General features: G+C 72.3%; 59 protein-coding genes (2 of these 59 cut by a window edge). 42 read left to right on the top strand and 17 right to left on the bottom strand.

What is annotated here, in order from left to right; translation table 11 throughout:
* From QPJ90_RS03555 to QPJ90_RS03530, 6 genes are all read left to right on the top strand, one after another.
* On the top strand, positions 1–595 hold the 3' portion of the coding sequence (locus tag QPJ90_RS03555) for an SMP-30/gluconolactonase/LRE family protein (protein ID WP_290133097.1). The gene continues 287 nt to the left of window position 1, outside the view; only the last 595 of its 882 coding nucleotides appear in the window; the start codon falls outside the window, past its left edge; its stop codon occupies positions 593–595.
* A gap of 71 nt (positions 596–666) precedes the next feature.
* Complete coding sequence (locus QPJ90_RS03550; protein WP_290133096.1) at positions 667–1,806, top strand: glycosyltransferase; 1,140 nt, start codon at positions 667–669, stop codon at positions 1,804–1,806.
* Complete coding sequence (locus QPJ90_RS03545; RefSeq protein ID WP_290133095.1) at positions 1,803–2,864, top strand: glycosyltransferase; 1,062 nt, start codon at positions 1,803–1,805, stop codon at positions 2,862–2,864. The genes QPJ90_RS03550 and QPJ90_RS03545 overlap by 4 nt, the downstream gene beginning before the upstream one ends.
* On the top strand, positions 2,861–3,826 hold the full coding sequence (locus tag QPJ90_RS03540; RefSeq protein WP_290133094.1) for a hypothetical protein: 966 nt from the start codon (positions 2,861–2,863) through the stop codon (positions 3,824–3,826). Before QPJ90_RS03545 ends, QPJ90_RS03540 begins: the two co-directional genes overlap by 4 nt.
* 7 nt (positions 3,827–3,833) lie before the next feature.
* Positions 3,834–4,985 carry a 23S rRNA (uracil(747)-C(5))-methyltransferase RlmC gene (gene rlmC / locus QPJ90_RS03535; RefSeq protein WP_290133093.1) on the top strand — a complete coding sequence of 384 codons (1,152 nt, stop codon included), beginning with the start codon at positions 3,834–3,836 and terminating at the stop codon, positions 4,983–4,985.
* Positions 4,986–5,287: 302 nt separating this feature from the next.
* A complete protein-coding gene (locus QPJ90_RS03530) occupies positions 5,288–5,956 on the top strand; it encodes a transglycosylase family protein (protein WP_290133092.1) in 669 nt (222 codons plus the stop codon).
* 63 nt (positions 5,957–6,019) lie between these two features.
* On the opposite strand, the gene QPJ90_RS03525 is transcribed toward QPJ90_RS03530, so the two are convergent.
* Together QPJ90_RS03525 and QPJ90_RS03520 are read right to left on the bottom strand one after the other, a co-directional pair.
* Positions 6,020–7,063, bottom strand: coding sequence for an LCP family protein (locus QPJ90_RS03525; RefSeq protein ID WP_290133091.1), 1,044 nt, complete (start codon positions 7,061–7,063; stop codon positions 6,020–6,022).
* A 70-nt stretch (positions 7,064–7,133) separates the two neighbouring features.
* The gene (locus tag QPJ90_RS03520) at positions 7,134–7,535 is read right to left on the bottom strand and encodes a MarR family transcriptional regulator (RefSeq protein WP_290133090.1); all 402 of its coding nucleotides are present in this window, start codon (positions 7,533–7,535) and stop codon (positions 7,134–7,136) included.
* 70 nt (positions 7,536–7,605) lie between these two features.
* On the opposite strand from QPJ90_RS03520, the gene QPJ90_RS03515 reads away from it, so the two are divergent.
* From QPJ90_RS03515 to QPJ90_RS03505, 3 genes are all read left to right on the top strand, one after another.
* Positions 7,606–9,747 (top strand): efflux RND transporter permease subunit, encoded by a 2,142-nt coding sequence (locus tag QPJ90_RS03515; RefSeq protein WP_290133089.1) that lies wholly within the window; start codon positions 7,606–7,608, stop codon positions 9,745–9,747.
* Between the two features lie 12 nt (positions 9,748–9,759).
* Positions 9,760–10,413, top strand: coding sequence for a GntR family transcriptional regulator (locus tag QPJ90_RS03510; protein ID WP_290133088.1), 654 nt, complete (start codon positions 9,760–9,762; stop codon positions 10,411–10,413).
* A gap of 148 nt (positions 10,414–10,561) precedes the next feature.
* A complete protein-coding gene (locus QPJ90_RS03505) occupies positions 10,562–12,091 on the top strand; it encodes an LCP family protein (RefSeq protein ID WP_290133087.1) in 1,530 nt (509 codons plus the stop codon).
* A 15-nt stretch (positions 12,092–12,106) separates the two neighbouring features.
* On the opposite strand, the gene QPJ90_RS03500 is transcribed toward QPJ90_RS03505, so the two are convergent.
* Complete coding sequence (locus QPJ90_RS03500; RefSeq protein WP_290133086.1) at positions 12,107–12,742, bottom strand: TetR/AcrR family transcriptional regulator; 636 nt, start codon at positions 12,740–12,742, stop codon at positions 12,107–12,109.
* Between the two features lie 49 nt (positions 12,743–12,791).
* Here QPJ90_RS03500 and QPJ90_RS03495 point away from each other — a divergent pair, with 49 nt between their 5' ends.
* Both QPJ90_RS03495 and QPJ90_RS03490 read left to right on the top strand, forming a co-directional pair.
* Complete coding sequence (locus tag QPJ90_RS03495) at positions 12,792–13,361, top strand: sigma-70 family RNA polymerase sigma factor (RefSeq protein WP_290133085.1); 570 nt, start codon at positions 12,792–12,794, stop codon at positions 13,359–13,361.
* A 16-nt stretch (positions 13,362–13,377) separates the two neighbouring features.
* Positions 13,378–14,160, top strand: a complete 783-nt coding sequence (locus QPJ90_RS03490; protein ID WP_290133084.1) for an endonuclease/exonuclease/phosphatase family protein — start codon at positions 13,378–13,380, stop codon at positions 14,158–14,160.
* 3 nt (positions 14,161–14,163) lie between these two features.
* Here the strand turns inward: QPJ90_RS03490 and QPJ90_RS03485 are convergent, their stop codons facing one another.
* Positions 14,164–14,967, bottom strand: a complete 804-nt coding sequence (locus QPJ90_RS03485) for a hypothetical protein (protein WP_290133083.1) — start codon at positions 14,965–14,967, stop codon at positions 14,164–14,166.
* A gap of 147 nt (positions 14,968–15,114) precedes the next feature.
* Between QPJ90_RS03485 and QPJ90_RS03480 the strand changes: the two genes are divergently transcribed.
* The gene (locus QPJ90_RS03480) at positions 15,115–16,014 is read left to right on the top strand and encodes an SDR family oxidoreductase (protein ID WP_290133082.1); all 900 of its coding nucleotides are present in this window, start codon (positions 15,115–15,117) and stop codon (positions 16,012–16,014) included.
* 75 nt (positions 16,015–16,089) lie between these two features.
* Here QPJ90_RS03480 and QPJ90_RS03475 read toward each other — a convergent pair whose 3' ends face one another.
* The 4 genes from QPJ90_RS03475 to QPJ90_RS03460 all read right to left on the bottom strand — a co-directional run bounded on the left by QPJ90_RS03475 (position 16,090) and on the right by QPJ90_RS03460 (position 20,516).
* Positions 16,090–18,168 (bottom strand): iron ABC transporter permease, encoded by a 2,079-nt coding sequence (locus QPJ90_RS03475; protein ID WP_290133081.1) that lies wholly within the window; start codon positions 18,166–18,168, stop codon positions 16,090–16,092.
* 2 nt (positions 18,169–18,170) lie between these two features.
* A complete protein-coding gene (locus QPJ90_RS03470) occupies positions 18,171–19,160 on the bottom strand; it encodes an iron-siderophore ABC transporter substrate-binding protein (protein ID WP_290133080.1) in 990 nt (329 codons plus the stop codon).
* A gap of 69 nt (positions 19,161–19,229) precedes the next feature.
* On the bottom strand, positions 19,230–20,123 hold the full coding sequence (locus QPJ90_RS03465; protein WP_290133079.1) for an ABC transporter ATP-binding protein: 894 nt from the start codon (positions 20,121–20,123) through the stop codon (positions 19,230–19,232).
* Between the two features lie 69 nt (positions 20,124–20,192).
* On the bottom strand, positions 20,193–20,516 hold the full coding sequence (locus QPJ90_RS03460) for a hypothetical protein (protein ID WP_290133078.1): 324 nt from the start codon (positions 20,514–20,516) through the stop codon (positions 20,193–20,195).
* 188 nt (positions 20,517–20,704) lie between these two features.
* Here QPJ90_RS03460 and QPJ90_RS03455 point away from each other — a divergent pair, with 188 nt between their 5' ends.
* Entirely contained in the window at positions 20,705–21,382 is a 678-nt protein-coding gene (locus QPJ90_RS03455) for a TetR/AcrR family transcriptional regulator (RefSeq protein WP_290133077.1), read from the top strand.
* A gap of 100 nt (positions 21,383–21,482) precedes the next feature.
* On the top strand, positions 21,483–21,677 hold the full coding sequence (locus QPJ90_RS03450) for a DUF2795 domain-containing protein (RefSeq protein ID WP_290133076.1): 195 nt from the start codon (positions 21,483–21,485) through the stop codon (positions 21,675–21,677).
* Between the two features lie 34 nt (positions 21,678–21,711).
* Here the strand turns inward: QPJ90_RS03450 and QPJ90_RS03445 are convergent, their stop codons facing one another.
* The 3 genes from QPJ90_RS03445 to QPJ90_RS03435 form a co-directional block, all read right to left on the bottom strand.
* Positions 21,712–23,208: a threonine/serine exporter family protein gene (locus QPJ90_RS03445; RefSeq protein WP_290133075.1), complete on the bottom strand. Its 1,497-nt coding sequence runs from the start codon at positions 23,206–23,208 to the stop codon at positions 21,712–21,714.
* 74 nt (positions 23,209–23,282) lie between these two features.
* Positions 23,283–23,546 carry a hypothetical protein gene (locus QPJ90_RS03440; RefSeq protein ID WP_290133074.1) on the bottom strand — a complete coding sequence of 88 codons (264 nt, stop codon included), beginning with the start codon at positions 23,544–23,546 and terminating at the stop codon, positions 23,283–23,285.
* Positions 23,547–23,640: 94 nt separating this feature from the next.
* Complete coding sequence (locus QPJ90_RS03435) at positions 23,641–24,081, bottom strand: OsmC family peroxiredoxin (protein ID WP_058724976.1); 441 nt, start codon at positions 24,079–24,081, stop codon at positions 23,641–23,643.
* 138 nt (positions 24,082–24,219) lie between these two features.
* Here QPJ90_RS03435 and QPJ90_RS03430 point away from each other — a divergent pair, with 138 nt between their 5' ends.
* The 3 genes from QPJ90_RS03430 to QPJ90_RS03420 all read left to right on the top strand — a co-directional run bounded on the left by QPJ90_RS03430 (position 24,220) and on the right by QPJ90_RS03420 (position 26,453).
* Entirely contained in the window at positions 24,220–24,837 is a 618-nt protein-coding gene (locus QPJ90_RS03430) for a DUF805 domain-containing protein (RefSeq protein ID WP_290133073.1), read from the top strand.
* Between the two features lie 102 nt (positions 24,838–24,939).
* Positions 24,940–25,989: an NAD(P)-dependent alcohol dehydrogenase gene (locus QPJ90_RS03425; protein ID WP_290133072.1), complete on the top strand. Its 1,050-nt coding sequence runs from the start codon at positions 24,940–24,942 to the stop codon at positions 25,987–25,989.
* Between the two features lie 86 nt (positions 25,990–26,075).
* Positions 26,076–26,453, top strand: coding sequence for a hypothetical protein (locus QPJ90_RS03420; RefSeq protein WP_290133071.1), 378 nt, complete (start codon positions 26,076–26,078; stop codon positions 26,451–26,453).
* A 60-nt stretch (positions 26,454–26,513) separates the two neighbouring features.
* Here QPJ90_RS03420 and QPJ90_RS03415 read toward each other — a convergent pair whose 3' ends face one another.
* Positions 26,514–28,376: a gamma-glutamyltransferase gene (locus tag QPJ90_RS03415; protein ID WP_290133070.1), complete on the bottom strand. Its 1,863-nt coding sequence runs from the start codon at positions 28,374–28,376 to the stop codon at positions 26,514–26,516.
* A 144-nt stretch (positions 28,377–28,520) separates the two neighbouring features.
* Between QPJ90_RS03415 and QPJ90_RS03410 the strand changes: the two genes are divergently transcribed.
* The 7 genes from QPJ90_RS03410 to QPJ90_RS03380 all read left to right on the top strand — a co-directional run bounded on the left by QPJ90_RS03410 (position 28,521) and on the right by QPJ90_RS03380 (position 35,903).
* Positions 28,521–29,720 carry a peptidoglycan DD-metalloendopeptidase family protein gene (locus tag QPJ90_RS03410; RefSeq protein ID WP_290133069.1) on the top strand — a complete coding sequence of 400 codons (1,200 nt, stop codon included), beginning with the start codon at positions 28,521–28,523 and terminating at the stop codon, positions 29,718–29,720.
* Positions 29,721–30,282: 562 nt separating this feature from the next.
* Entirely contained in the window at positions 30,283–31,383 is a 1,101-nt protein-coding gene (locus QPJ90_RS03405; protein ID WP_290133068.1) for a type I restriction endonuclease, read from the top strand.
* A gap of 49 nt (positions 31,384–31,432) precedes the next feature.
* Positions 31,433–32,224, top strand: coding sequence for a sulfite exporter TauE/SafE family protein (locus QPJ90_RS03400; protein ID WP_290133067.1), 792 nt, complete (start codon positions 31,433–31,435; stop codon positions 32,222–32,224).
* Positions 32,221–32,859, top strand: coding sequence for a DNA alkylation repair protein (locus QPJ90_RS03395; protein ID WP_290133066.1), 639 nt, complete (start codon positions 32,221–32,223; stop codon positions 32,857–32,859). The genes QPJ90_RS03400 and QPJ90_RS03395 overlap by 4 nt, the downstream gene beginning before the upstream one ends.
* 94 nt (positions 32,860–32,953) lie before the next feature.
* On the top strand, positions 32,954–34,453 hold the full coding sequence (locus QPJ90_RS03390) for an MFS transporter (RefSeq protein ID WP_290133065.1): 1,500 nt from the start codon (positions 32,954–32,956) through the stop codon (positions 34,451–34,453).
* The gene (locus tag QPJ90_RS03385) at positions 34,443–34,997 is read left to right on the top strand and encodes a TetR/AcrR family transcriptional regulator (protein WP_290133064.1); all 555 of its coding nucleotides are present in this window, start codon (positions 34,443–34,445) and stop codon (positions 34,995–34,997) included. The genes QPJ90_RS03390 and QPJ90_RS03385 overlap by 11 nt, the downstream gene beginning before the upstream one ends.
* Before the next feature lie 3 nt (positions 34,998–35,000).
* Complete coding sequence (locus QPJ90_RS03380) at positions 35,001–35,903, top strand: aminoglycoside phosphotransferase family protein (protein WP_290133063.1); 903 nt, start codon at positions 35,001–35,003, stop codon at positions 35,901–35,903.
* A gap of 35 nt (positions 35,904–35,938) precedes the next feature.
* Here QPJ90_RS03380 and QPJ90_RS03375 read toward each other — a convergent pair whose 3' ends face one another.
* Complete coding sequence (locus QPJ90_RS03375; RefSeq protein ID WP_290133062.1) at positions 35,939–36,541, bottom strand: TetR/AcrR family transcriptional regulator; 603 nt, start codon at positions 36,539–36,541, stop codon at positions 35,939–35,941.
* 51 nt (positions 36,542–36,592) lie between these two features.
* On the opposite strand from QPJ90_RS03375, the gene QPJ90_RS03370 reads away from it, so the two are divergent.
* Positions 36,593–37,162, top strand: coding sequence for a GNAT family N-acetyltransferase (locus QPJ90_RS03370; protein WP_290133061.1), 570 nt, complete (start codon positions 36,593–36,595; stop codon positions 37,160–37,162).
* On the opposite strand, the gene QPJ90_RS03365 is transcribed toward QPJ90_RS03370, so the two are convergent.
* Positions 37,132–37,950 (bottom strand): polysaccharide deacetylase family protein, encoded by an 819-nt coding sequence (locus QPJ90_RS03365; protein ID WP_290133060.1) that lies wholly within the window; start codon positions 37,948–37,950, stop codon positions 37,132–37,134. The two genes, QPJ90_RS03370 and QPJ90_RS03365, sit on opposite strands and share 31 nt — an antisense overlap.
* Before the next feature lie 249 nt (positions 37,951–38,199).
* On the opposite strand from QPJ90_RS03365, the gene QPJ90_RS03360 reads away from it, so the two are divergent.
* The 6 genes from QPJ90_RS03360 (at position 38,200) to QPJ90_RS03335 (ending at position 42,539) form a co-directional block, all read left to right on the top strand.
* The gene (locus QPJ90_RS03360; RefSeq protein ID WP_290133059.1) at positions 38,200–39,390 is read left to right on the top strand and encodes a zinc-dependent alcohol dehydrogenase; all 1,191 of its coding nucleotides are present in this window, start codon (positions 38,200–38,202) and stop codon (positions 39,388–39,390) included.
* 16 nt (positions 39,391–39,406) lie between these two features.
* Positions 39,407–40,483 (top strand): NAD-dependent epimerase/dehydratase family protein, encoded by a 1,077-nt coding sequence (locus QPJ90_RS03355; protein WP_290133058.1) that lies wholly within the window; start codon positions 39,407–39,409, stop codon positions 40,481–40,483.
* Positions 40,484–40,595: 112 nt separating this feature from the next.
* Positions 40,596–40,919: an SHOCT domain-containing protein gene (locus tag QPJ90_RS03350; protein WP_290133057.1), complete on the top strand. Its 324-nt coding sequence runs from the start codon at positions 40,596–40,598 to the stop codon at positions 40,917–40,919.
* Entirely contained in the window at positions 40,916–41,437 is a 522-nt protein-coding gene (locus QPJ90_RS03345) for a hypothetical protein (protein WP_290133056.1), read from the top strand. Before QPJ90_RS03350 ends, QPJ90_RS03345 begins: the two co-directional genes overlap by 4 nt.
* Positions 41,438–41,446: 9 nt before the next feature.
* The gene (locus QPJ90_RS03340; protein ID WP_290133055.1) at positions 41,447–41,866 is read left to right on the top strand and encodes a DUF6314 family protein; all 420 of its coding nucleotides are present in this window, start codon (positions 41,447–41,449) and stop codon (positions 41,864–41,866) included.
* Between the two features lie 4 nt (positions 41,867–41,870).
* Complete coding sequence (locus QPJ90_RS03335; RefSeq protein WP_290133054.1) at positions 41,871–42,539, top strand: pentapeptide repeat-containing protein; 669 nt, start codon at positions 41,871–41,873, stop codon at positions 42,537–42,539.
* On the opposite strand, the gene QPJ90_RS03330 is transcribed toward QPJ90_RS03335, so the two are convergent.
* A complete protein-coding gene (locus tag QPJ90_RS03330) occupies positions 42,524–43,528 on the bottom strand; it encodes an NAD(P)/FAD-dependent oxidoreductase (RefSeq protein WP_290133053.1) in 1,005 nt (334 codons plus the stop codon). The two genes, QPJ90_RS03335 and QPJ90_RS03330, sit on opposite strands and share 16 nt — an antisense overlap.
* Before the next feature lie 66 nt (positions 43,529–43,594).
* Here QPJ90_RS03330 and QPJ90_RS03325 point away from each other — a divergent pair, with 66 nt between their 5' ends.
* Positions 43,595–44,203 (top strand): helix-turn-helix transcriptional regulator, encoded by a 609-nt coding sequence (locus QPJ90_RS03325; protein ID WP_290133052.1) that lies wholly within the window; start codon positions 43,595–43,597, stop codon positions 44,201–44,203.
* On the opposite strand, the gene QPJ90_RS03320 is transcribed toward QPJ90_RS03325, so the two are convergent.
* Entirely contained in the window at positions 44,200–44,892 is a 693-nt protein-coding gene (locus QPJ90_RS03320; RefSeq protein WP_290133051.1) for a hypothetical protein, read from the bottom strand. The two genes, QPJ90_RS03325 and QPJ90_RS03320, sit on opposite strands and share 4 nt — an antisense overlap.
* Before the next feature lie 210 nt (positions 44,893–45,102).
* Positions 45,103–46,092: a substrate-binding domain-containing protein gene (locus tag QPJ90_RS03315; RefSeq protein ID WP_290133050.1), complete on the bottom strand. Its 990-nt coding sequence runs from the start codon at positions 46,090–46,092 to the stop codon at positions 45,103–45,105.
* Between the two features lie 94 nt (positions 46,093–46,186).
* Between QPJ90_RS03315 and QPJ90_RS03310 the strand changes: the two genes are divergently transcribed.
* The 10 genes from QPJ90_RS03310 to QPJ90_RS03265 all read left to right on the top strand — a co-directional run.
* Positions 46,187–47,461 (top strand): extracellular solute-binding protein, encoded by a 1,275-nt coding sequence (locus QPJ90_RS03310; protein ID WP_290133049.1) that lies wholly within the window; start codon positions 46,187–46,189, stop codon positions 47,459–47,461.
* Positions 47,462–47,466: 5 nt separating this feature from the next.
* Positions 47,467–48,507: a sugar ABC transporter permease gene (locus tag QPJ90_RS03305; protein ID WP_290133048.1), complete on the top strand. Its 1,041-nt coding sequence runs from the start codon at positions 47,467–47,469 to the stop codon at positions 48,505–48,507.
* Positions 48,504–49,418 carry a carbohydrate ABC transporter permease gene (locus QPJ90_RS03300; RefSeq protein ID WP_290133047.1) on the top strand — a complete coding sequence of 305 codons (915 nt, stop codon included), beginning with the start codon at positions 48,504–48,506 and terminating at the stop codon, positions 49,416–49,418. The genes QPJ90_RS03305 and QPJ90_RS03300 overlap by 4 nt, the downstream gene beginning before the upstream one ends.
* On the top strand, positions 49,415–51,355 hold the full coding sequence (locus QPJ90_RS03295) for a glycogen debranching N-terminal domain-containing protein (RefSeq protein WP_290133046.1): 1,941 nt from the start codon (positions 49,415–49,417) through the stop codon (positions 51,353–51,355). Before QPJ90_RS03300 ends, QPJ90_RS03295 begins: the two co-directional genes overlap by 4 nt.
* A 144-nt stretch (positions 51,356–51,499) precedes the next feature.
* Positions 51,500–52,285, top strand: a complete 786-nt coding sequence (locus QPJ90_RS03290; protein WP_290133045.1) for a hypothetical protein — start codon at positions 51,500–51,502, stop codon at positions 52,283–52,285.
* The gene (locus QPJ90_RS03285; RefSeq protein ID WP_290133044.1) at positions 52,282–52,734 is read left to right on the top strand and encodes a phage holin family protein; all 453 of its coding nucleotides are present in this window, start codon (positions 52,282–52,284) and stop codon (positions 52,732–52,734) included. Before QPJ90_RS03290 ends, QPJ90_RS03285 begins: the two co-directional genes overlap by 4 nt.
* Positions 52,731–53,321 carry a DUF3618 domain-containing protein gene (locus QPJ90_RS03280; RefSeq protein WP_290133043.1) on the top strand — a complete coding sequence of 197 codons (591 nt, stop codon included), beginning with the start codon at positions 52,731–52,733 and terminating at the stop codon, positions 53,319–53,321. Before QPJ90_RS03285 ends, QPJ90_RS03280 begins: the two co-directional genes overlap by 4 nt.
* Before the next feature lie 78 nt (positions 53,322–53,399).
* Entirely contained in the window at positions 53,400–54,041 is a 642-nt protein-coding gene (locus tag QPJ90_RS03275) for an MBL fold metallo-hydrolase (RefSeq protein ID WP_290133042.1), read from the top strand.
* Between the two features lie 48 nt (positions 54,042–54,089).
* Positions 54,090–54,770, top strand: a complete 681-nt coding sequence (locus tag QPJ90_RS03270) for an HAD family hydrolase (RefSeq protein WP_290133041.1) — start codon at positions 54,090–54,092, stop codon at positions 54,768–54,770.
* Positions 54,771–54,836: 66 nt separating this feature from the next.
* Positions 54,837–55,166 carry the 5' portion of a GNAT family N-acetyltransferase gene (locus QPJ90_RS03265; protein WP_290133040.1) on the top strand. The gene runs 153 nt beyond the window's last position, so 330 of the gene's 483 nt are visible here — the first part of the coding sequence; its start codon is at positions 54,837–54,839; its stop codon lies beyond the right edge, outside the window.

The raw sequence follows: 55,166 nt of genomic DNA, 5'->3' as shown, positions 1-55,166 counted from the left end.
GGTCGTCGACGGGTGGAACGGCGGCCGGCTCAACTCCCCGAACGACGTCGTGGTCGCAACCGACGGCGCAGTGTGGTTCACGGACCCCGCGTACGGCATCACCCAGCCGCGCGAGGGACACCCCGGCGTCCGCGAGTACGGCGATCACTGGGTGTTCCGGTGCGGTCCGGACGGAGCGGACCTCCGACCGGTCGTCACCGACGCCGACGAGCCGAACGGCCTCGCGTTCTCGCCGGACGAGCGGGTGCTGTACGTCGCGAGCTCCTCGGGTGAGCTCCCGGTGATCCGGGCGTACGACGTGGACGTCGACGACGTCGGCGTCCGCGTGAAGAACGGGCGCGAATTCGCACGGCTCGGCGCCGACGAGGGCATCCCGGACGGCATCCGCGTGGACGAGCACGGGAACGTCTGGTCGTCGTCGCACCGGGGTGTCGTCGTGTTCGACCCGGCGGGCGAGCGGCTCGGCGAGGTCCCGGTGCCCGAGGTCGTCTCGAACCTCTGCTTCGGCGGGGACGACGGCACGGACCTCTTCCTCACGGCGACCACGTCGATCTTCCGCCTGCGGACCGGAACGAGGGACGCCGTGCTCCGGTGAGCCGAACTTCCCTCGGCTGATACTGCTGTGTAGAATATCATTGCAGGTGTCAGTCGAACGAGGGAGCCACCGTGTCGAAGCGCGTCGCGATCATCGGGACCCGCGGGTACCCGTCCTACTACGGTGGGTTCGAGACCGCCGTCCGTCACGTGGCACCGGCACTCGCCGACGCCGGGTGGGACGTGACCGTCTACGGACGACCGGGCCAGGAGCGCGACGACGACCCGTCGCTCGACCCGCGGATCACCCGGCGCACCACCGGCGGTCTCGAGTCGCGGTCGCTCTCCACGCTGACGTACGGACTGACCGCTGTGCTCGACACGATCGGTCGACGCCCGGACGTCACCCTCGTCATGAACTGCGCGAACGGGTACTGGCTGCCGCTCCTGAAGCTCGCCGGCATCCCGACCGTCGTCAACGTCGACGGCATCGAGTGGGAGCGCGCGAAGTGGGGGCGGCTCGCGAAGGCGGTGTTCAGGACCGGCGCGCGCATGACCGCTCGGACGGCCGACGCCCTGGTGTTCGACGCGCACGCCATCGGGCACTACTGGCGGCGGGTGTTCGGCAAGGACGGCGACGTGATCCCGTACGGCGGGACCGAAGCGACCGCGCTGCAGCTCCACCCCGCGGATGCGCACCTCACCGGGGCCCCGTTCGCGCTCGTCGTCGCCCGCTTCGTCCCCGAGAACACCGTGCGGGAGTTCCTCGTCGCCGCCGAGTGGATCGCGGAGCAGCACCCGGTCGTCATCGTCGGCTCCAGCGGCCACGGTGGTGAGCTCGACCAGCACGCCCGACTGCTCGCCGACGCGAACCCGAACGTGCACTGGCTCGGCCACGTGTCGGACGACGATCGGCTCTTCGCGCTGTGGCAGCACGCCGGCGCCTACTTCCACGGGCACAGCGTCGGTGGGACGAACCCGGCGCTCGTCCAGGCGATGCACCTCGGTGCCCCCACGGTCGCTCGTGACACGGTCTACAACCGCGAGGTGCTCGCCCGGACCGACGCGACCTTCGTCGAGCCGGAGCCCGGTGCCATCGCGGACGCCGTCCTCTCGCTGCTCGGCGACCGGGCCGAGCAGGAGCGTCTCGGACGAGCGGTCCGGGAGCGTGCGCGCGACCACTACACCTGGCGCAGCGTGTGCGACGCGTACGAGCGGGTGCTCGCCGACCGAGCCGGCGTCGCCCCCACCCCGTCGGAGGTCGCAGCATGAGCCCCCGGAGCATCCGCATCGTTCCGGAACTCCGGGCGGTGCACGTCGGGCGTCACCGCGACGGCAAACCTGCCGAGCTCCTCTACCTCGACACCAACTACGACCTCTCGGGCACCGAGCTCGCTCCGGGCATCCGACGGACGACGCTCTTGGGTGCCCTCGGCCGATTCCTCACGACCGACGCGAGCACGCTCGAGGTGCCCGAGCCGCTGTGGATGCGGTTCTGGCCCGAGCACGTGCTCCTCGCGGTCGGCTTCAAGCTGGCGGGGGCGGTCCGTGGTCGTCGGCACCGGGTCGTGACCTACGCGATGGAGAACAACGACCTCGGCATCCTCGTCGGAGGCCGGCGAGCCCTGCCGTCCTGGGTCGTGAGTGCCGTCGGGTTGCTCATCGGGGCCGTCGCGCGGCTGACGCTCGACCGGATCCGGTTCGCAACGCCCGCCGCGTGTGCCGCCTACGCCCGACTCCCGTTCATCCGCTCCGTCGAGCACTCGGTCGGCCTCGAACTCCCGGCGCCCTCAGCGATCCCGAGTGCCGCTGAGCCCGGACGCTGCCTGTTCCTCGGTGTGCTCGAGGCTCGGAAGGGCGTCGAGGTGCTCGCGACCGCGTGGGAGACGGTCGAGGCTTGCCGTCCCGACGCGTCCCTCTCGATCATCGGCCCCGGGCCCGAGTACGCACGGCTCCGGCGCTGGGCATCCGAGCGTCCGGCCAGCCGTCGGGTCCTCGGGCGACTGCCGCACCACGTGGCGAACGAGGAGCTCGGCCGTGCGTCGGTACTCGTCGCTCCGTCCGTGCCGGACGGCCGGTGGCGTGAGCAGGTCGGTCTGCCCGTGAAGGAGGCGCTCGCCGCCGGGCTGACCGTCGTCACCACCGACCAGACCGGCCTTGCCCCGTGGCTCGCCGAGCACGGACACCGGGTCGTGCAGCCAGGAGACCCCGTGCTGCTGGCGGACGCCCTGGTGGCCGCACTCGACGCCCCCCTGTCGCGCGAGGTGGTCCGTGCAGACCTTCCCGAGCAGGACGGCCGACTGGTCGCCGACGCCTGGCTGCACGCATGAGCGGCGCTCGGATCACGGTCGTCAACACCCTCGGGGGAGCGCTGCACCACTACTCGACGGCGCTCGTGGCGACGCTTGGCGGTGACGCTGCGGGGGTCCGGCTGATCCGTGTGGACGAGCCGAGCGTCGCGGGGGGCTCCGCGCTCGCCTGGCTCGGCCGGACCCTCCGCGCGCTGGTCGGGGCTCGCCGCTCGGGCGGTCGCGTCCTCGTGACCTGGCCGGTGCTGGGGCACCTCGACCGGATCGTCATGCGTGTCGTGCTCGGCGGCCGTGCCGACGCCGCCATCGTCGTGCACGACCCGCGGCCGCTCGTCCACGCGCGCGGCTACGGCCGTCTCGCGCGGTGGGCCGGTGGCTGGTTCGGTCGCCGTGTCCGGCTGATCGTGCACAGTGAGACCGCTCGTGCCGACCTCCGGCACGACTGCCCCGGCGACACCGCGCTCCTGCTCCCGCACCCGGTCGCACCACGCCGGCTCCCGGTGCGGAGCCCACGCGACGAGATGTGCGTCGTCCGGGTGCTGGGGCAGTACAAACCCGACCGCGACGTCGACCTCCTGCGAGCCCTCGCCGATCGACTGTCGGGGTCGAATCGTCTCGAGGTGATCGGTCGTGGATGGCCGGCCGTCGACGGCTGGGAGGTCCGGGACGCCTTCGTCGACGAGGTCGAACTCGATCGACTGATCGCCACGGCCGACGTCGTCCTCGTGCCGTACCGCCGCTTCTACCAGTCCGGCGTGGCGATCCGGGCCCTCGAACTCGGAACTCCGGCGGTCGGCCCCGCTGGATCGAGCATGAGCGACCTCTACCCGGACGACCGCTACCTCGCCGGGGATTCCATCGGATCCTGGTGCGCCGCGATCGAACGAGCCATCGGGGCATCCCGAGACGGCACCGCGGCGCTCGCGCGGGCCGCTGACGCTCGCGCACGAGGCGCGTGGCGAGGGGTGTACGCCGTATCCTGAGCCGGCCATGCAGTGCGACTACTTCGACCGCGGGGTGTGCCGATCGTGCACGCTCATGGGCCAGCCCTACGCCGACCAGGTCCTCGACAAGGAGATCCGGACGCGGGAGCTGCTGCACGACGCGGTCGAGGCGGCCGGGGGTCCGTCGGCCGTCGACTGGCTTCCGGCCGTCACCAGCCCGGAGTCGGCCTACCGGAACAAGGCGAAGATGGTCGTCGGCGGATCCGTGCAGCGCCCCACGGTCGGGATCCTCGATCACCGGCAGCGCGGGGTGGACCTGCGGCACTGCGGCATCTGCACGCCCGGCATCCAGCGGGCGCTGCCGATCCTGGCGCAGTTCATCGAGGACGCCCGGCTGATCCCGTACGACGTCGCGACCCGTCGGGGTGAGCTCAAGTTCGTGCTCGTCACGGAGTCACCCGACGGCGAGCTCATGGTCCGGTTCGTGCTGCGCTCCGAGGGGCAGCTGCCCCGGCTCCGCGAGCACCTCGGCGCGCTCCGGTCGGTGCTGCCGGAGGCCGTGGTCGTCACGGCGAACCTGCTCCCCGAACACAAGGCGGTCACCGAGGGCGACCGGGAGATCGTGCTGACCGACCAGGAGACGCTGCCGATGCGGATGGGTGCCGTCACGATGCACCTCCGCCCGCAGAGCTTCTTCCAGACGAACACCACCGTCGCCACGCAGCTCTACGCCCAGGCGACGACGTGGATCGACGAGGTGGACCCCGCGTCGATGTGGGACCTGTACTGCGGCGTCGGCGGCTTCGCCCTCCACGCGGCCCGGCCGGGGCGTGCGGTGACGGGCATCGAGACCAGCCGTGAGGCCGTCCGGTCCGCGGGGCAGTCCGCACGCGAAGCGGGTCTCTCGGACGTCCGGTTCGCCGCCGACGACGCCACCGAGCACGCCCTCCGTGCCCGACCGGACACCGTGCCGGAACTCGTCGTCGTGAACCCGCCGCGACGCGGGATCGGGGCGACGCTGTCCGAGTGGCTCGAGCAGTCGACCGTCGAGCACGTCGTGTACTCGAGCTGCAACCCCGTCACCCTCGCGAAGGACCTCGCACGCATGGCGTCGTTCCGGCTCGACCGGGTCCGGGTGCTCGACATGTTCCCGCAGACCGGCCACCTCGAAGCGGTGACGCTGCTCTCGCGGTGGTGAGGGGCGCCTCCAGGCCGTTTTTCCCAGGGAATTGCCAAGGGAACATCCTGGGGTACATGGTGATCTGCGCTACGGCGGCGATCGCCGCGTACAGGAAGACACCCGGGGGACACAGCACCACCGGGTAGAACCGTTTGTCTCGGTTTGATAACGGTGCGGAGTTTCCTATGGTGGCCCACCGAGGTGCCACCGGCGCGAAACCACTGCCCCCGGTGGCGCACCCCACAACGTGACCGCGGACGGTCGGGGTGGGCAGTGGACAGCCGGATCCTCCCGGCGCGTGACCCCGGTGGAGCAATCACATGAAGAAGCTTTCCCGTACCCGCACCATCGTCGGTGGCCTCGCCTTCGCAGGCATCGCCGCGACGGGTGTCGGCCTCGCGGCGGCGCCCGCGAACGCAGCGTCCGGTTCGACCTGGGACGCGCTCGCACAGTGCGAGTCCGGCGGCAACTGGGCCATCAACACCGGCAACGGCTACTACGGCGGCCTGCAGTTCACCCTCGGCACGTGGCAGGCCAACGGCGGCTCCGGCAACCCGGCCTCGGCGAGCCGTTCGGCGCAGATCGCCGTCGCCGAGCGCGTCCTCGCCTCGCAGGGTTGGGGTGCATGGCCGGCGTGCTCGGCCAAGCTCGGCCTGAGCGGCACCACCGGCGCGGCCCCGCAGGCCGCGGTGCCGGCGCCCGCTCCGCAGCAGAGCGCCACGCAGGCGGCGCCGCAGCAGGCCGCCCCGCAGCAGGCGGCGCCGCAGCAGGCTGCCCCGAAGGCCACCGCCCCGGCGGCGTCCAGCAAGCCGGCTCCGGTGAAGACGAGCGGCAAGACCTACAAGATCGCCTCGGGCGACACGCTCGACAAGATCGCGACGAAGCTCGACCTCGAGGGCGGCTGGAAGCAGCTCTGGGCGGCGAACACGTCGACCATCGACGACCCGAACCTCATCTACGCGGGTCAGACCCTGCAGCTCCCGGCCTGATCGTCGTGACTGCGTGACGAACCCCCTCGGCCACGACCGAGGGGGTTCGTCGTCCGTCCGGCACTACTGCGGGTTCGCCTCGAGCCAGGTCGCCACGTCGTCGGAGCGCAGCGCCTGCGACAGGGACTGCACGGCGAGGTCGTTCAGCGTGACGTACGACTGACCGTCCGGCGACGTGCCCCCGCCCGCGCTCGGCATCGTGAAGGTGACGAGGTCGGACGAGCGGACGTCCCGAAGGGACCACCCGAGACCGACCAGGGTCCGGAAGTCGAGCCCGGCGTCGACCGAGAGGTGCTCGCTCGTCGCCGACACGAAGTCCTGGATGCGCCCGGGGTTCGTGATCGTCCCCTTCGACAGCACGCCGTCGACGACGCCGCGCATGAACGCCTGCTGGTTGCGGACGCGGGTGTGGTCGGCGTCGGCGAAGGCGTGTCGCTCGCGCACGAAGGTCAGGGATGCATCGCCGTCGAGGCGGTTCGGCCCCGCGCAGAAGTGCGTGCCCGCTCGCGCCGTGAAGTCGGACGGCGATCGCACGGTGACGCCGCCGAGTGCGTTCGTCATGTCGCGGAACCCGGCGAAGTCGATCTCGGCGACGTGGTCGATGCGGCTGTCGAGCAACCGCTCCACGGTCTGCACGACGAGCGGCACGCCACCCCAGCTGTACGCGGCGTTGATCTTCGCCCTGCCGCGCCCCGGGACCTCGACCCACGAGTCGCGCATGATCGACATCAGGTACACGGCGTCCCGGTCCGCCGGGACGTGCGCGAGCATCAGGGCGTCGGAACGGCCGCCGGCCGCGCGGTCGCCGTCCGGGTCGTCCTGCGCGCGTGAGTCCGACCCGATCAGGAGGATGTTCTGCGCTCCGTCGGTCGCCGCGGGACGCGGACCCGACGGGAAGGCGTCCGGGAGCGTCGTCGTCCTGTCGTCGAACGACCGCGCGAGGCCCCCGACGAAGAGGCTCGCGGTCACGGCGATCACCGTGCCGACGCCCAGGAGCGAGCCGAGCGTCGCGACGAGCGCGACGAGGAACGGGCGCTCGCGGCGCGCCGATCGATGGGCGACCGCGACGGCGTCGGCGGCGGCACGGGCGGCACGGCGTTCGGACATGCGGGCTCCTGCTCGACGGGTCGGCCCTGACGCCGACCTCTCCAGCGTACCGCATGCGGTATTCCAGATGCTAGAGTGCGCGCTCGATGATGGCGGCGAGTGCCTGACGCAGGCGCTCGTCCTCGGGGAGGACCTCGCGCTCGACGTGCTTCGCCGTGTCCCAGGCCGCCCGCCCGGCGTCGGTGACCGTCACGACCCGACGCCGACGGTCGTCAGGGTGGGGTGACCGCTCGACGAGTCCGTCCCGCTCGAGCCGTTCGAGCGTGCGCGACATCGTCTGTGGCTGCACCCGTGCGACCCGGGCGATCGTGTCCGCTCCGGTCGGCCCGGTGCGGATGAGGATGTCGATCGCGATGAGCCCGGCGTGCGGGAGCCCGATCTCGCGGAGGCGCTCGTCCCAGTCGCGTTCGACCCGTCGGGCGGCCGCGGCCAGCAGGCGACCCATGGGCCAGGCTGCGGGCTCGTCGTGCATGGATGCAGTCTACGGAGGCCGCATCGACACCAGATGATCAGCATGCTGACGATCCGTGTACGCTCGCACCGTGTCCCGCTTCCTCCGCATCGTGCTCCCCGCCGTCGTCATCGTCGCCTGGCTCGCCGTCGCCTCCGTCGGCGGACCGTACTTCGGCAAGATCGCCGACGTCTCGACGAACGACCAGACCTCGTTCCTGCCGGCATCGGCGGACGCCACGAAGGTGCAGGAGCGTGCCGCCGAGTTCCGGCAGGCGTCCGGGGCACCGGCGATCGTCGTGCTCGAGCGCGACGGTGGACTGACCCGGTCAGACCGCACCGCCGCCGCGCAGCTCGCCGACAGGCTCGGTGACCGCGACGACGTGCAGGGCGTGAGTCCTGTGATCCCGAGCGAGGACGGCGACGCCCTCGAGATCGTCGCGACGCTCACGCAGTCCGCGGAGACCGGTGACGCGGTCGGAGCGATCCGCGCGGACGTCGACGACGCCCTCCCGTCCGGGTTGCGCGGGTACGTCACGGGACCGGCCGGGTTCACCGCCGACCTGACCGAGGCGTTCGCCGGCATCGACGGGCTCCTGCTCGGTGTGGCGCTGGCCGCGGTGTTCGTGATCCTCATCGTCGTGTACCGGTCGCCGCTCCTGCCCGTGCTCGTCCTCGGCACGGCGTCGTTCGCGCTCTGTGCCTCGATCCTCGTCGTGTACTGGCTCGCGAAGGCCGACGTCGTGACCGTCAACGGCCAGGTGCAGGGCATCCTCTCGATCCTGGTCATCGGCGCCGCGACCGACTACGCGCTGCTGTACACCGCGCGCTACCGCGAGGCACTCCGAGACCACCGGACCGGATGGGGTGCGACGAAGGCGGCCCTGCGCGGGAGTCTGGAACCGATCCTCGCGTCGGGTGGCACGGTCATCGTGGGCGTCCTCTGCCTGCTCTTCTCCGACCTCAACTCGAACAAGGCGCTCGGCCCGGTGGCGGCGATCGGCATCGCGTTCAGCCTGCTCGCGGCGCTCACGCTCCTCCCCGCGCTGCTGCTCGCCTTCCGGCGCGCGGCCTTCTGGCCGCTCCGGCCGGCGCACGGGTCCGCCCACCCCGTCGTGTCGGGTCCGGACGCGAAGGGGCTCTGGGCATCGGTCGGGAGGCTCGTGGCACGTCGGTCGCGGATCGTCTGGGTCGTGTGCACGGTCGGCCTCCTCGCCATGGGGGCGGGGCTGTTCGGCCTGCGTGCCGACGGCGTGCCGCAGAGCGACCTCGTGATCGGGGCGTCGCAGGCCCGCGACGGCCAGGACGTGCTCGCCGACCACTTCCCGGGCGGTTCCGGCAGCCCGGCGCAGGTCATCGGGAGCGCAGCGCGGCAGGACGCGCTGGTGCGGGCGATCTCCGACGTCGACGGCGTGGACGGGGTGACCGCGGCGGCGAAGGACTCGCCGTCCGGCACCGTGCCGGTGAGCGGCGAGCGCGACGGAACGGCCGGCGGTGGCGCCGGCGGGAGCTCGGGCGAGCCGACCGTGTCACGCGGGGACGTCCTGCTCGAGGCCACGCTCGCCGACCCGGCGGACTCCGCGGCCGCCGAGCAGACGGTCCGCGACCTCCGGACCGCCGTCGAGCGGGTCGACCCGGACGCGATCGTCGGCGGGGTCACGGCGACCGCCCTCGACACGAACGACACGGGCATCCGCGACCGCTCGGTCATCATCCCGATCGTCCTCGTCGTGATCCTCCTCATCCTCATGCTCCTGCTGCGGAGCATCGTCGCGCCGCTGGTCCTCATCGGCAGCGTGATCGTCTCGTTCGCGGCCGCGCTCGGCGTCGGTGCGCTCGTCTTCGACCACGTGTTCCACTTCCCCGGCGCCGACCCGAGCGTGCCGCTGTACTCGTTCGTGTTCCTCGTGGCGCTCGGCGTCGACTACAACATCTTCCTGATGACCCGGGTCCGGGAGGAGGCCCTGCTGCACGGCCCGCGCGAGGGCGTGCTGCGGGGCCTCGGCGTCACCGGTGGCGTGATCACCTCCGCCGGCATCGTCCTCGCGGCGACCTTCGCGGCGCTCGGCGTCATCCCGATCCTGTTCCTGGCGCAGATCGCATTCGTCGTCGCGTTCGGCGTGCTGCTCGACACCGTGGTGGTCCGGTCCCTGCTCGTCCCGGCCCTGACGTACGAGCTCGGACGGCGGGCATGGTGGCCGTCGCGCCTCTCGCGCGCTGCCCATCACATGTGACACGCTGGGCGCATGCCAGTGCCCTCCACCCAGCCCGCCGCCGAACGGAAGCTCCTCCGCGACACCGTCCAGGACAAGATCCGCGACGCGATCATGGACGGCACCCTCGAGCCCGGTGAGCGCCTGAACGACGACGACCTCATCGCCTGGCTCGGCGTCTCCCGCACCCCCATCCGCGAGGCCCTGGCAGAGCTCTCCCGGTCCGGCCTGATCGAGATGGCACCGAATCGCTACACCCGTGTGGCAGCGCCCACGAAGGACGAGCTCCTCGACGCCTACCGGACCCTCGGGGTGATCTACGGCGGGGTCGTGCGCCTCGCGGTCCCGCGCTTCACCGAGTCGCAGCGCAAGAAGGTCGTCAAGATGCTCGACGACGTCGTCGCCCGCTCGTCGAAGGGCAAGCAGGACGAGGTCGCCCGTGACGGCGCGAACATCTACGCGATGTGGGTCGAGGCCTGCGGCAACGCGTCGCTCGCGTCACTCTGCCGGTCGACGACCGACGGCCTGGCGTTCAAGCTGCGGGTGCCCGAACTCGCCGAGCTGATCCCCGTGGACACGGTCGTCCCCGAGCTCGAGAAGCTCAAGGCCGCCGTGCTGGCGAAGGACCCGATCGCGGCCGAGCTCGCGATGGAGGCCGTGCACCTGCTGCCCTCGCGCGACCAGTAGCGAGGGTCGCGGACGCGACCACCCAGCGGACGGGAGGCGCGGTGCCGGCCCGCACCGCGCCTCCCGTCCCTCTCGTTGTCACGGCGGTCCGGAGCGACCTGCCAGGCGTTCTCATGGCAGGTTCGAGCACTGCAGTTACCCTTTCCGGGTGAGCGATGCACCCGACGAGACGACCCGCCGCGCCCGGCGCGGCTCCGTGCCGCCCCGCCACGGGCGGCAGAAGCGGCGCCTGAGCGCCGTCTTCCCGGCGATCGCGGGTGTGGTCACCATGGCGATCGCCCTGAGCGGCGCGTACGCCTTCTACACGTACGACCAGCTCGCGGGCAGCGTCACGATCGTCAACGCGATCACCGGCAAGAAGGACACCAAGAACGACGTCGACGGCGAAGCGCAGAACATCCTGCTCGTCGGCGACGACCACCGGCCGGACAACGCGACCCCCGAGCAGATGGCCGAGCTCAGCACGACGAGCGACGGCGGGGCGACCAACACGGACACGATGATCGTGCTCCACATCAACGCCGACGGCTCGCAGGCGACGATGATCTCCTTCCCGCGCGACTCGTACGTCGAGATACCGGGCGTCGGCAAGGGCAAGCTCAACAGCGCCTTCTACTACGGCACCCTCAACGGCGGGGGCGACACCGGCGGTGCGAAGCTGCTCATCAAGACGATCGAGAACGTCAGCGGACTGCAGATCGACCACTACGTCCGCGTCTCCCTGCTCGGCTTCTACCAGGTCGTCAAGGAACTCGGGCCGGTCGACGTCTGCCTGAACAACGCGGTGAACGACCCGTACTCGGGCGTGAACCTGCCCAAGGGCAAGAGCTCCCTCGACGCCAAGCAGGCGCTCTCGTTCGTCCGCCAGCGCCACGGTCTGCCGAACGGCGACCTCGACCGCAACGTCCGCCAGCAGTACTTCCTGTCCCAGGAGGCCCGGAAGGTCCTGTCCGCCGGCACGCTGCTCAACCCGGTCAAGCTCGGCAACATCCTCAAGGCCGTCGGCGGATCGATCCAGACCGACACCGACCTGGTGTCGCTCGCGGCCCAGATGCGCGACCTCCGACCCGGCAACATCCAGTCGGCGACGATCCCGACGCTCGGCACGCCGACGATCTACGTCAACGGGTCCGCGCTCTCGATCGTCCAGGTCGACGAGGTCGGTCTGCCCGCCTTCGTCCAGGGCCTCGTCGGGCAGCCCGAGGCCTACACCAAGGCCACCAGCGCAGAGCCGGCGAGCACGACGGTCACCGTGCTGAACGGCAGCGGGGTCACCGGCGCCGCGGCGGCCGCGACGCAGAACCTCACCGCGCGCGGCTTCCAGGTCGGGACGCCCGGGTCCTCGGAGACCACGAAGGCCACGCAGGTGCAGTACCCGAAGGGCATGGAGGCGCAGGCGAAGGCCGTCGTGGCGGCCACCCCGGGGGCCGTCGCGGTCCGGACGAACGACGTCACGGGCGTCACGCTCGTGCTCGGCTCCGACGGCAAGACGGTCTCCGCTCCGGCCCAGCCCGGGTCGTCGGCCTCGACGCCGGCCGCCGGCGGGTCGGGCTCGTCCGGTGGGTCGTCCTCCGGCGGGTCCTCGTCCGGTGGATCGTCCGCGAAGCCGAGCAGCGAGCCCTCGCCCAAGTCGACCGACGTGCACAACTACGGCAAGGCGAACGTCTGCATCAACTGACGCCGGCGCCCGGTGTCACGCCGCGGTCGCGTGCTGCCGGATCGCCGCGATCGCGGTGTCCAGGCCGACGGCGAGCGGTCGCACGTCGCGGTGGACCTGCGCGAGGAGCAGGCCGCCCTGGAGCGCCACCATCACGGCGGTCGCCAGCGTGGCCGGGTCTGCGTCGGTGTCGAGCACGCCGCGCTGCTGCATCGTGGCGATCCCCCGGCGGAAGCCCTCCTCCCAGCGGCTGAACCCGGCGGACACCAGACCGCGTGCGGCGCTGTCCCGTTCGGCGACCTCGGTGCCGAGGGAGCCGAGCGGACACCCGCCCACGCAACCACCCGCGTGCGCGCCGTCCACCATGCGGTCCCGCCAGCGTGACCAGGCCTCCCAGGTCGAGAGGTCGGCGTGGTCGGCGCCCTGGTGCGTCAGGACCGCGTCCGCCTGCCGGTCGATGACGTCGTGGACGAGTGCGTCCTTGTCCGAGAAGTAGTGGTACAGCTGCGACCGCCCGACACCGGCAGCAGCACCGATGTCGTCGAGGGTCGTGCCGGTGACGCCGCGGGTCAGCATGAGCTCCGCGGCGACGTCGACGATGCGGGCCCGGGTCCGCAGTCCCTTCGCGGTGCTGCGGCGAACGGTAGCGGGGCTGGTCCGTGTGGCGGGCATGTGGAGAGTGTACTTGTGAGTCCATTTTGCAGCATGCAAAATACCGGATATGAACGACGAACTCCTCGCCAAGCGCTCCCAGGAGCGCGACCTGATGCTCGCGGTGGCCGCCGGTGACCGTCGCGCGTTCACGGCCCTGCACGAACGCTTCCGCCCGCTCGTCGAACGGTACGTGCGCCACCAACTGAACGACCCCAGCCAGGTGGAGGAGGTCGTGCAGGACGTGTTCCTCGAGATCTGGCTGATCGCCGAGCGCTACGACCCCCGACACTCGGTCATCGCGTGGGTCCGGACGATCGCGCAGCGCCGGGCCATCGACCGTGTCCGGAAGAGCCGCGCCGACCGAGACCGCGACCGCCGCATCGGAGCCCGGGACCACGAGGTCGTCGACCACTCCGCCACGGAGCGTGCCGAGAGTGTCCTCGACCGCGCGGCCCTCCGCCGTGCCGTCGCCGAGCTGCCCCCGAGGCAGCGCGAGGCAGTCGTGCTGCGGCACCTCGTGGGGCTCTCCGGGCCGGAACTGGCGATCGAACTCGGGGTCCCGGTCGGGACCGCCAAGACGCGGGCCCGGGACGGCGTCATCGCGCTCCGGCGGGTCATGGTCCCGGAGCCCGCGTGATCGGTAGGTTCGACGGGTGAGCAGCGCCGAGCGTCCGATCACCCTGATGACGTACAACATCAAGAACCCTGATCCCGCACACGACTGGCCCGCGCGGCTGCCGGTGCTGCTCGACATCGTGCGACGCCACGACCCCGACGTCCTGTGCGTCCAGGAGGCGTTCGACCACCAGATGGACGACCTGCGTGCCGGACTGCCCGGGTACGGCGACGTCGGTCAGGGCCGGGAGGGCGGGAGCGCGGGTGAGCACGCTGCCGTGTTCTTCCGACGTGATCGACTCCGTCCCGTCGAGCACGGGTCCTTCTGGCTGTCGGACACACCGGACGAGCCGGTGTCCAACACCTGGGGGAGCGTGTTCCCCCGGATCGTCAACCACGCGCGGTTCCTCGACGTCGACGGCGCGGCCTTCACGCTCGTGACGACCCATCTCGACCACGAGGAGGGCCCGCACGGTGACGAGGTCCGGGCGAGGAGCACGGCCGTGATCGCGGAGCGCACGGCCGCTGTCGACGAGCCGGTCGTGGTCGCCGGGGACTGCAACGAGCCGGCCGGCGTCGGTCGGGCGTCCCGGGTGCTCGTCGAGGCCGGGTTCACGGACGCGTGGGACGTCGCCGGGGACCCCGAGGACCGGACCGCGACCTTCAACGACTGGGAGCCGCCGGTGGCGTCGGGTGAGCGCATCGACTGGGTGTACACGCGGGGTGTACGCGCCGTGGACCGGGTCGTGATCGACCACGACGGGCCGGAGACCTGGTTCGCGAGCGACCACTTCCCGGTCGTCGCGACGATCCGGGTGTGAGGGTCAGCAGCCGTTCGTCGCGTTGACCGGCATCGGGGAGCCGAGCACGGTCACGGTGGTGTCGTCGGTCAGGGCGGAGACACCGTTGCGCTCGGTGTCGTCGCCGCGGGGGTCCTTCGCGCCGTCGGTGTCCTCGTCCGACGCCGCACGCGCGCGGCGGTCGTCGCTCGACCGGTCGTCGCTCGACCGGTCGTCCGTGCGCTGCTCGGTGTCGTCCCAGCCGCGCTGGAGGAGCACCTGCCAGGCCGAGGGGTCGTCCGAGTCGTCCGAGCCGAAGGACATCCGGTCCTGCGGGGCGGTCCGTTCGATGCGTCGCTCGATGTCGTCGCCGACCTGCACGCCGTGCGGACCGGACAGCTCGACCATCGACCCACTGCGGGACCGGACCTCGTCACGGAGGACGCGGATCTCGACGGCGTTGCCGAGCTCGGCGGGCGTGGCCAGTGCGGCGACGCGGATCGCACCGCCCCAGGTGTAGGTCGTGCCGGCCGGGAAGCACGCCCCGCCGTCTCCCTCGGCCGTCTGGGTGCGCGACGGCGTACCGAGGAGCCGGTTGAGCAGTGAGACGGTCGACCGTGCATCGCGCATCGACACGTCGACGACGGTGCGGTCGTCACGCTCGAGGACGAGCGACTCGGCGCGGAGCTCGATGGCGTCGACGCGCTTGAGCTTGCCGTTCGACACGGACGACGTCGAGGTGGCCGTCTGCGTGGGTTCCGCCGCCCCGGCGGGTGCGCCGGTCGCGAGCACGGTCGCCGAGGCGGCCAGCACGGCGACGCCGAGCGCGAGGGAGGGGCGGAAGGTCACCAGTCGACCGTACGGCCTCGGACCTCGGTGGACGACGGGTGTTACCGAATCGGTTCCGGGCCGTCACCGCACCGTGACATTCGGCGACACCCGTCGGGGGACAGTGCCTGGACGTCGGCGCTGCCCGGCCTGCGTACCGTACGGCGCATGACGGACCAGTACACGATGCAGGACCCGACCGCGATGTACGCGGACAAGAAGCCCGACGAGCAGTACCTGCCCGGCGCCGGCACCGACGAGGAGATGGCGCAGAACGTCCCGGCCGACCACGGTGAGGACACCTACCGCGGCTCCGGTCGTCTCGAGGGCCGGAGGGCGCTCGTCACCGGCGGGGACTCCGGCATCGGCGCCGCCGTCGCGATCGCGTACGCACGGGAGGGCGCCGACGTCGCGATCTCCTACCTGCCCGAGGAGGAGGAGGACGCGCAGCGCATCGTCGGACTCATCGAGGCCGCCGGACGGACGGCGGTGGCGCTGCCCGGGGACATCACGTCGAAGGAGTGGTGCGAGGAACTCGTCGCGAAGGCCGTCGAGGGCCTCGGCGGACTCGACATCGTCGTGAACAACGCCGGCAAGCAGCAGAACGTCGACTCGATCACCGACATCGAGGACGAGGAGTTCGACGAGACCTTCAAGACGAACGTCTACGCGACCTTCCGCATCACGAAGGCCGCCGTGCCGCACCTGGCTCCCGGGTCGACGATCATCAACACGACGTCGATCCAGGCGTACGCGCCGTCACCGCACCTCGTGCACTACGCCGCGACGAAGGCGACCGTGAACAACCTCGCCAAGGGCCTCGCCGCGCAGCTCGCGCCGAAGGGCATCCGGGTGAACGCCGTCGCACCCGGTCCGATCTGGACGCCGCTGCAGCCCGCCGGCGGGCAGAAGCCCGAGGACCTCCCGAGCGCGGGCGAGCAGACCTACCTCGGTCGCTGGGGCCAGCCCGCCGAGCTGGCGCCGGCGTACGTGTTCCTCGCCAGCGGCGAATCGTCCTACGTCGTGGGGGAGACGCTGCACGTCGACGGCGGGATGCCGACGCCGTAGCGGCGACCACGTGACGGACGGGAGGCACGGTGCCGGCTGGCACCGTGCCTCCCGTCCGTCAGACCGCGAGCGCCGTCAGTGCGCTCGTGGCGTCCGCAGGAGCAGCCACACGAAGTACGGCGTCCCGACGAGCGCGGTGAGGATGCCCGCGCCGAGCTGCGCCGGCGCGATGACCGTCCGTCCGAGCAGGTCACCGAGGCAGACGAGCACCGCACCGAGCAGCACCGCCACCGGCACGACCCGGGCGTGCGCTCGACCCACCAGCGAGCGGGCCGCGTGCGGAGCGACCAGCCCGACGAAGCCGATCGTGCCGACCGCCGCGATCGCCGTCGCGGTGAGCAGCACCGAGAGCGTCAGGAAGCCGAGTCGGGTCCGGCCGAGTCGGACGCCGAGCAACCGGGGCGAGTCCTCGTCGAGTGAGACGAGGTCGAGCTCCCGGTGCGCCGGCAGCACGAGCACGAGCGCGACGACGAGCACCACGACGACCGGGAAGGAGTCCTGCCACGTCCGGCCGTACGTCGAACCCGACAACCAGGTCAGTGCCTTGTTCGCGTTGAACGGGTCGGTGACCACGATGAGCAGGCTGATGAGTGCCGTGAGCCCGGCCGACACCCCGACGCCGACGAGCACGAGGCGGTTCTGTCGGAAGCCCCCGCGGGCAGCGAGACCGAACACCACGAGCGCCGCCACCGCGGCACCGGCGAACGCGGCCCCGGCCACGCCCCACGTCGACGCCGCGGGGACCGCCGTCACGACGAGCACGGCACCGAGGCCGGCCCCGCTCGAGACGCCGAGGACCCCGGGGTCGGCGAGCGGGTTGCGGGTGACGCCCTGCACGAGCGTCCCGGCGAGTGCCAGCGCTGCACCGGCGAGGAGCGCGGCGGTGACCCGCGGGACGCGGGTGTCGAGGATGAACGAGATCGCCTGGGTCGCCCGGCCGGTCAGCCAGTTCGTCACGTCACCGAGCAGGAGCTTCGCGTCCCCGAGCAGCACCGATGCGACGATCACGCCGACGAGCACGGCCACGAGGGCGACGACCGTCAGGGTGACCGCGAGTCGACCGGGGATGCGCGAGACCTCGAGCGGGGTGGTCTGCCCGGGGTCGCGCATCCGGAGCGCCATCACGACGAGGAACACCGCGCCGACGACGCTCGTGACGACGCCCGTGGGGACGGTCACGGCCCGGTCGCCCGACACGACGGCGCGGAGCAGGACGTCCGAGGCGACCACGATGCCGGCTCCCACGAGGCCCGAGACGGTCAAGAGCGCCCAGGATCGGTGCAGGGTGGGGAAGGTCCGCGCGACCGGACGGACGAGTGCCGGCGCGCACAGGCCGACGAAGCCGATCGGTCCGGCGATCGTCACGGCCGCGGCGGAGAGCAGCACCGCGAGGACGACCGCGACGATGCGGGTGCTCCGGACCGGGACGCCGAGCCCGCGGGCGGCGTCGTCACCGAGTGCCAGGGCGTCCACCCGGTGGGAGAGGACGAGGAAGCCGACGACCCCGACCGCCACCACCGGGAGCATCGGCAGGATCGTGTCGTACCCGTTCTGCGCGATGCCGCCCTGGTTCCAGCTGTAGAGCCCCCGGGTCTGCTGCGGGAACAGCAGGACGAGCGCCTGGGTGACGGAGCCCAGGCCGAGGGCGAGCGCCGTGCCGGCCAGGACGAGCCGCAGGGTCCCGCTGCCGAGTCCGGACAGCGCGAGCACCAGGGCGGCGGCCGCGAGTCCCCCGAGGAAGGCGATGCCGGACTGCGCGACGACCGGCAGTCCGATGCCCGACACCGAGACGATGCCGAGCGCGAGGTACGCGCCGGCGTTGACGGCGAGGGTGTCCGGCGCGGCGAGCACGTTCCGGGTCACCGCCTGCAGTGCGGCGCCGGCGACACCGAGCGCGAAGCCGACGACCAGCCCGGCGACCGCACGGGGGAAGCGGGAGGCGACGACGACCGACGCGTCGGCGCCGTCCACCCGGCCGGTGAGGGCCTTCCAGACGTCGGCGACCCCGACGTTCGCGGTGCCCTGGGTGGTGTCCACCGCGGCGAGCACGGCGACGAGCGCGATCCCGGCGACGAGGAGCAGGACGCCGAGCGCGGGCCGGGCGACGCTCGTGGAGCGCCTCCCGGCCCGCGCCTGCGTGGCGGTGCCGGTCACCGCTACTTCGTGAGCGCGGCGACCGCGGCGTCGACGTACGCGTCCATCGCGCCGGGCCCGCCGAACATCCAGATGCCGTCGTCGAGACGGTGCACGTGGTCCTGCTCGACGAACGGCAGCGACTTCCACACGGCGTTCGACGCGAGGGTCTTGCCGAAGACGTCGTCCTCGCTCGCGGCCTTGTTGTCGATGTAGAGGAACTGCGTGTCGGCGGGGAGCTTCGTCAGCCCCTCCACGTCGGTCGAGCCGAGGCCGTACGCCGCGTCGCCCTCGATGCCCGTGCCGGACCAGGCGTCCGCGAGCCCGAGCTCCGCGTTGACCTGACCGATGAGCGAGCCCTTCGTGTACGGACGGATCGTGACCTGGTTCGACAGGACGTACCCGTCCGCGAACGCCACCTTCGTGCCGGCCTTGCCCGCGTCGGCGATCTCCTGCTTGCCGTCGGCGATCTTGTCCTCGAGGGCCTTCCACACGGTGTCGGCCTTCGCGGTCGTGCCGGTGGCCTCCGCGATGAGGTCGAGCGTGTCCTTGATGGTCTCGAGCTGGGCGCCCGACTTCGCCGAGGCGATGACGATCGTCGGGGCGATCTTGCGGAGCTGCGTGATGACCGAGTCCTTGAGGTCGGTCGTCGCGACGATGAGGTCCGGGGCGATCGAGGCGATCGTGTCCGTGCTCGGCTCACCGCGGGTACCGATGTCCTTCGGGTCGCCGGTCAGCGGGACCTTCGAGTCCCACTGGCTGTAGCCCTTCACGTCCGCGACGCCGGCGGGTGCGACGCCGAGGGTCTCGAGGTCCTCGACGACGTTCCACTCGGTGCCGACGACCTTCTTCGCGGGGCCGTCGAGCGTCACCTTCGTGCCCTGGGCATCGGTCACCGTGATCTTCGCGGCGGAGGGGCTGGCGTCGGAGGCCTCCTGCGTGGAGCCGCAGGCGGTGAGGGCCAGCGCGGCTGCGGCGGCGATGGCGGTGGCGGTGAGGAGTCGTCGCTTCATGGCGGCTCGGGTTCTTCCTGTTCGGTGGGGGTGGAGCTGTCGGTCGGACGCGTGCTGCGCGCCCCGTCGTCAGCGGGTGGGTGCAGGGGTGGTCCGGGAGTGGTGTCGACCGACCGCGCGGGTCCGGAGTGCACCGGTGGAGGGGTCGTGGTCGACGTCGATGCGGATGCCGTACACGTCCGAGAGTCGCTCGGCGTCGAGGACGTCCTCGGGGGTGCCGTCCGCCACGACGACGCCGGCGCGGAGGAGCACCAGCCGATCGGCGACGGCTGCCGCCTGGTCGAGGTCGTGCAGGACGACGCCGACCGCCGTCCCGTGGACGTCCGCGAGGTCGCGGACGAGGTCGAGCAGCTCCACCTGGTAGCGGAGGTCGAGGTACGTGGTCGGCTCGTCGAGCAGGAGGACGCCGGTCTGCTGTGCGAGGCAGCTCGCGAGCCACACCCGCTGCAGCTGGCCGCCGGACAGCTCGTCGGCCGGCCGCTCGGCGAGGCTCGTCAGTCCGGTCACGTCGAGCGCGTGGGCGACGACGACCTGCCCGTCCGGGTCCTGTCCGCCGAAGCGGCCGCGGTGCGGGTGCCGACCGAAGGTCACGAGGTCGCGCACGCGGAGTCCGCCGGGCACCGGGCGGCCCTGGGTCAGCAGTGCGACCTGGCGGGCGAACGCCTTCGGGGTCAGGGCGAGGCCGTCGACGACGTCGCGTCCGGCGTCGGCGGCCGCACGTCCCGTCGCATCCGGCCGGGAGGCACGGCTCGCGGCGTGCGCGTCGGTCGCGCCACGCAGGCGCACGGTCCCGGAGCGCGTGGGCTGCAGCCGAGCGATCGAGCGCAGGAGCGTGGACTTCCCCGACCCGTTCGGGCCGACGAGGGCGGTCACCGTCCCGGCGGTGAGTTCGAGCGAGGCGGCGTGGACGACGTCCTCGCCGTGGTAGCCCACGGTGACGTCGCGTGCATGCAGATCGACCACGGAGGTAAGGCTAGCCTCACCTACTTAGGTTTACCTAACGCGTGACGGGATTCCTTCGCCGTCGCCCGGTCAGCAGGGTGCCCCGCAGGTCCGCGCCAACCGTTCGAGGAGCTCACGGGCGGACAGCGCGGCGGCCAGTTCCACCTCGACCGGGTTGATCCCGATCGCCCGCTCGAACGCACGGCGCCGCGCCTGGTCCGCGATCGGGACCTCGGGGCGCTGGGGGAGTTCGGCGATCGCCCGCGCGGCGGCGTCGAACGCGCCGACCGGTCGACCGAGCTGCTCCCACATCGTCCGGACGTCGTGGGCGACCTGGTCGGCGTCGCCGCCGAACTCGAAGCCGGCGGACGCCATGGTCGCGAGACCGTGCGCGATCGAGTCGTTCGGGGTCATGTCGGCATCGTCACACGAGCGGCCGCGAACGGGCTGAGCGGAATGCTTGTCCCCCGGAATGCCGACACCCGGACCGGGGATTCTGGTGTCCCCCGACATGCACCAGGATGGGGTGTGCACTCGTTCCGGGTGCAGCACGCGCCCCACGAGGGCGCCCCGGACAGGACGTCCGGCGATCGGAGGGCACGATGCTCGAGAACACCAGCGCGGACACGCACGCGGCAGCCGCTGCGGCCGCCACACTGCACCTGCGGATCACGATCGTCGGGGCGACCGTCGACCTCCTGCGCGACGTGCCCTTCCACGAGGCGCGGCCGGAGCAGGTCGCGGAGCGCATGGGGATCACGGTCGCCGAACTCGAACTGCACTTCCCGTCGTGGGACGGTCTCGTCCTCGCCGCCGTCGACCGCTGGAACGGCGGCCGCATGGAGGAGGTCACGGCGGAGGTCGGCGACGCCGCCACGGTGGACTTCCTCCGCGCGATCGTCGCGTCGAACGCCGAGGACCCGGCACTCATGCGGCTGCTCGTCGCCCTGTTGTCCGTGGCCGGCAACCCGTCGCACCCGATGGCCACGTACCTGCGCTCGCGCTACCAGCTGTTCTTCTCGCAGATCAAGCGCGGACTCGAGCGGGACGTCGCCGTCGGCCGGGCGCCGCACACGATGGACCCCCGCCGCGGGGCCGAGCAACTGATCGCCCTCTACGAGGGGCTGCAGCTCCAGGCGCTCCTGCGAGCGGACATGGACCTCGTGCAGGCGTTCGACCGGGCCGTGGCGCGGCTCGAGGCCGGCTGGATGGAGCGGTACCAGCCGCGCGCCCAGGTCCAGCACGCCACGTGGAGTGACCCGGGCAGCTGGGAGATCTGACCGCACACGGCCCGGTGGGGTTGGCCGGGATGCGCGGAACCGTGCCGGGGCAGAGTCCGGCGGGGGTACTCGGTGGAGACCCCAACCGGAAGGAGCCGTCGTGGCGAACCCCAACCCGATCGAGATCCAGAAGTACCTGAGCGGCATCGAGTACCCGGCGTCGAAGGACGACATCGTCGCCACCGCCGAGCGTGAGGGCGCCTCGGGCGATGCGCTCGAGGCGCTGAAGAACATCCCGGACGGCGACTACGACGCACCCACCGCGGTGTCGAGCGCCGTCACCGAAGCCAGCTGAGTCCCGGCACGACCGGCAGCGCGGCCGGCCGCGGTCACCAGCGCGGTCGGCTGCCGTCCCCGGGGTCGTAGCCCGAGTCGCGGATGACGCGGAGCGCGGTGGTGTCGCTGTGGACCGAGTGCACGACGACCTTCCGCGCGCGCCGGAGGGCTCGTCGGGCACCCGGCGTCGCGAAGAGCCCGCCGAGGACGAGACCGGCGCCGATCGCGAGCGCGACGGTCACGGCGGACACGAAGTCGAGCGCCGAGGTCGACGACCCGGACATCACGTTGAGCAGGGCGTTCGACACGGCGACACCGGGGAGCAGCGCGCCGCAGAACGCGGGGACGGCGATCGCCCCCACCGCGGTGCGCATCCGTGCCGCCGCGATCGTCGCGAGCACGCCGAGCAGCACGGACGCGAGGAACGTCGCGCCGAGCAGGGGCAGCCCGAGGTGGCGCATCGCCCACAGCGACGCTCCGGCCGTGACCGAGAAGACCACCGCGACCGGGATCACCCGGGCGCTGGCCTGCTGCACGAAGCAGTTCGCCGCGGCGGACACGACCGTGAGGGACAGCGACGCCCACAGCGGCAGGGGGTCGAGCACGATGCCGGACGGATCGACCTCGATGCGGAGCCAGTGCGTCAGCGCGATGCCGGCCGGGACGCCGACGACGATCGCGGCGATGACGAGCAGGATCGAGAACGCCCGCGCGACCGCCATCGCCCGGAAGCCCGAGATCGCGTCCTGTGCCCAGGTCACGAGCGAGACGTGCGGCAGCAGGAGCACGACGAGCGCCGCCACCATGGTCGCCGCGCCGGCCGGACCGAGGATCCCCGCCGCGATCGCGAGGGTGCCGAGTGCTGACGCCACCGCCCCCTGCGCACCGGAGACGAAGAACTGCGGGAAGCCCCGACCGGTCAGCCACCGGCCGGACACGATGATCCCCATCATGAGGACGAACGCGCCGAGACCCGCTCGCCAGCCACCGCCGGCCTGCATCGCGATCGAGGTGCCGAGGACCGCGAGCCCGACGTCGGCGAGCCAGTTCGGCCAGCGGGGCGGCATGCGGAGCACGGCGACGAGCGCGCTCACGGCGGAGGTCATGTCGCGCGAACCGTGCACGAGGTCGTCCACGATCTGGTTCGCCCACGCGAGACGCCCGAGGTCCGACCCGTCGATGGTCACGGTGCGGAACTTCACGAGCGCGGGACCGTCGGCCGGTGCGTACTGGATGGTCACCGAGCTGCCGGTGAGGTCGAGGTCGAGCGGTGCGAGGTTCCACTTCGTCGACACCGCGACAACCGCGGTCTCGACGCTCCGGGTGTCGGCGCCGGAGGCGAGCATCACCTCGGCGAGGTCGAGGCAGAAGTCCACGATCTGCACCGGCGAGTACTGCTCGCGCGGTCGGAGGTCGGGCGTGACGTCCTCGTAGATCGTGCCGCGCAACCGGGCGCGGGCGTCGCGGAGGTCGTGCTGCGCGACCTTCCGGACGCGGGGCCGCGGCGGGCGGCCGGGCCTCGGCGCGCCGGGGAGGAACTGCTCGGCCATCCCGCCATCGTGCCAGCCGCTCGGCGCCGAGTCCGGATGCCGGCTGAACGTGGCCGTGTCATCGGCTGGGCGGGTCAGCGCGGCCCGCGGAAGCGAGCGCTCAGGCGTCCGGCGGCGAAGGCCGCGACGACCGCGCCCACCGCGGCGGTCAGCGGGCCGACGACCTGCTGCCACGAGTGCGTCACCGGGTCGAAGACCGTCCCCGCCAGCGGGGCGTACGCGAACCAGCCGAACGACGCGCTCGGCGCAGTGGCCCAGATGGTCACGCCCGCGACCAGGGCCGCGAGGCCTGCCCACAGGGCGAGCCAGGTCGGGGTGGCGAAGCGGCGACGTCTCACGCTGGTGAGCGTACCGACGACGGACGGGAGGCGCGGCGCCAGCCGGCACCGTGCCTCCCGTCCGGAACGCAGTCGCGTCAGCGACGCGTCGTGACTACTGCTCGAACGTCGCGTGCAGCTCGATGTCGACGCCGGTGAGGGCCTTCGAGACCGGGCACGTCGCCTTGGCCTCGTCAGCGGCCTTCAGGAACGCTGCCTCGTCGATGCCGGAGACCTCGCCGCTGACGGTGAGGACGATGCCGGTGAGCTTGAAGCCGCCGGCCGAGTCCGGGCCGAGCGAGACGTCGGCCTTGACGTCGAGGGCCTCGACGGTGCCGCCGGCCTCGCCGAGGATCGCCGAGAACTGCATGGCGTAGCACGAGGAGTGGGCTGCGGCGATGAGCTCCTCGGGGCTGGTGGTGCCACCAGCCTCGTCCGCGGCGCGCTTCGGGAAGGACACGTCGTAGGTGCCGACCTTCGAGCTCGAGAGTTCGACCTGGCCGGAACCGTCGTTGAGGCCGCCGTTCCAGGCGGTGCGTGCGGTGCGCGTGGGCATTCCCGCTCCTTTCGTGTGGGGTCGGCCCCGTGCGGAGCCGTCGACTCCGGTCCGGAGCCAAGGCCGAGTCAATCGGAGAACGATCGTTCTCGCAACCTGCTCACGGGGAAGACGCAGGTCTGCCCTACGATCGGGCGCATGGGGGACAGCACGTCGTTCCGGTCGCGCGTGACCGAGCAGGGACCGGTCGACCTGGCCCGACGCCCGGACGTGGCCTGGGTGCGCTTCTGGACGCAGGGCTGGCGGTTCCACGGCCGCGCCAGCCGGACCGAGTTCTTCTGGGTGATCGCCCTGCAGGCAGTGGTCACCCTCGTGGTGTGGTGGCTCGTCGAGCAGCTCGGCATGACGGCACGCTGGACGGTCTACCCCGACCCGTTCGGCATCGTCCCGTCGCCGCAGGTCGGGTTCCACCTGTTCGAGATCCACCAGGGTCGGTACTCCTCTGCGTGGTGGGGGTACGGATCGGGTCGCGACGCCTGGCCCGACAGCTGGGACGTCGCGATCATCATCGGCCTCCTCGTGACCGCGATCCCGCGGTGGTCGTTGCTCGTGCGGCGCCTCCACGACCGCGACCACACCGGGATGTGGATCCTGCTCCTCGTCTTCACCGGCCCGATCGGGTGGTTGGTCGTCACCGGCATGGTGGTCAGTCGTCCCCGCGTGCGTGGTGCGCGCTTCGACCGTGGGCTGTTCGCCGGGCGTCGCGAGTCCCTGCCCGACCCGGATCCGGGCCCGGCACTTACGCAACAGGTGTAGTTTGGCGGTGGATCGGCCCGATCCGATCGCGACGCCGCACCCCCTGACGCCCGACGAGTCGAGTCGACGCTCACCAGTGACCCGTCAGAAGGAGCAGCAACCATGCGTGCCGTCGTGTTCGAGCAGTACCAGACCTTCCCGTCCCTCACGGACGTGCCGAAGCCGACGCCCGGACCGGGCGAGGTGTTGCTCGAGGTCGCCGGCGCCGGGGCGTGCCACTCCGACGTCGCCGTCTACCGCGAGTTCCGCGAGGGCCAGCCGGGAGCGCAGGCACCCGCGTTCGTCCTCGGGCACGAGAACTCCGGCTGGGTCGAGTCGGTCGGCCCCGGCGTGACCGGGTTCACCTCGGGGGACGCCTACCTCGTGTACGGCCCCGTCGGGTGCGGGCACTGCTCGTACTGCTCCAAGGGGCAGGACACGTACTGCGAGAACGCCGCCACGAACCCCTACGCGGGCATCGGCCTCGGCCGGGACGGCGGCATGGCCGAGTACGTCGTCGTGCCCGCGCGGAACCTCGTGCCCCTCGGCGATGCCGACCCGGTCGCCGCGGCACCGCTCAGTGACGCAGCGTTGACGCCGTACCACGCGATCAAGGCCTCGCTGCCGAACCTCGCGGGCGGTGGGAAGTACGCGCTCGTCGTCGGACTCGGCGGTCTCGGGCAGATCGCCGTGCAGATCCTCACCGCGCTCACCGGTGCGACCGTCATCGCGACGGACATGAAGCAGGACGCCATGGACCGTGCGGCGGCCCGCGGCGCGATCACGGTCCCCGGCGGCTCGGACCAGGTCGCCGCCATCCGGGAGATCACCGGCGGGCGCGGCGTCGACGCGGCCTTCGACTTCGTCGGTGCGACCCCGACGGTGAAGACCGCGCAGGCGTCGATGGCGATCGGCGGCCGCTTGACGGTCGTCGGGATCGCCGGGGGCACGACCGAGTGGAACTTCTTCTCGACGCCGTACGAGTCGACGATCACGAACACCTACTGGGGCACCATCGAGGACCTGCACGAGGTCGTCGCGATGTACCGGGCGGGACAGATCGTGCCGGACGTCGAACGGTACGCCCTCGACGACGCGCTCGAGGCGTACCGCAAGCTGGAGGCCGGCGAGCTCTCCGGTCGAGCCGTCGTCGTGCCGACCCTCGGTCGCTGACGATCCGCACACTGACGATCCGCTCGCTGACGACGATCCGGTAACGCTCCCGGTGTGCTCGGTCCCGCCGGGGCTACCGTGGAGTCGTGGGGCAGTGGCTGCTCCGCAGTGGGGAGCAGATCATGTCGACGAACCCGGACTACACCGAGGCCGTCAGGCCGCGGAGCTCAGGCGACGGGACCACCGACGGTGGCATGACGATGGGGATCCCGTACGACGCCCCGGGACGTGGCCTCGTCAGTGGAGACGTCGAGCCGGTCTCGCGGTCGGGGCTCGCCTGGCGGGTCGTCGCGTCGCTCGTCCTCGCCGCGATCGGCATCAACGCCCTCGTGGTCGTCGTCCGGATCCTGGCCGGGCCCGCGGACGTCTGGGCGGGAGCCATCGGGATGGCGCTGGTGGCCGCGCTCGCGCTCGCCTACCCCGTCGTGAACGTGGTGCGCTGGGTGCGCGTCTCCCGGCGGTAGACCCGCGCGGAAACCGACGGGAGGCACGGTGCCAGCTGGCACCGTGCCTCCCGTCCGTCGTCAGCGCGCGATCGCGTACCCCTGAGCACCCCGGGAGTTCGCGGCTGCTCCCACGACGCCGGTCGACGGGTCGCGGGTGACACAGCACAAGCGGCCCAGCGACCAGTCACCGGCGCGGGTGACGACGTGGCCGCGTGCCTCCAGCGCCGCGATGACGTCGTCCAGGAGTCGGTCCTCGACCACGAGGCCCGCGGGCTCCCACGTCCGCGGCCAGAAGGAGCCCGGGAATGACGTCGTGTGCAGCGCCGGAGCGTCGATCGCCTGCTGGGGTGAGTAGCCGCCGACGATCCACCGCAGCAGGAAGAGCAGCTGCCACTGGTCCTGCTGGTCGCCGCCGGGGGAGCCCAGGGCGGCCACCGGTCGACCGTCGCGCAGGACGAGCGTCGGCGTGAGGGTGGTGCGCGGTCGTTCCCCCGGCGTCAGCGTCGAGGCGGTGCCTTCCTCGAGCCAGGTCATCTGCAGCCGGGTCCCGAGGGCGAACCCGAGACCGGGGACGGTCGGCGAGGACTGCAGCCAGCCGCCCGACGGGGTCGCGCTGATCATGTTGCCCCACCGGTCGACGACGTCGATGTGGACCGTGTCTCCCCGAGTCTCGCCGGTCGGGGCGACGAACGGCTCGCCGCGGTCTTCCACCGGGACGGCCCGCTCGGCGTCACGGGCGACCCGGACGGTCGGTTCCCCGGCGCTCCCGCCCGCATCGGCGTCGTACTCGGTCCGGAGGGGCGGCGCGGCGGGCGCGACACCCGGGACGGTCCCCGGACGCAGCTCTGCCGAGGCGCGCTCGCCGATCAGGGCACGACGTTCGTCGGTGTACGCGTCCGAGAGCAAGACCTCGAGGGGCACGCCCCCGTCGCCGTAGAACAGCTCCCGGTCGGCGAGGGCGAGCTTCTGCGCCTCGACGACGGTGTGCGCACCGAGCTCGGTGGACGGGTCGAGCAGGGCGTCGTCGAGGGGATCGAGCAGTCTGAGGGTCTCGAGGAGCGCCGGACCCTGACCCCACGGTCCGGTCTTCGCGATCGTGCACCCGCGGAACTCCGCCGTCGTCGCCGGCTCGTAGGTCGCCCGGAACGCGCGCAGGTCCGACGCCCGCAGCACGCCGGCGTGGTCGGTGCCCGATGCATGGCGGTGCGGTTCGCGGACGAAGCGGTCGATCGTCTGCGCGACCAGGCCCTCCGCCCACTCGGTGCGAGCAGCGTCGATGCGGGCCGTCCGACCGGCGTGCTCGCCGCCAGCGGCGACGAGCCGCTCGTAGACGGACGCGAGTGCCTCGTTGCGGAGGAGGTCCCCGGGGACCGGCACCGTGCCTCCCGGCAGCCACTGCGCAGCCGACGTGGGCCAGTGCTCGCGGAACAGGTCCTGCACGGCCGTGATCGTCCGGACCACACCGGCGGTGACCGGGTGACCGTCCCTGGCGTAGCCGATCGCCGGGGCCAGGACGTCCGCGAGGTCCCACGTCCCGCGATCACGGAGCAGGAGGAGCCAGGCGTCCACCGCCCCGGGCACCGCGGCCGCGAGGGCGCCGGCGCCGGGGACGAGGTCGAGGCCTTCCGCGGTGAAGTGTTCCGGCGTCGCGCCCGCCGGCGCCGGTCCCTGCCCGCAGAGCACGACCGGTGTCGGGTCGTCCGCCGGCGCGAACACGGCCGTGAGGTCACCGCCGGGGCCGTTGAGGTGCGGCTCGACCACCTGCAGCACGAAGGCCCCGGCCACCGCGGCGTCGAACGCGTTGCCGCCGCGCTCGAGCACCGACTGGGCCGTGGCGGTCGCGATCCAGTGTGTGGACGCGACCGCTCCGAACGTGCCGGCGAGGTCTGGGCGGGTCGGTGTCGAGGTGGGCGGGACGAAGGCGGGGTTCGGTGTCGGCATGCTCACCATCCTGCTCCGACGACACCGTGCCCCCGGAACTGGGGTTGTCCTCAGGAACGCAGAACACCGACCATCGTTCGGTGACTCGTGCAGGGCGGGTCGCAGTCCGTGCAGGGGCACGGCGCACCGACCAGCAGGGGAACCATGACCAGCAACCCGTCCACCGCCACGCGTCCGCGTCCGGCGTTCCGAGCCCGCGCTTCCCGCCTGGCGGCAGGCCTCGCAACGCTCGCCGTCGTCGCCGGCGGCATCGTCGGCACCGCGGCGCCGGCGTCCGCGTCCGTCGTCTGGAAGGGATCCGTCCCGGCGGGCACGACATTGAACCCGGGTGACTCGGTCACCTCGCCGAACGGACAGTTCCGACTCGTCCTGCAGGGTGACGGCAACCTCGTCGAGTACGGCATCGGCAACGCCGTGCTGTGGGCGTCGGGGACCTCGAACAAGCCCGGCGCGATCGTGAAGATCGGCAAGAACCGCGCGGTCGACCTGCTCCTCGGCGGCAAGCGGGTCACGCGGTGGTCGTCGGCCGGCACGAAGCAGTCGACCTCCTTCGTCCTCCGCGGCGACGGCACGATGGCGTTGCTCTCCGGTGCGACGCCGATCGTCAACTGGAAGGGCTACCAGGATCGTGTCCCCGCCGGGTACACGATCCTCGGCGGCACCACCCTCCGCTCCGACGCGAGCGCCACCCGCACCCTCGAGATGCGCACCGACGGCAACCTCGTGCAGTCCGTGTCCGGCAAGGCGGTGTGGTCGTCCGGCACGTCGGGGAACCCCGGGGCGTACGCCGCCGTGCAGGCCGACGGCAACCTCGTCGTCTACACCGCCGCGAACGCGGCCAAGTGGTCGACGCGCACCTACAAGTACGGCGGCGGCCAGCTCCTCGTGCAGGTCGACGGCAACGTCGTGCTCTACGGGAAGAGCGACACCCGCGTCTGGTCGACGAAGCCGGTCACCGGCCTGCGCTGGCCGGTCGCGAGCACGAAGATCTCCGGACGCTTCGGCGACGACCGCGGGGCGAACCACACCCCGCGGTACCACCAGGGCACGGACTCCCCGGTGGCCGTCGGCACGCCCGTCTACGCGTCCGGGACCGGCACCGTGACGACCGCCGTCTCCAACAACGCCACGTACGGGAACTACGTCGTCGTGACCTACGGCAACGTGACCGTCCTGACGGCGCACCTCAGCGCGATCCAGGTGAAGAAGGGCCAGATCGTGTCGCTCTCGACGATGATCGGGAAGTCGGGCAACACGGGGCAGTCGACGGGGCCGCACGTGCACGTCGAGACTCGGCGCGGCGGCACCCTCATCGACCCGCTGTCGGTCCTGCACTTCCGCTGACGCGGCGCACGGTCGCCGCCGCCGCTCGACGCTGACCCTGCACGGTCCCCGCCCGGCAGGAACGGCCCGCACGCTCCATGCGTGCGGGCCGCCCGTCTCAGTCCCTCCGCCAGACGTCGAGCAGGAGCCTGGCGACGGCCACGAGCAAGCTCGCGACCGGCAACCAGGACACCCGACGCCTGGGCTCGGACCCGTTGTCCTTCGACATCGAGACCTCCTCCGCGTGTCAGCGCCGGCGGACACGCGGAGGAGGGGTGCCGAGGGGTGCGTCCGTGACCGAGGTCACGTACGCTGGTTCCGAGCGTTTCGCTCGGGATGTACGCGGTCCCTCTGCACTCCACTCGGAGAGCAACTCGAAGCCCATCACCGTTGCCCCGGTGGTGGGCTTCAACCTTGCCCGGGGCGATCGTCCGGCGAACCGCCGCCACGCGCGGCAGCCTACGATGCCGATGTGTGATGTTCCACTTGCGGTCGTTTGGCCGCTGCCCGCGAAGTGGGGGCGCGAGCGATCGCATTGATGACGGGTCTTCAACTAACGTTGGATCGACTCAGGGGAGGAACGATGGAGTTCGAAGAGCGTCTCGCGGCGCTGGCGACGAAGGTGCAGAACCAGCGCGACGCCATCCAGACAGAAGAAGCTACGAAGAACGCGTTCGTCATGCCGTTCATCTCCACGATCCTCGGCTACGACGTGTTCAACCCGTTGGAGGTTGTGCCGGAGTTCACTGCGGACGTCGGGGTGAAGCGCGGCGAGAAGGTCGACTACGCCATCATGCGCGACGGCGAGGTGCAGATCCTCATCGAGTGCAAGAAGTCGTCAGGTCAGTTGACCATCGAGAACGCGGCGCAGCTGTTCCGCTACTTCTCCGTCACGAACGCACGCATCGCTGTCCTGACGAACGGCGAGGTCTACAACTTCTACACGGACCTCGACGCCCCGAACAAGATGGATGACCGTCCGTTCCTGGTGCTCGACCTCGCGGACATCGACGAGACGCTGCTCCCCGAGCTCCGCAAGCTGACGAAGGACGTCTTCGACCTCGACTCGGTCATCAGCGCCGCCGAAGAGCTGAAGTACGTCGGCGCCATCAAGCGTGCGATCGCTGCGCAGTTCCGCGAACCCGAGGAGGACTTCGTCCGACTCTTCGCGTCGCGCGTCTACGACGGCCGTTTCACCCAGGAGGCACGGGCTCAGTTCACGACGCTCGTCGCCAAGGCGTCGAAGCAGTTCCTCAACGAGCAGGTCAACGACCGTCTCAAGACGGCGCTCGGTGCGTCGTACAGCGCGCCCGTCGGAGCGGACGCACCGGCCGAGGCTGTGACCAGTGCGGCCGTCGTAGAAGGCGACCTCGACCGTGACACCGAGATCGAGACGACGCTGGAGGAGCTCGAGGGCTACCAGATCGTCAAGGCGATCGCCTGCAGTGAGGTGAAGCCGGATCGCATCGCGCACCGGGACCAGAAGTCGTACTTCGCCGTCCTGCTCGACGACAACAACCGCAAGCCCATCGCCCGGCTGTGGTTCAACGGCAAGAAGCAGAAGTACCTCGGATTGTTCGACGAGAACAAGGTCGAGACGAAGCACCCGATCGACTCGCTGGACGACATCTACCTTCACGCCGAAGCGATCCGATCAGCTACGCGGCGCTGGGGAGGCGACTGAGTCGTCCCTGGCCCTCGGGCGTACCTCACGCGCGCCGTAGGCTGGGACGATGCCCCGGACCCTCGCCCTCGTCGCGATCGGCATCGTGGCCGGACTCCTCTCCGGGTTGTTCGGCGTCGGCGGTGGCGTCGTGGTGGTCCCGGCGCTCATGGCGGTGCTCGGCATGGACCAGCGCCGCGCCTCCGCCACCTCCCTCGTGGCGATCGCCCCCGCGGCCGTCGTCGGCGCGGTCACCTACGGCGTGCAGGGCGAGGTGCACTGGCTCGCAGCGCTGACCCTGGCGGTCGGCAGCGTGGTCGGTGCGCCGATCGGTGCCCGGCTCCTCCGGACGATCCCGCTCCGCGCACTGCCGTGGATCTTCGTGGGCTTCATCGCGGTGGTGCTCGTGTCGCTCTTCTCGACGGTCCCGACCCGCGGCGGCGACGTGCACTTCGGCGTCGTCGAGGCCCTGGTGTTGCTCCTGCTCGGTCTGCTGTCGGGCGTGCTGTCCGGGCTCGTGGGCGTCGGCGGTGGTGTCGTCATCGTGCCGGGGCTCGAGGTCGCCCTCGGTGCTGGCGACCTGCTGGCGAAGGGGACGTCGCTGCTGACGATGGTCCCGACCTCGGTGTCCGGCACGGTCGCGAACCTCCGTCGGCGTGCGGTGGACGTCCGGGTCGGCCTGACCGTGGGCACCACCGCGGCGGTGTGCTCGCCGGCGGGTGCGTGGCTCGCCCGACTCGTCGACCCGCAGGTCGGCACGTGGATGTTCGCGGCGTTCCTCGTGGTGGTCGCCGTGATCGTGCTGCGGCGCGGTCGCCGGGCCCGGCCGACGGCGGAGGCGACCGACGGGGAGGTCGCGTGACGGGTCTCCAGGCCGGTTCGTCGGCGGAGGACGTCATCTCGGCGCTCGCGCGCACGAGCGGTGACGTCGCGGCGGCCCGCAGGGTCGCGCGACGGTTCGCCGCGCTCGACGAGGGCGAGCGCTCGGCGCTGCTCTGGAGCGAGGACGCGGGTGCGCGGCTGGTCGCGGTGCTGCTGCTCGTGCAGGCGATGCGGGAGCGTCCGGACGACGAGCTGACCGAGGAGTACCTCGCGGCGGCGAAGGCCGAGCGGTTCGACGACCCGCTGCTCGTGGACCTCGCGGCGGAGGAGCTCGTCGGCGCACCCCTCGTCGCCAGTGGCTCCACGGGGCAGCTCTTCGCGCTCGCGAAGTCGGACGTGGCGATGGTGCGGCGGATCGCGGTGGTCGCGACGCTCGCGTTCGTCAAGCAGGGCGACGCGGACGTCGCGCTCGGCATCGTGGGCCGGCTCGTCCGGGAGCGCGGCGACACCGTGCAGTCCGCGGTCGGCTGGGTGCTGCGGGAGGTCGGGAAGCGCGCGTCGGAACCGGCGCTCGTGGCGTTCCTGGAGCGGCAGGGTCGCTGGCTCTCGCCCGGCGCGCGTGCGACCGCGACGGAGCACCTGCCACCCACGGAGCGGGACCGCTTGCGCGGGTGACGGCCGGGAGGCACGACTCGCCTCCGGCGGGCCGCTCCTGCGAGCAGACTCTGCAGTCGGTACTGCCGACCAATTGGTCGGTTAGGCTCGCGGTGTGACAGCGACCTCTTCCGTGCCCACCGTCCGAGCCACGCCGCGTGAGTGGGCGGCGCTCGGCGTCCTGACCCTCGCGGTCGTGCTGCTCGCGATCGACGGGACGGTCCTCGCGCTCGCGGTGCCGTCGCTGACCGCCGACCTCGGCCCGAGCGCCACGCAGCTGCTCTGGATCGGCGACGTCTACTCGTTCGCGCTGGCCGGGCTGCTGGTCACGATGGGCAACGTCGCGGACCGGATCGGACGGAAGCGCCTGCTGCTCATCGGGTCGGTCGCGTTCGGCCTCGCGTCGGCCGGGGCGGCGTTCGCGCAGTCGCCCGAGGTGCTCATCGCGGCGCGTTCGCTGCTCGGCATCGCGGGCGCGACGCTCATGCCGTCGACGCTGTCGCTGGTCCGGACAATATTCCGCGACGCCCGGCAGCGCACGACCGCGATCGCCGTCTGGTCGGCCGGTGCGACGGGCGGTGCGGCCGCGGGGCCGCTCGTGGGCGGTGCGCTGCTCGAGCACTTCTGGTGGGGCTCGGTGTTCCTCATCAACCTGCCCGTCATCGTGGTGATCGTGGTCGCGGGGGCCGTGCTGCTGCCGGAGTCGCGGGGGAGCGCGCGGAACCCGATCGACCTGCTCTCCGCCGCGCTCTCGGTGTTCGCGATCGTGCCGATCGTGTACGCGGTGAAGCACCTCGCCGGGCACGGTCTCGACTGGACGGTCGGCGCCGGGGTGGTCGTCGGCGTGCTCGCCGGCTGGTGGTTCGTGCGACGGCAGCGACGGCTCGAGACGCCGCTCATCGACCTGCAGCTCTTCCGCATCCCGGCGTTCAGCGGGGCCGTGGTGGCGAACTCGCTGTCGGTCTTCGCGTTCAGTGGCCTGCTGTTCTTCTTCTCGCAGTACCTGCAGCTCGTCCGGGGCTTCACCCCGCTGCTCGCCGGGGCGGCGGAGCTCCCCGCGACGCTCGCGTCCATCGCGGTGATCGCGGTGGTCGGGCTGCTCGCGCGGCGGGTCGGCCCGGGGCGGTCGATCGGACTCGGGCTCGCCGTGGCGGCGCTCGGCATGGCCGGACTGGCGTTCGCCGAGGGGCTCCCGACCTACGTCGGGATCGCGGTCGCCCTCGCGGTCGTCGGGCTCGGCGTCGGGGTGTCGATGACGCTCGCGACCGACGCCGTCGTCGCATCAGCGCCCCGCGAGCGTGCCGGTGCGGCGAGCGCGATCTCGGAGACCGGGTACGAACTCGGCGTCGCGCTGGGCATCGCGGTGCTGGGCTCGCTGCAGACCGCCTTCTACCGCGGTGCGCTCGACCCCGACGCCCCGTCGGCGGTCCGGGAGTCCCTCGCGAGCGCTGCGCAGGCCCTCGACCCCGCGTCGCTGCTCCTCGTGCACGCCCGTGAGGCCTTCACCGGTGGCATGCAGCTCGCGTCGGTGTGCGCGGCGGTGATGCTCGCGGTCGCCGCGGTCATCGCGCTCCGGGTGATCCCGAACCGGCAGGATGGACCGCATGAGCACTGACCGCGATCGCGAGCGCACCCGAGCGGCCGTCCTGGAGTCGGCCGAGCGGCTGCTCACCGAACGCGGAACCCGGGTGAGTGTCGCCGAGGTCGCCGCCGACGCGGGGGTGTCGAAGAGCGGCCTGCTCCACCACTTCCCGTCGAAGGACGCGTTGCTCCTCGCGGTCGCTGAGCACGGACTCGCGACGTTCAAGGCGGAGGTGCTCCGGCACGTCGACCTCGCCGAGAACCGGCCGGGCAAGGTGCTCCGCGCCTACGTCCGGACGCTGTGCGGCGGCAGTCCCCGGGCGATGGCGGTGTTCTCGCCCTCGACGCTCTGGACCGGGCTGACCGCGGTGCCCGGGATGGGGCCGATCACGGCGGCCGACGCCGAGGACTGGCGCGTGACCTTCGCGCGCGACGGGCTGCCCGAAGCGCGTTCGCTCGTCGTCCGGCACGCGGCCGAGGGGCTCGCGGCGGCCGCGGGGATGCCGCCATACCTCGACGAGCGCGAACTCGCCGTCGCGCGGGACGCCCTGCTCGCCCTTGCCGAACCGGACGCGTAACGCATGTCCACCGACGCGCCCCGCATCGACGCCGACCTCGTCCGACGGCTCGTGGCGACGCAGTTCCCCGAGTGGGCCGGACTGCCGGTCCGCGAGGTCGCGCACCAGGGATGGGACAACCGGACCTTCCGGCTCGGCGAGGACCTGAGCGTCCGACTCCCGAGCGCCGCCGGGTACGTGCCCGCGGTGGAGAAGGAACAGCGGGTCCTGCCGTACCTCGCTGCCCTTCTCGACGTCCCCGTGCCGGAACCCGTCGCGCTCGGTTCGCCGGACGCCGACTACCCGTTCCCGTGGTCGGTGCGCCGGTGGCACCCCGGCTCGGTGCTGATGGACGTGCCGGACCTGGACCGTGCCCGACTCGCGGCCGACGTGGCGACCGTCCTCGTGCAGTTGCGCGGCGTCCCCGTCGGTCCGGGTCTGGCCGCGGGAGCGCACTCGTTCCACCGTGGCGCACACCCGTCGCGCTACGCCGGCGAGGTGGTCGCCGCGCTCGACACGCTCGGCCCCGGCGTCGATCGCCGTGCGTGCGAGGCCGTCTGGGGCGCCGCGACCCGCTCGACGTGGAGCGGCCCGCCCGTGTGGTTCCACGGCGACGTGGCTCCCGGCAACCTCCTCGTGGACGACGCCGGCCGCCTCAGCGCCGTGATCGACTTCGGGACGTGCGGCGTGGGCGACCCGGCGTGCGACCTCGTGCTGGCGTGGACGTTCCTCGACCCAGACGCCCGCCGGGTGTTCCACGACGCGGTCGGCCTCGACGCGGGCACGTGGGCGCGGGCCCGGGCGTGGGCGCTGTGGAAGTCCCTCATCATGCTCGCCGGGAGCGCCGGACCCGGTGGTGCGGCCGAGCACCGTGCGGTCCTCGACGCCGTGCTCGCCGACCCGGTCACGACGCCGGGCGCGGTCTGACCGGGCCGGTCAGCGCGCTGGCTCAGTGCGCCCGGTCAGTCCGCCGGGTCGGGCTCCGGCGCGAGCGCCGCGCGCAGCACGACGTCGAGCGCGGCCGTCTGCCGCGCGGGCGTCCAGTGGTCCGGGTCGCCGGCAGCGAGTGCGGTGACGCCCTCGACCGCCGCACCGAGCGATGCCGCCCGGGCCGCGCTGGTGTCCGCGGGCAGGCCGGTCGCGGTGCCGATCAGTCGCGCGAGCCGCTCCGTGAAGGCCCGGGCGTTCGTGGCGTGCCGCTCGGCGAGGACCGGGTCGCCGAGCGCCGCAGCGAGGAAGCCGACCCAGACGCGGGCCTCCGCAGCGCGGTCGGCGTCGGTGGCGAGTGCCCCGAGGGCCACCGCACGGACGGCGGCAGCGGGGTCGGCAGCGGTCGACTCAGCCTGCTCGGCGCGTGCACGGGTGCGCTCGTGCAGGACGTCGCGGGCGTGCAGGAGCAGTGCGCGCTTGTCCGGGAACGTGTGCAGGACGAGCCCGGTGGTGCAGCCCGCCCGCTCGGCGACGGCGCGCAGGGTCAGCCCGGTGGGGCCGAGTTCCGCGATGGTCGTGAACACGGCGTCGGACAGGCGTGCGCGCTGCGCTGCGTCGTCGCGGGTCCGTGGCACACCGGAAGCGTAACAGGTGTTACCGTAACAATCGTCACGGAGAGGACCGCCATGCCACCGCTCGCCACGCCCTGGACCATCACGACGACGCCGTTCGACGACGCCGACGCCGACCGGCTCCGCCGTGCACAGCGCCGGGAGCTCGACGCCCGCTACGGCTCGAGCGACCACGAGCCCGGCGTCCCTCCGTCGGCGGCGGACGTCCCCGTGTTCCTCGTCGCGCGGGACGCCGAAGGGGCACCGGTCGCGTGCGGTGGGCTCCGACCCCTCGCCGACGACGTCCTCGGGCCCGGCGTCGTCGAGGTGAAACGGATGTACACGGCCCCGGAGGCGCGTGGGACCGGGGTGGCCACGGCCGTGCTGCGGGCACTCGAGGACGAGGCCCGTCGACTCGGAGCGCCGCGGCTGGTGCTCGAGACCGGGCCCGCGCAGCCCGACGCGATCCGGTTCTACCAGCGCGAGGGGTACGAGCCGATCCCGCTCTTCGGGGCCTACGTCGGCTCGGACGTCTCGGTCTGCTTCGGCCGGTCGCTCGACGCCGGCGCGGCCGGCGCGGTCGGAGCGGACGGCGCGGTTCGCGCGGCCGGTGCTCAGCGCGCGAACACGTCGTCGAGCGTGTAGGTCCCGAGGCGGCGCTGCCGGAGCAGGCGTCCGAGGCGAGGGAGCGCACCGATCGTCCCGGGGTGGTTCGCGTGCCCGATGACGATTCGTCCCGCCGTGAACCACTGGTCGGCGAACCCGACGATCTGCCCCGCACCGATGTCCCCGGAGTCCGCGAGCGTGCCGTACCAGAGCAGCGGCGTCGTGTAGCCCACGCGCGCGGCTGCCGCGTCGACCCGGGCGTCGTGGTACCCGTACGGCGGCCGGAAGTACGGGCGCGCGTCCACGCCGAACGTCCGCTCGATGAACTCGTGGTTCCGGGTGAGCTCGTCCTCGATCGCCTGGTCCGACAGCCCGGTCAGCGCCGGGTGGTCCCACGTGTGGTTCCCGATCTGCACCTGCCCCGACGCCACCAGCGGCATGAGGGTCGCGGCGTGCTCCGTCCACGACGGCCGCACCCCGTTGACGAAGAACGTCAGCCGGGTGCCGGTCTCTCGGGCGAAGCGGACGTAGGCGCCGACGACGTCCGAGGACGCGCCGTCGTCGACCGTCCACGCGATCCCGGGGGTCCCCGCGGGCAAGCCCGTCACCGTCCCGGCCGGCAGTGGCTTCCGCGTGATCGAGGGTGGTGTCCACGTCGGTGTCGGCGTCGATGTCGGAGGGGCGGTCGGGGTGTCGATGGCGGTCGCCGATCGCGACGGCTCCGACACACGACGGGGTGCGGTCGGTGAGCACGCCGACAGCGCCGAGGTGGCGAGCAGGGCACCGGCTCCGGCGAGCAGGGTGCGGCGGGTGGTGCGGTGGTCCATCCCCACCACCATCCGTCGTGGTCGGGTCCCGCACATCGCCTCGCGGAACGATCCTCCGGTGGCCGGTCGGCCATCGCGCGCCTGCTGTGCGTCGGCTCGCGGGCCGGTCTGGAGGCACGGGGCGCGTCCGGTGCGCGCCGCGCGTCGTGGACGCGGCTGGGAACGCGCCACGGGGCGGGCGGGTAGCGACGGGGCGGAGACGAGCCGTGCCTCCCGGCCGGCCCGAAGCGACCACGAGAGGAACGCGACGTGCGCGCACTGACCTGGCAGGGCACCGAGAAGGTGTCCGTCGAGACCGTCCCCGACCCGACAATCCAGGAGCCGACCGACGCGATCGTGCGGATCACGTCGACCGCGATCTGCGGCTCCGACCTGCACCTGTACCGGGTGCTCGGCCCGTACATCGACAAGGGCGACGTCCTCGGGCACGAGCCGATGGGCATCGTCGAGGAGGTCGGGTCCGGTGTCACGAACCTCAAGGTCGGCGACCGCGTCGTCATCCCGTTCAACATCTCGTGCGGCCACTGCTGGATGTGCCGGCACGGCTTCCAGTCGCAGTGCGAGACGACCCAGGTGACGGAGTACGGCTCCGGTGCGGCCCTGTTCGGGTACACGAAGATGTACGGGCAGGTCCCCGGCGGCCAGGCCGAGTACCTCCGGGTGCCGCACGCCGACTACGGGCCCATCGTGGTGCCGGAGTCCGGCCCGGACGACCAGTGGCTGTTCCTCAGCGACATCCTCCCGACGGCGTGGCAGGCGGTGCAGTACGCCGACGTGCCCGAGGGTGGCACGCTCGCGGTGCTCGGTCTCGGCCCCGTCGGACAGTTCGCGGCCCGCATCGGGAAGCACCTCGGCTACCGGGTGCTCGCCGTCGACCCCGAGCAGGTCCGGCGTGACCTCGGGGCGAAGCACGGCGCCGAGGTGTTCGACCTGTCCGACGACCTCGTGCCGCAGCTGGTCGACCTGACCGACGGCCGCGGACCCGACGGCGTCGTCGACGCGGTCGGCATGGAGGCGCACGGCAACCCCGTCGCCGGGTTCGCGCAGCGTGCCGCCGGGCTGCTGCCGGACAAGCTCGCACAGAAGGCGATCGAGACCGCGGGGGTCGACCGGCTCGCCGCCGTGCACACCGCCATCGACCTCGTCCGCCGCGGCGGCACGGTGTCGCTCAGCGGGGTCTACGGCGGGATGGCCGACCCGATGCCGATGATGACGCTGTTCGACAAGCAGATCACGATCCGCGAAGGGCAGTGCAACGTCAAGCGGTGGATCGACGACATCATGCCGCTCGTGCAGGACTCGTCGGACTCGCTCGGCACCCTCGACCTCACGTCGCACCGGGTGTCGCTCGAGGACGCACCGCACATGTACTCGGTCTTCCAGAAGAAGGAGGACGACTGCGTGAAGGTCGTGCTCGACCCCGCGATGGCGGCGGCGTGACCGGCGGGATCGTCTGATGCGGATCGTCGTCGTCGGGGCGACCGGGAACGTCGGGACCGCGCTCCTGCGTCGGCTCGCCGCCGCACGCCTCGCCGGGGAGTGGTCCGGCGCGGGCTCCGGTGACGGAGTCGGTGACGATGACCTGCAGGTCGTCGGTGTCGCGCGCCGGCTGCCGGACGCCCGGGTCGCCCCGTACGACGTGGCCGTGTGGCACGCGCTCGACGTCGGCGACCCCGGCGTCGTGCCGCAGCTCGCCGCCGTGCTGCAGGGCGCGGACGCCGTCGTGCACCTCGCGTGGGCACTCCAGCCGACGCACGACATCCCGGCCCAGCGGCGCACCGACGTCGACGGGCAGGCGCACGTCCTCGAAGCGGCGGTGCGGGCCGGCGTCGGACACGTCGTCATCGCCTCGTCCGTCGGGGCCTACCGCGGCGTGGACCCGGCGGGGAAGCGCACGCCCGTCGACGAGACCTGGCCCGCCACGGGCATCCCGACCGCGACCTACTCGAAGCACAAGGCTGCGAACGAAGCCGCCCTCGACGCCTTCGCCGCCGCGCACCCGACGATCACCGTGTCGCGACTCCGCCCCGGGCTGGTGTTCCAGCGGAACGTCGCGGCCGAGCTCCGGGGCCTGTTCCTCGGACACCTCGTCCCGATGCGCATCGTCCGCTGGGTGCGGTGGGCGGTGCTGCCCCTGCCGTACCCGTTCGTGTTCCAGGCCGTGCACGCCGACGACCTCGCCGACGCGTACTGGCGTGTCGTGGACCGGCGAGCGGCTGGAGCGTTCAACATCGCTGCGGCGCCCGTGCTCAACCCGCCGCGGATCGCCCGGGCGCTCGGCATGCGCGGGGCCGTCCGGATCCCGCTCCGGCTGCTCCGCGGGATCGTCACGCTGACGTGGCGACTCCGGTTGCAGCCGACGGACGCCGGGTGGATCGACATCGCCGCGGGCGTGCCGGTCATGCGGACCGACCGTGCCCGGTCCGAGCTCGGGTGGGAGCCGCGGTACACGGCGGAGGAGGCGCTGCGGGAGCTCGTGAGCGGGTTCGCGGACGGGGCGAGCGTGCCGGCGTCGGGCCCGCTGCGGGGCTGAGGTCCGGCGCTGACGGCCGACTCGTCGGTGGGCGGTCGCTGCCTCGTTCGCGGGGCAGCACGACGGCCGCGCGGTCCACTACGGTCGGAGCAGTCCGACGAAGGGGGACCACGTGTTCGGAGCAGTGTTCGGCGACGAGATCGAGACCGGCTTCGGTGCTTTCGGGGTGCTGTTCGGGATCGTCTCGGCGTTCATCGGCCTCGGGTTCGTGGCCATCGTCGTGACGATCGTCGTCCGCAGCAGCCGGATGGCGAAGCGCGGGCAGAACCCGTTCACGATGCAGGAGGACCTGGCCTACCAGGCCATGCGGAGCCAGACCCTCGCGCCCGCGAAGTCGCTCGAGCACCGGTTGGCCGAGCTCGACGACCTCCACGCCCGAGGCGTGATCTCCGACGAGGAGCACCGGGCGGCCCGCGCGGAGGCCCTCGGCGGGTGAGCATCCCCGACTTCGACGTCGAGCCCGCCGCCGGACCGCGGTTCTGGGCGGTGCTCCTCGGGGTCGTCGGAGCGGTCGCCGGCGTGCTCGCGGTCATCGGCTGGCCGCTGCCCGTCGGCGCGGGACGGTACGGCTTCGACGAAGCGGCCTGGGCCCGCACCGGCCACGACGTGCAGGCCTGGCTGGCCCATGACGGCTGGCGGGTCTCCGGGGCGTCGTGGGCCTACGGCGCCGCTGCGCTGGCGACGTTGGCCGGCGTCTCGGTGCTCCTGCACCCGTCGTGGCCGGATCGGCGGCGCTTCGTCCTGGTCGTCGTGCCGGCCGGCGTGCTGTTGGTCGTCGGTCCGGCCGTCCAGTGGGCGCTCGGCCTGCCCTGGTCGAACTACGGTGTCGGATCGACGGCCGGCATCGCCGGGGGCTTGCTCGTCGCAGCCGCTCTGGCCACGGTGGGCGCCGCCGTCTGGCTCGCGCTCCGGCGCCGCCCGCGTGGGCAGGACCGAGCGGACACGCGGCCCTAGGGTGGACGGGTGCTGCAGCCGACGGACCTCCTCGGGGAGTGGGAGCTCCGACGGAGCGTGGTCGACCGGCTCGCCGGCGTCGAGGGCACCGTCACGGGGAGCACGACGCTGTCCCTGACCGACCCGGACGAGGTGCGCTGGGACGAGTCCGGCACGATGACCCTCGACGGCCGCACGGTGCCGGTCTCGCGCACGCTGTCCGTCCGGCGGAGCGATGACGACGTGTGGACGGTGCACTTCGCCGACGGTCGTGTCTTCCACCCCTGGGTGTGGGGCACGTCCGTCGCCCACGCCTGCGCGCCCGACGACTACACGGGCGTGCTCGACGGCGACGCCGAGCGGTGGACCGTCCGCTGGGACGCCCGCGGCCCGGCGAAGGACTACACCCTCACCAGCGAACTCCGACGTCGGACGCGCGCGGCAGACTGAGCGCATGGCCCGCAGAACCGACGGCACCGACGCCCCGCGCACCACCGTCTCGTCCCCGTCCGACCTCGAACCGTGGACGCCCGGCCCCGGCGACGTGCTGTCCGGCGACCGGATCGAGGGCAAGCGCATCGCGGTGCTCGACCTCGCCGGTGAGCGCCTGCCCGATGTCGAGCTCGAGGAGTCCGTCGTCGAGACCCTCCGCGCCGGCGACGCAGACCTCCGTGGGCTGCGGGTCCGGGACACCGTGGTCGAGGAACTGGACGCACCCGTGCTCCGCGTCTCGAGCAGCACCTGGCGCGACGTCCGGGTCACGGGCGGGCGCGTCGGGTCCGCCGAGCTCTACGACTCCGGGCTGAACGGCGTCGAGTTCGTCGGCATGAAGCTCGGGTTCGTGAACCTCCGCGGAGCGTCCCTCACCGACGTCGTCTTCCGCGACTGCGTGGTCGACGAGCTCGACCTCGCCGACGCGAAGCTGCTCCGGGTGGCGTTCCCGGGCACGCGGATCCGGGCGGTCGAGGGGACGAACACCCGGATCGAGCACGTGGACCTCCGCGAGGCCGACCTCGACCGGGTGGAGCGGCTCGAAGGCCTCCGCGGCGCGACGATCGGCACCGACCAGCTCTACACGCTCGCTCCGCTGCTGGCGGCGCAGGCGGGCTACCGCGTCGACTGAACCCGAGGCGAACCCGACCCCGACGCCGCCGCCGCAGCGACCGCCTCCGCGAGCTCCGCCTGCACGAGATCCCCGTGCACGGCCGCACCGACCGCCGTCCCCGCAGCGGCGGACGCGATCACCGTCGCCATCGGCGCGGTCACGTTCCCGGCCGCGTACACGCCACGCACCGCCGTCTGCCCGACCCCGTCGACCGTCAGCGCACTCCCGAACCGGTGGTCACCCACGACGAAGTCGGTGGCCTCCAGGCCGACCCCGGAGAGGAAGTCCACCCGCGCCTCGACCGTGCTCGCGGCGGCGAGGGCGTCGAGGGCCACGAACTCGCCGGACCCGAGGGCCACGCCGGTCAGTCGGTCGCCCTCGGACTCCACCGCCGCGACCGGCTGGCGCACGACCGTGATCCCGCGGGCGCGGAGACCTGCCAGAGCGGTGTCGTCGACGAGCGTCTCATCGGCGACGAACGCGGTCACGTCATCGCTCAGTGCGCGGAACATGAGGGCGTGGTGGGCACCGTTCGGGGTCGTCACGAGCACGCCGATGCGCCGATCGCGGATCTCCCACCCGTGGCAGAACGGGCAGTGCACGACCCCGCGCCCCCACTGCTCCGCGAGCCCCGGGACCTCCGGCAGGACGTCGACGGCGCCGGAGGCGACGACCAGCCTGCGTGCCGTCACGACCGCGCCCGAGTCGAACGTGACCGAGAAGCCGACGGCGTCGGTCCCGTCTCCGTCCGTGGCGGACGTCGCCACGATCCTCCCGGCCGTCACCTCGACGTCGTGTGCGGCGACCTCCTCGCGACCGACGCGACCGAGCTCCGCGGGTGACGCACCTTCGCGCCCGAGGTAGTTGTGGATGCCTGCCGCGGGGGCGTTGCGGGGCTCGCCGGCGTCGACGACCAGGACCGAGCGCCGGGACCGGCCGAGGATGAGGGCTGCTGACAGGCCGGCGGCCGCGCCGCCGACGACGATGACGTCGAAGTGATCTCGCATGCCGGCAGCATGCGCGACGTGCCTGCCGATCAGCAAAGGACGTTGCCGTCATGGCAACATGGCGGCATGGCACACGACCGGGAGGCACGGATCGCCCCGCGCACGACGGCCGACGTCATCGAGGCGGTCGGTCCACGACTCCGCGCGCTGCGCGGGCGACGCGACGTCACGTTGGCGGCGCTCGCCGCCGAGACGGGGATCTCGGTGTCGACGCTCTCGCGGCTCGAGTCCGGGCAGCGCAAGCCGACCCTCGAGCTGCTCCTGCCGCTCGCGCGGGCGTACCAGGTGCCGCTCGACGACCTCGTCGGTGCGCCGCCGACGGGGGACCCGCGCGTGCACCTCAAGCCCGAGGTGCACGGCGGGCGTGTGGTCGTGCCGCTCACCCGGCGGACGGGTGGGGTCCGGTCGTTCAAGCAGCTCATCCCGCCGGAACCCGCGAACACCGACCGGACGCTGCGGACGCACGAGGGCTACGAGTGGCTGTACGTGCTGTCCGGTCGGCTCCGGCTCCTGCTCGGCGATCGGGACTTCGACCTCGGGCCGGGCGAGGTCGTCGAGTTCGACACGCACACCCCGCACTGGGTGGGCAACACCACCGACGAGGTCACCGAGGTGCTCTGCCTGTACGGGCCGCAGGGGGAGCGGGCGCACGTCCGGTCGCGCCCGGCCCGTTAGAAGACGTGGGCGACGACGTCGTCCAGCAGGCCCGACGTCGACACGTTCGACTGCTGGACGTGGATGCCGACGTCGCCGCGGGTGAAGTAGGTGTCGCCGTCGGTGACGGGGTACTGCGTGTTCTGCGAGACCTTCTGGCAGCGGTAGCCGTACCCGTCGAGCGAGCAGTCGTAGCCCTGGAGCGCGCTCTGCAGGTGCGGGTACGCCGTCGTGGAATCCACGACCGCGACGCGGATCGACAGGAAGGTGGTGTCCGCCCGAGGGTCACGCCAGACGCAGTATAGGGACTTCCCGTCGGGCTGCAGCACCGGCGTCAGGGCGTCCTTCGGCACCTCGACCGGGTCGCCGACGACGCCCGGGTCGTTCAGCGGCGCCGAGGCGAAGGCGTCGTCCCACCTGCCCGCGGTGATGAGTCCGGTGCAGGTGTCGGGGAGTGCCCCGGCGTCGTCGTCCACGCCGGGGACCGGGGTGATCGTGGACGTCGGCCGCGGCGTCGCCGTCGCTGACGGTGCCGCCGCAGATGTCGCGGCGGCGGTCGCGGCGGCGGTCGCACTCCCGGTGACGGGCGTCGCGGTCGGGTCGGACGCCGTCGTCGGCGCGCAGCCGGTCAGCACGAGTATCGCGAGGAGCGAGACCCCGATGCCCGTCCCGATCGCCGTCCTCGGTGTGTGTCGTTCCCTGCCTGCCATGACCGTCCCCCTGGTCGTCCGTGCGCTCGATCGTCCTCGAGGTGCACGGTAGCCCCTGGCCGGTCGTCCGGATCGTCCGGAGCGCGGTCGTCACCGGATCGTGGCCTGGCCGGGTGGCGGAGGTCGGCCGCTGGGCAGCGTGGCGGGGCCAGCCGCGCCAGACCACCCCCGTGGCGGGGTCCGCCGCGCTAGACCACCCGCGTGGCGGGGTCAGCCGCGCCAGACCACCCGCGGCGCGAGCAGGCGGTGGCCGGTCGTGGCCGGCAGGACCGAACGACCAGACCCCATCAGGAGCTCGACCGCCGCCGAGGCCGCCGCGTCCAGGGGCTGCTCGACGCTCGAGATCCCGACGGCCTCGGCGACCGGGGTGTCGTCGTACCCGACCACCGGCACCTCGGGTCCGAGGGCGAACCGGGCCCCGAGCGCGAGCGTGTCCGACGCGCAGACCACGGCGTCGAAGGCCGCCCCGTCGTCCACTGCCCGGGATGCGGCGGCCGCGGCCGCAGCGACGTCGTCCTCGCACGTGAGCGGCACGGGGTCGTCGTCGATCCCCGCTGCCGCCAGGGCGTCGCGCCAGCCGAGCCGGCGTTCGTCGCCCTGTCCGGATGGGCTCGGCCATCCGAGGAACCCGATCCGCCGGTGGCCTCGCGCGACGAGCCCGGCGGTCGCCTCACGGAGACCGGCCCGCCCGTCGACGTCGACCCAGGGGTGCGGGGCGTCGTCCATGTCCGGCACGCCCCACGGCCGGCCGAAGGTCACGAACGGCACGGCACGCTCGCCGAGCCATGCCGCACGCGGGTCGCCGTGGGCCGTGGAGGTCAGGACGAACCCGTCGACGTCCGACCCCTCCACGAGCCGCTCCATGTGTGCGAGCTCGTCGTCGAGGTCCGTCGCGGTGAAGAGCAGGATGCGCATCCCGCGTTCGTCGGCGCGCTCCACGAGGGCGTGGAGGAACCGGTCGAGGACCGCCCCGGAGATGCCGTGCACCGGCGGGAGTCGCACGCCGAGCGTGGAGCTCTGCCGCGTCCGGAGACGCCGGGCCGACGCGTGCGGCCGGTACCCGAGGTCGTCGATCGCGGCGCGGACGCGGGTGAGCGTGTCCGGCCGGACGACCTCGGGCCGGTTCAGCGCGTTCGACACCGTCTGCCGGGACACACCCGCGGCAGCGGCGACGTCGGCGACGGTGGCTGGTTGGGACACGGGGTTCACGCTAGCGCGTCGAAGGTGTACCGTGGACGCGTTTGATCGATCAAATTTGAACGATCGAACCCAACTCGACGAGGAGTCCTCCCTGATGCAACGACGCACAGCACGCAAGCTGACCGCCGGCGCGATCGCGCTGACCGCGGCACTGACCCTCTCCGCCTGTGGCTCGGGCTTCTCCGGCTCCGGCGGTTCCGGCGGCTCCGGCGGCTCCGGTGACGCCGGGAAGCTCACCTCGAGCGACAAGGCCCTGACCGTCCTGATCGGCTCGTCCGGCGACGCGGAGACCGCCGCGGTGAAGAGCGCCGCGTCCGCCTGGTCGAAGTCGTCCGGCACGAAGGCCACCGTGCAGGCCGCCAACAACCTCGACCAGCAGCTCGCCCAGGGCTTCGCGTCCGGCAAGCCCGCCGACGTCTTCTACGTCAGCACCTCGTCGCTCGCGGGCTACGCCTCGAACGGCTCGCTCCTGGCGTACGGCGACCAGCTGCAGGACAAGGGTGACTTCTACCCGACCCTCACGAAGTCGTTCACCCTCGACAGCAAGCTCTACTGCGCGCCGAAGGACTTCTCGACCCTCGCACTCTTCATCAACAAGGCCGACTGGAAGGCCGCGGGGCTCAGCGACTCCGACGTGCCGACCACCTGGGCCCAGCTGGAGTCGGTGTCCGAGAAGCTCACGCAGGACGGCCGTGTCGGGCTCGCCGTGAGCCCCCAGGTCGAGCGGCTCGGGGCCTTCATGGCACAGGCCGGTGGCGCGCTGACCAACAGCGACCAGACGAAGGCCACCGTCGACTCCGCTGCGAACGTCGAGGCGCTCGACTACGTCAAGGGCCTGCTCGACGACGGCTCGATGAAGTTCTCGAGCGACCTCGGCGAGAGCTGGGGCGGTGACGCGTTCGGCAAGAACAAGGCCGCGATGACGATCGAGGGCAACTGGCTCACCGGCGCGATGTCGTCCAGCTACCCGAGCGTCGGCTACGAGGTCGCGAAGCTCCCCGCGGGGCCGAAGGGCGCCGGCACGCTGCAGTTCACCAACTGCTGGGGCATCGCGAAGGACTCCCCGAACCAGAAGGCCGCGCTGTCCTTCGTCGAGAAGATGGTCGGCAAGGACCAGCAGCTCGCGTTCGCGAAGGCGTTCGGCGTCATGCCCTCCGTCGAGTCGGCCGCGGGCACCTGGAAGCAGGAGTACCCGCAGTACGCGCCGTTCCTCGACCAGGCCGGCGACGCGGTGGGTCTGCCGACGAAGAGCGGGACGGCCGACGTCATCGCGGACATGGACTCGAAGCTCGGCACGCTGAGGAGCACCGACGTGAAGACGCTGCTCGAGGGCGTCCAGAAGAACATGTCCGCCGCGCTGCAGGGCTGACCGACGTGTCCCGGAAGAACCGCGGCGAGACCGTCTCCGGCTGGCTGTTCACGGCGCCCACGGTGATCGTGCTCGGCCTGTTCCTCCTCGTCCCCGTGGTCATGGCCGCGTGGGTGAGTGTCTCGGACTGGCGCGGTGTCGGCAGCCCGTTCTCGTCCGGCGTGCAGTTCGTCGGCGGGCAGAACTACGCGAAGATCCTCGGCGGGGGCGGCCTCGACGAGCAGAACTTCGGCACCGCCCTGCGGAACAACCTCTGGTACGTGGTGTTCGTCGTGCCGCTGCAGACCGCCGTCGCGCTCGGTCTGGCCGTCCTCGTGAACGGTCGGGCCCTGCGCGGCCGCGGGTTCTTCCGGACCGCGTTCTACTTCCCCTCGGTGACGAGCTCCGTCGCGATCACGGTGCTCTGGCTGTTCCTGTTCTCGTCCACCGGTGCCGTCAACGCGATCATCGGGTGGATCGGGGTGAAGGGGCCGAACTGGTTCAACGAGCCGACCGGCATCTTCCAGCTCGGAGGGGGCAACCCGCCCGCCTTCCTCGCCGACCACACCGCGCTCGGTATCCCGTGGTCCGAGTGGCTCGCCGGGCCGTCGGTGGCGATGACGGCGTTCATCCTGCTGGCGGTGTTCACGACGAGCGGCACCTTCATGCTGCTCTTCATCGCGGCGCTGCAGAACCTGTCGCACGACGTCGACGAGGCCGCGATGATCGACGGCGCCGGCGCGTGGACGCGGTTCTGGCGGGTCACCCTGCCGCAGCTGCGCCCGACCCTCTTCACGGTGCTGACCCTCGGGCTGATCGGGACGTGGCAGGTCTTCGACCAGATCTACACGGGCACCAGGGGTGCGCCGGCGAACACCACCATCACCCCGGCGTACCTGTCGTACTCCACCGCGTTCGGGAGCCAGCAGTGGGGCGTCGGTGCGGCGATCGCCTTCATCCTGTTCGGCATCATCGTCGTCTTCGCGCTGCTGCAGCGCTGGGCGCTCCGCGAGCGTCCCGTGTCGCGGCGCCGCATGCGCTGGATCGAGCAGGGAGGGTCACGATGACCGCCACCTCCACCCGGCCGGGAGGCGCGGTGCCCGACCTCCGCGCCGCCACCGTCACGCAGTCGCCCGGCCCGGGCCGGCGGCCGCGTCGGCTCACCGGGCGCGGGATCGCCCTGCTCGTCGTCGGCGCCGTCATCGCCGTCGTCTACCTGCTGCCGTTCTACGTCGCGATCGTGAACGCCTTCAAGACCGACCAGGACGCATCGCTGCACCCGCTGGCGCTCCCCGCGACGTGGACCGGTGCCGCCTTCCGCACCCTGTTCGAGAACTCGGACTTCGGCGTGTGGGCCATGAACTCCGTCATCGTCGCGGTCTTCGTGACGCTCGGGCGGATCTTCTTCGACTCGCTCGCCGGGTACGCGCTGGCACGCCTGCGGTTCCCCGGTCGGCAGACCGTGTTCGCGCTCATCATCGCGGTGATGGCGGTGCCGAACGTCGTGCTGCTCATCCCGAAGTTCCTCGTCATCAACCAGCTGGGCATGTACGACTCGTACTCGGGCATGATCATCCCGCTGCTCGTCGACGCCGCCGGGGTGTTCATCATGAAGAACTACTTCGAGTCGATCCCCGCGAGCGTCGAGGAGCAGGCGAAGGTCGACGGCGCCGGGGTGTTCCGCACGTTCTGGTCGATCGTGCTGCCGATGGCACGACCGGCCGTCGTCACCATCACGATCCTGTCGTTCCAGGGTTCGTGGAACGAGCTCGCGCACTTCATCGTCTCGACCTCGTCGCCGAGCCTCACGACCCTGACGAAGGGCGTCGCGTCGCTCGCGTCCGGGGCGCTGAGCGCGGGCAACCAGTACCCGATCAAGCTCGCCGCCGCGTTCGTCATGACGATCCCGGTCGCCGTCGCGTTCTTCGTCTTCCAGAAGCGCATCATGAACTCCAGCGAAGGGGCGGTCAAGGAATGACCACCACGTCCACCAGCACGCCCACCACGACCGCCGAGGCCCACGTGACGCCCCTGCAACCGCTGCTCCACGACGAGGTCGTCGTGCTCGCCGCACCGACGCAGGCGTGGTCCGACCGGAACGGCGCCGTCGGCACGAACCCGGTCCACGGCTACTGGACCGGCGACCAGCGCGTGGTGTCCGCGGTCGGCGTGAGCGTCACCGGTTCGGACCTCGAGCCCGTGTCCGTCGCCCCTGCCTCAGCGCGCGAGGTGGTGTTCTCGGCGCTCCTCCGCGGACTCGACGCTCCGGGTGCCGACCCCGACGTCCGACTCGACCGCCGTCGCACCGTCCGGATCGACGGCGTGCGCGAGACCCTCCGGATCGAGGACCGTCTCGCGTCCTCGGCGGCGGGGACGGACGGCCGCACGCTCGAGGTCGTGGTCCGGATCACGCCGGACGCGAGCGGCATGGACGCGGTGAAGGGGGGCGGCGCCCCCGCGCCGGTGCCGGCCGTCCTCGCACCGGACGCCGACGCTGTCGGGGTGCGCCGTGCCTCCTGGACGGCCGGTTCGGTCGACGTGACGCTCGACGCCCCCGGAGCCGACGTCGGGCTCGACGACGGCGACGTCGTCCTCACCTGGCGCGTCCCACGCGCCCGGATCACCGAACTCGGCTGGGACTGCGCGGTCGTCGCGCCCGACGCCGTCGTCGGCGGCGCGACCACACCCGTGACCTTCTCCGCGCCGGACGGAGTCGCGGACGACCGACTGCGACGCTGGCTCGTGCGGGCGGCCGACGACCTCGACGCCCTGCGGCTCACGAGGCCGGAGGGTGAGTTCCTCGCGGCCGGTGCACCGTGGTTCTTCACGCTCTTCGGCCGCGACTCGATCTGGGCCGCGCGCTTCCTCCTGTCCGTCGACACGTCGATCGCCGCCGGCACGCTCCGGGTGCTCGCCGCGCTGCAGGGCACCCGGACCGACCCCGCGACGGCCGAGCAGCCCGGCAAGGTCATGCACGAACTCCGCCAGGCGACGCTCGCGATCGACAACGACGAGCTCTCGCTGCCGCCGCTGTACTACGGCACCGTCGACGCCACCGCGCTCTGGGTCTGCCTGCTGCACGACGCCTGGCGAGCCGGGCTGCCGGACACCGAGGTCGAGGCGCTGCTCCCTGCGCTCGAACGGGCCCTGGCGTGGATGCGAGACCACGGTGACGACGACGGTGACGGGCTGCTCGAGTACGTCGACGAGACCGGCCGCGGCCTGGCGAACCAGGGGTGGAAGGACTCCGGCGACAGCGTGCAGTGGCGCGACGGGACGCTCGCCGAGGGGCCGATCGCCCTCTGCGAGGTGCAGGGGTACGCGCACGAGGCCGCCGTCCACGGCGCCGACCTGCTCGACGCCTTCGGCCGGAGCGGGGGCCACGACTGGCGCGCGTGGGCCGCGCGGCTCGCAGAGCGCTTCCGTGAGGCCTTCTGGGTCCGCGACGAGGTCGGACCGTACCCGGCGATCGCGCTCGACGCCGCGAAGCGCCCGGTCGACTCCGCCACGAGCAACATCGGGCACCTGCTCGGCACCGGGATCCTCAGCCCCGAGGAGGAAGCCGTCGTCGCCGCCCGTGTCGTCGCCCCGGACATGGCGAGCGGGTTCGGCCTGCGCACGCTGTCCACCACGGCCGCCGGCTACTGGCCGCTGAGCTACCACGGTGGCACCGTGTGGGCGCACGACACCGCGGTCGTCATCAGTGGGCTCGTCCGGTCCGGCCACGGGGCCGAGGCCCGGGTGCTCGCCGAGCAGCTCCTCGCCGCGGCGGTCGCGTTCGACTTCCGGATGCCCGAGCTGCACGCCGGGGACGCGGCGGACGAGGCGTCCCGTCCGGCGCCGTACCCCGCCGCCTGCCGGCCGCAGGCGTGGAGCGCGGCCGCGGCGTTCCCCGTGTGGGTGGCGCTGCGCTGACCGTCGCCCGCGGGTGCTCCCGCGCACCGTGGACAGCGGGACTGCGCTGCGCGGATGGTCTGGACCGGGTCGGAGCGGGGCGGGCGCACGTTCGGTCCCGAACCCGCGGGCGTCGTGCTCGCGGTACCGAACCGGAAGGCCACCATGACCACGAACCCACCCGGGAACGACTCCGGGACCCCGATCCACGACCGCACCGCTGCCGCCGACGGCCTGCCGAGCACCAGCCCCGACGCGCCGCAGACCTACGACCCGTTCGGCGAAGGCGCCGCGCAGCACGCCGGCCGGGGTGTCGACCCCCTGCTCGACGAGCCGCTCGACGCCCTCCCCGCCGACGAACAGCTGCCGGCGACGCCGAGCGCGGCCGGCTCCGCGGGCATCGGTCTCGCGAGCGGCGACGCCGGTGCGAGCAGCAGTGGCACAGCCGACGGCGGCACCGGCAGCGGGAAGGCCGACGCGGCGAAGGGTGCGGCCCAGGACGTCGCCGGCGACGCGAAGGACAAGGCCGCGAACGTCGCCGGGACCGCCAAGGAGCAGGCCGGCAAGGTCGCCTCCGAGGCCACGGACCACGCCAAGCAGCTCTACGGTCAGGCGAGCGAGACCCTCAAGTCGCAGGCCGCCGACCAGCAGCAGCGCGCGGCGTCGGGTCTCCGCGACATCGGCGAGCAGCTCGGACGCATGGCCGAGAACGACGACGAGCAGGGCATCGCCTCGAAGGTCGTGCGCGACCTCTCGCACCGCGCAGGCAGCGCCGCCGAGTACCTCGACGGCCGCGACCCCGGCTCGCTCCTCGACGAGGTGAAGTCCTTCGCCGCGAAGCGCCCCGGCACGTTCATCGCGATCGCCGCGGGCGCGGGCATCCTCGCCGGACGCCTGACGAAGGCGCTCGCCACCGAGGTGAAGCACGAGAAGGAAGCGGACGGCGCATGAGCCAGACGCCACCGAGCGCCCACGAGACGCCGTTCGGCGAGCCGAGCCCGCAGGAGCGCGCCGCCACCACCCCGCTCGGTGAGCTGCTCTCCGACGTGTCCAGGGACCTGTCGAGCCTCTTCCGCCAGGAGGTCGCGCTCGCCAAGGCCGAGCTGACCGACTCGGCGAAGAAGGCCGGCAAGGCGGGCGGCATGTTCGGCGGCGCCGGGATCACCGCGTTCTTCGCGCTCCTGTTCCTGTCGATCGCGGCGTGGTGGGGCCTCGGGTACCTCATCGGCAACGCCTGGTCCGCCGTCGTGATCGCGGTGGTCTACGCGATCGTCGCGGCCGTCCTGGCGCTCCGCGGCCGCAAGGAGATCAAGGAGATCCAGGGCGCGCCGCAGACCGTCGAGACGGCCAAGGAAGTCCCCGAAGCACTCAAGCCCCACACCACCGGGAGGAAGTCATGAGCACCCCCAACGAGAGCCGCACCCCCGACGAGATCCGCGCTGAGATCGAACGCACGCGCGGCGAACTCGGCTCCGACGTCGACGCACTCGCCGACAAGGTCAGCCCGTCGTCCATCACCCACCGCCAGACCGAGAAGGTCAAGGGGCGGTTCCAGAACGTCCGCGAGTCCGTGATGGGCGCGGCCGACTCCGCCCGTTCGAGCGCATCGGGGTCCGCCTCCGGCGTCGCCGACCACGCGAAGGACGTCGCACACCAGGGCGTCGCCAAGGCGAAGGGCAACCCGCTCGCCGTCGGGCTCATCGCCTTCGGTGCCGGGTGGCTCGCGTCGTCGCTCATCCCGACCTCGGACAAGGAGGAGCAGCTGGCCGGTGAGCTGAAGGGCAAGGCCGCTCCGCTCGTCGAGGACGTCAAGGAGCAGGCGAAGGACCTCGGCTCGCAGCTCGGCGACGTCGCGAAGGAACACGCGCAGGACCTCAAGGGCACCGCGCAGGACGCGGCGCAGACCGTCAAGGACGAGGCGCAGGGCGCCGCGTCCGACGTGAAGGACCACGCGCAGGGCGCGGCGCAGGACGTGCGCAGCAGCTGACGCGACCGACAGTCGGCCGGGAGGCCCGTGGCGGCGCCGCCACGGGCCTCCCGTCCGCCCAGGGGTAGCGTTCAGGGCATGGAGTTGACGAAGTACACCCACGCCACGGTCGTCCTCGAGCGGGACGGCACGACCCTCGTGATCGACCCGGGCGCCTTCACCCCGGAGGCCGCCGACCTCGTGCGTGCGGCGACCGGCGTCCTCGTCACGCACGAGCACTTCGACCACTTCGACGTCGACGCGGTCCGCGCCGGGCTCGAGGCGAACCCCGCACTGGTCGTCCGTGCTCCGCAGTCCGTGGTCGACCAGCTCGGCGAGCACGACGGACGCGTCGCGTCGGTGCAGGCCGGCGACGCGTTCGCGGTCGGCCCGTTCTCGGTGCGCGTGTTCGGCGAGCAGCACGCCGTCATCCACCGTGACATCCCGACGATCGCGAACGTCGGCTACCTCGTCGACGACACCGTGTTCCACCCCGGCGACGCGTACCTCGTCCCCGGAGTCCCGGTGCCGATGCTCCTCGTGCCGACCAGCGGTCCGTGGACGCACACCGCGGAGGCGGTCGACTACGTGCGCGCGGTCGCTCCCGAGCGTGCCGTGCAGATCCACGAGGCGATGCTCAGCGAGATGGGGCAGCAGTCCACCGCACGCTTCCTGGGGTCCGACGGACTCGGGCCGGTCCCGGTGACGATCCTCGCGTCTGGGGAGTCGATCACGGTCTGACGGACAGCCCTGGGAGGCGTCACGTCGGTCGCCGAGGACCATGGCGACATGGCCGACGCACCCACGACCGCAGTCCTCTTCGACATCGACGGCACGCTCGTCGACTCCAACTACGCCCACATCGACGCCTGGTGGCGTGCGTTCACGGCGATCGGCGAGTCCGTCGACGCCTGGCGCATCCACCGGTCGATCGGCATGGACTCCGCGAAGCTGCTCGAGGCGCTGCTGCCGGACGCCTCCGACGACACCCGGGACGCCGCGAAGCAGTACCACTCGGCGTACTACGCGGAGCAGCAGCCCCGACTCCGGCTCCTGCCCGGTGCACGCGACCTGCTCGCCGCCGTGGCCGACGCCGGGCACGCGGTGGTCCTCGCCACGAGCGCGCCGGAGCCCGAGCTCGTGCGACTCCGCGAGCTGCTCGACGCCGAGGGGTGGCTGACCGCGGTCACCAGCTCCGAGGACGTCGAGCAGGCCAAGCCGGACCCGGGCATCATCGCGGTCGCGCTGGAACGGGCCGGAGTGTCCGCCGACTCCGCGGTCATGGTCGGCGACGCGGTGTGGGACGTCGAGTCGGCCGGACGGGTGGGTGTCACGAGCATCGGGGTGATGACCGGCGGCGTGGGCGGCGACGAACTCCGCGGGGCGGGCGCTGCGGCGGTGTACGACGACGCGGCCGCGGTCCTGTCGGCGTTCCGCGCGGGTGACGGGCCGATCGCCACCTTGCGGTGAGCGGCGCCGCGCGGTCATCCGGACCCGCGCGGTCATCGGCACGCGGGCGTGCCAGGATCGTTCTTCGTGATCACGATCGAACGCGTCGCCTGGGACGACCCCCGCGGGGTGGCCCTCCGCGCCACCATGGACGAGGAGATGCACGAGCGGTACGGCTCGGCGAACGCGGCGGAGGACCCTGCCGTCACCGCCGAGCGCAACCGGGTGCTGACGGTCGACCCGGCCGACGTGATCACGTCGCTCCTCGCGCTCGACGAGGACGGCACCCCGCTCGGGCACATCGCCGTCCGTCGTCTCGGCGACGAGGTCGAACTGAAGCGCCTCATCGTCCTGTCGGCCGCACGCGGCAAGGGCGCCGCCACTGCGCTGCTGGCCGAGGGTGAGCGGGTCGCGCGG

Source organism: Curtobacterium sp. 458, assembly GCF_030406605.1.
Taxonomy (GTDB): domain Bacteria; phylum Actinomycetota; class Actinomycetes; order Actinomycetales; family Microbacteriaceae; genus Curtobacterium.
Note: the sequence above shows the minus strand (reverse complement) of the source record. Positions and strands in the feature narration are given on the sequence as shown.

What these genes read in the sequence shown, in the direction of transcription:
- QPJ90_RS03545 (WP_290133095.1), top strand. Translation starts at nt 1,803, where the DNA reads ATGAGCCCCCGGAGCATCCGCATCGTTCCGGAACTCCGGGCGGTGCAC.
- QPJ90_RS03540 (WP_290133094.1), top strand. Translation starts at nt 2,861, where the DNA reads ATGAGCGGCGCTCGGATCACGGTCGTCAACACCCTCGGGGGAGCGCTG.
- rlmC (WP_290133093.1), top strand. Translation starts at nt 3,834, where the DNA reads ATGCAGTGCGACTACTTCGACCGCGGGGTGTGCCGATCGTGCACGCTC.
- QPJ90_RS03530 (WP_290133092.1), top strand. Translation starts at nt 5,288, where the DNA reads ATGAAGAAGCTTTCCCGTACCCGCACCATCGTCGGTGGCCTCGCCTTC.
- QPJ90_RS03525 (WP_290133091.1), bottom strand. Translation starts at nt 7,063, where the DNA reads ATGTCCGAACGCCGTGCCGCCCGTGCCGCCGCCGACGCCGTCGCGGTC.
- QPJ90_RS03520 (WP_290133090.1), bottom strand. Translation starts at nt 7,535, where the DNA reads ATGCACGACGAGCCCGCAGCCTGGCCCATGGGTCGCCTGCTGGCCGCG.
- QPJ90_RS03510 (WP_290133088.1), top strand. Translation starts at nt 9,760, where the DNA reads ATGCCAGTGCCCTCCACCCAGCCCGCCGCCGAACGGAAGCTCCTCCGC.
- QPJ90_RS03500 (WP_290133086.1), bottom strand. Translation starts at nt 12,742, where the DNA reads ATGCCCGCCACACGGACCAGCCCCGCTACCGTTCGCCGCAGCACCGCG.
- QPJ90_RS03495 (WP_290133085.1), top strand. Translation starts at nt 12,792, where the DNA reads ATGAACGACGAACTCCTCGCCAAGCGCTCCCAGGAGCGCGACCTGATG.
- QPJ90_RS03480 (WP_290133082.1), top strand. Translation starts at nt 15,115, where the DNA reads ATGACGGACCAGTACACGATGCAGGACCCGACCGCGATGTACGCGGAC.
- QPJ90_RS03470 (WP_290133080.1), bottom strand. Translation starts at nt 19,160, where the DNA reads ATGAAGCGACGACTCCTCACCGCCACCGCCATCGCCGCCGCAGCCGCG.
- QPJ90_RS03460 (WP_290133078.1), bottom strand. Translation starts at nt 20,516, where the DNA reads ATGACCCCGAACGACTCGATCGCGCACGGTCTCGCGACCATGGCGTCC.
- QPJ90_RS03455 (WP_290133077.1), top strand. Translation starts at nt 20,705, where the DNA reads ATGCTCGAGAACACCAGCGCGGACACGCACGCGGCAGCCGCTGCGGCC.
- QPJ90_RS03445 (WP_290133075.1), bottom strand. Translation starts at nt 23,208, where the DNA reads ATGGCCGAGCAGTTCCTCCCCGGCGCGCCGAGGCCCGGCCGCCCGCCG.
- QPJ90_RS03435 (WP_058724976.1), bottom strand. Translation starts at nt 24,081, where the DNA reads ATGCCCACGCGCACCGCACGCACCGCCTGGAACGGCGGCCTCAACGAC.
- QPJ90_RS03430 (WP_290133073.1), top strand. Translation starts at nt 24,220, where the DNA reads ATGGGGGACAGCACGTCGTTCCGGTCGCGCGTGACCGAGCAGGGACCG.
- QPJ90_RS03425 (WP_290133072.1), top strand. Translation starts at nt 24,940, where the DNA reads ATGCGTGCCGTCGTGTTCGAGCAGTACCAGACCTTCCCGTCCCTCACG.
- QPJ90_RS03415 (WP_290133070.1), bottom strand. Translation starts at nt 28,376, where the DNA reads ATGCCGACACCGAACCCCGCCTTCGTCCCGCCCACCTCGACACCGACC.
- QPJ90_RS03410 (WP_290133069.1), top strand. Translation starts at nt 28,521, where the DNA reads ATGACCAGCAACCCGTCCACCGCCACGCGTCCGCGTCCGGCGTTCCGA.
- QPJ90_RS03405 (WP_290133068.1), top strand. Translation starts at nt 30,283, where the DNA reads ATGGAGTTCGAAGAGCGTCTCGCGGCGCTGGCGACGAAGGTGCAGAAC.
- QPJ90_RS03400 (WP_290133067.1), top strand. Translation starts at nt 31,433, where the DNA reads ATGCCCCGGACCCTCGCCCTCGTCGCGATCGGCATCGTGGCCGGACTC.
- QPJ90_RS03385 (WP_290133064.1), top strand. Translation starts at nt 34,443, where the DNA reads ATGAGCACTGACCGCGATCGCGAGCGCACCCGAGCGGCCGTCCTGGAG.
- QPJ90_RS03380 (WP_290133063.1), top strand. Translation starts at nt 35,001, where the DNA reads ATGTCCACCGACGCGCCCCGCATCGACGCCGACCTCGTCCGACGGCTC.
- QPJ90_RS03370 (WP_290133061.1), top strand. Translation starts at nt 36,593, where the DNA reads ATGCCACCGCTCGCCACGCCCTGGACCATCACGACGACGCCGTTCGAC.
- QPJ90_RS03365 (WP_290133060.1), bottom strand. Translation starts at nt 37,950, where the DNA reads ATGGACCACCGCACCACCCGCCGCACCCTGCTCGCCGGAGCCGGTGCC.
- QPJ90_RS03355 (WP_290133058.1), top strand. Translation starts at nt 39,407, where the DNA reads ATGCGGATCGTCGTCGTCGGGGCGACCGGGAACGTCGGGACCGCGCTC.
- QPJ90_RS03335 (WP_290133054.1), top strand. Translation starts at nt 41,871, where the DNA reads ATGGCCCGCAGAACCGACGGCACCGACGCCCCGCGCACCACCGTCTCG.
- QPJ90_RS03330 (WP_290133053.1), bottom strand. Translation starts at nt 43,528, where the DNA reads ATGCGAGATCACTTCGACGTCATCGTCGTCGGCGGCGCGGCCGCCGGC.
- QPJ90_RS03325 (WP_290133052.1), top strand. Translation starts at nt 43,595, where the DNA reads ATGGCACACGACCGGGAGGCACGGATCGCCCCGCGCACGACGGCCGAC.
- QPJ90_RS03320 (WP_290133051.1), bottom strand. Translation starts at nt 44,892, where the DNA reads ATGGCAGGCAGGGAACGACACACACCGAGGACGGCGATCGGGACGGGC.
- QPJ90_RS03310 (WP_290133049.1), top strand. Translation starts at nt 46,187, where the DNA reads ATGCAACGACGCACAGCACGCAAGCTGACCGCCGGCGCGATCGCGCTG.
- QPJ90_RS03300 (WP_290133047.1), top strand. Translation starts at nt 48,504, where the DNA reads ATGACCGCCACCTCCACCCGGCCGGGAGGCGCGGTGCCCGACCTCCGC.
- QPJ90_RS03295 (WP_290133046.1), top strand. Translation starts at nt 49,415, where the DNA reads ATGACCACCACGTCCACCAGCACGCCCACCACGACCGCCGAGGCCCAC.
- QPJ90_RS03290 (WP_290133045.1), top strand. Translation starts at nt 51,500, where the DNA reads ATGACCACGAACCCACCCGGGAACGACTCCGGGACCCCGATCCACGAC.
- QPJ90_RS03285 (WP_290133044.1), top strand. Translation starts at nt 52,282, where the DNA reads ATGAGCCAGACGCCACCGAGCGCCCACGAGACGCCGTTCGGCGAGCCG.
- QPJ90_RS03280 (WP_290133043.1), top strand. Translation starts at nt 52,731, where the DNA reads ATGAGCACCCCCAACGAGAGCCGCACCCCCGACGAGATCCGCGCTGAG.
- QPJ90_RS03275 (WP_290133042.1), top strand. Translation starts at nt 53,400, where the DNA reads ATGGAGTTGACGAAGTACACCCACGCCACGGTCGTCCTCGAGCGGGAC.
- QPJ90_RS03270 (WP_290133041.1), top strand. Translation starts at nt 54,090, where the DNA reads ATGGCCGACGCACCCACGACCGCAGTCCTCTTCGACATCGACGGCACG.